Origin of the sequence: Pseudoalteromonas sp. AS84 (assembly GCF_038900255.1) — a bacterium.
Taxonomy (GTDB): Bacteria; Pseudomonadota; Gammaproteobacteria; order Enterobacterales; family Alteromonadaceae; genus Pseudoalteromonas.
This window is the reverse complement of record NZ_JBBMQY010000017.1, coordinates 1-57,671: the sequence shown is the minus strand read 5'-3', so window position 1 is coordinate 57,671 and position 57,671 is coordinate 1. Positions and strand designations below refer to the sequence as shown.

The following is a 57,671-nucleotide window of genomic DNA, read 5'->3' as shown; positions in this document are numbered from 1 at the left end:
TATATGTTACACCTCATCATCAATACCCAACCACAGTATGTTTACCAATGGAGCGAAGGTTGGCTTTGCTTCGCCTTTCAAAGTGCTACCATTTAACCATAATAGAAGATGACTACGACCACGAGTTTCATTACGAAACTAACCCCATTCCTCCATTAGCGAGTTTACCTAATTCCGAAAATGTTGTTCACATAGGGTCTATGTCAAAAGTGTTTGCTCCTGGGTTAAGGCTTGGCTACATCGTTTGTGGTACCGAGTTTATTCAGCGCGCAGCACAAGAGATAGTACTTATAGATAGGCAAGGAAATACAATCACAGAGCATGTTGTATCTGACTTAATGGAGGCTGGCGAAGTTAAAAGGCATATAAGAAAAGTAAGGCGGGAATATAGGCAAAGAAGAGATCATACCGTAAATGAGTTTTCGCGTATTTTTGGTAGCAAGATATCGTTTGATATACCTACCGGTGGATTGGCTATTTGGGTTGATATATCTAAAATGACGAAAGGAAAAGACTTATCCGATTTTAAGAGTAACGATTCGATTTTGAGTACTTTTTTTAATAACGCTCAGCAAACACCAACTCATATCCGCTTTGGCTTTGGATCGATAGATAAAACGGAAATTACTTATTCGATTCAATCACTTTACGCGACTTTAGTTGATGAAAAATAAGGCACTAAATTTTAATATTACTTTTACATAAAAAGTAATATTGAATATAAGTTATAATCGCTTAAACCTATTCTATTAGCCGCTGTAGTACCGAAAAGGACATTTATGACCACGCCATTAATTCAATCACTTGAGCAGCACTTTGGTTTTAGCCAGTTTAGAACAGGGCAACAACAAACTATAGAGCAGCTTTTAAATGGTCAATCGTCGTTGGCTATATTTCCGACCGGCTCGGGTAAATCGTTGTGCTATCAATTAACTGCGTTGCATTTACCAAATTTAACATTAGTGGTTTCGCCTTTGCTTGCATTGATGAAAGATCAAATTAGCTTTTTAAATAGCAAAGGTATTTATGCTGCCAGCCTTGATTCGAGCCAAGATCAAATGCAAAGCAGCACCGTAATGAATGATGTGCGAAATGGTAAAATTAAAGTATTAATGGTGTCGGTTGAGCGTTTTAAAAATGAGCGTTTTAGAGAGTTTATAAGCCAAGTGGCGCTTTCGATGTTAGTGGTCGACGAAGCGCACTGTATATCTGAATGGGGCCATAACTTTAGACCCGATTACCTTAAGCTACCGCGTTACCGTGAAGAGCTTAATATTCCTCTAGTGTTGTTACTTACTGCAACGGCCACTAAAAAAGTAAAACGCGATATGGCAGAGCGATTTGCTATATCGCCTGAGTGCATTGTGCAAACGGGCTTTTACCGCGCTAATTTAGATTTAAGTGTGCTGAGCGTTAAAACCGCCGATAAAAACACCGAGCTTGCTAACATTGTACGCGCGCAAAGTGGCCCTGGTATTGTGTATGTAACGCTGCAGCAAAGCGCAGAACAAGTCGCTAATGTGCTAAGTGCGCAAGGTGTGCATGCGGTGGCGTATCATGCGGGGCTTGAAGATACGCTACGTTGGCAAATTCAAGATGACTTTATGGCGGGTAAAATTAACGTAGTAGTGGCAACCATTGCCTTTGGTATGGGCGTTGATAAATCGGATATTCGCTTTGTTATACATTACGATTTACCAAAATCGATTGAAAACTACAGCCAAGAAATTGGCCGAGCAGGGCGCGATGGTAATCCATCAAACTGTTTCACGCTTGCTAACCTAGACGGCCTAAATACGGTTGAAAACTTTGTATATGGCGACACTCCTGAGCTTAGCGGTATTGAATACGTAATTAACGATATTCGCCAAAGCCACCAGCAATGGGAAATGCAAGAATATAGCTTATCGAGCGAAAGTAATATTAGGCAACTGGCACTTAAAACCTTACTCGTACAGCTTGAAATGCAAGGCGCAATAACGCCGCAATATGCTTACTACGCCGATTTTAAGTACAAATTTTTGGTGGATAAAAACGAGCTACTAAGCCAATTTGACGAGCAACGCCAAGCATTTTTAACACAAATATTTAGCCACACCGATTTTAAAAAAATATGGGGCACGCTAAATTTTGACTCGCTTACACAAGCTGCGCAGGTTGATCGAAAACGCGTAGTGGCTGCTCTTGATTACCTAGCCGAAAAAAACCTAATAACGCTTGAAACCAAACGTATTACTCAAGTATACAAAGTGCATGCAGAGGTTATAAATAACCCTGAACTTGCCCAGCAACTTCATGATTACTTTACCGATAAAGAACAAGCCGAAATTAAACGTATTGCTGCACTGGTACGCTTTTTTGAGCTACAAAGTTGCTTAAGCTATAACTTAGCGCGCTATTTTGACGATCAAAATGCGCCAGCGCAATGCGGACATTGTAGTGTATGCAGAGGCCATGCGGTTAAGCTTGAATACTCTATAGAGCCTGCATATATTGACGAGCAACTTATTTATCAAAAGGTAGATGAGTTTTTAGCGCATATGGCGGGCAAAGGTAATCATAATGTGGGTATTGAAACCCAATGCCGCTTTTTAGCGGGGATGAGTGTGCCGTTATTTGCGCGTAATAAAGTGCGCCAACTGAGTGGTTTTGCGCTGTGCGAGCAGATGCGTTACAGCGATATAAAAGCAAAACTACTAGCGCGTTAAATTAGTTACTGTATCCTAGTGGCTTATTCAAAAAAGTAAGCCACTATGCCTCATATTGTTATTCCCGTTGAAAATATTTCTACTACCCCAGAGCCAGTTACCTGTGCTAACTGCCAAGCCTGTTGTTGCCAATTAGAAGTGCGCATAGTTACCGACACCGGCGTGCCTTTTAACTATATAGAATACGATAAATGGGGCAGCGAAGTAATGAAACGCGCTGACGACGGCTGGTGCCAAGCACTCGACCGTAATACGCTTATGTGCTCTATTTACGAAAACCGCCCATTAGTATGTCGCGAGTTTGAAATGGCGTCGGGTGAGTGTATTACCGAGCGTGATTTAGCGGGTATATAGTCCGCTATTATTAAAGTACATAAACAACAAAGGGGCTTAAAGCCCCTTTTTAATTACTGTAAAACGCTAAACAATTAAACTTTAAAGTAACTAATATACTTTTTAAGTGTGTTTGAAAGGTCAGCTAATGCAACTGCTTCTTGCGCGTTACTGTTAAGCGACATGCTGGTTTCTTTTGACATACTGGCAATTTCTTCTACGCCGGTACTAATTTGCGCCACGGTGGCTACTTGGTTTGATGTTGATTCAACAATTTCAAGCACGTTACTTAATGAGTCGTTGGCTTGTTGCTGTATTTGATGCAGTAGCTCGTTTGCTTCGTGAGTAAGTGTTAAGCCATTTTCTACTTGCGGTACTGTGGTTTCCATAGCAGTTACCGACGCTTGCGTGTTTTCTTGTACTTGCAAAATCATCTTTTCGATATCGCCTGTTGCATCACCAGTACGCTGGGCAAGTTGCCTTACTTCGTCAGCAACAACAGCAAAACCTCGGCCTGTTTCGCCTGCTCTAGCGGCTTCTATTGCCGCATTTAGTGCAAGTAAGTTTGTTTGATCGGAAATACTGCGGATCACACTTAAAATATCGCCAATGTGTTTTACATGTTCTTGCAACACGTTTACTTGAGTAACTGTGGCTTTTACGGTCACTGAAATTTGCTCAATTTCGGCGGCAACTTTTTGTACTGCAACACTACCTTGCTGTGACAACTGCGCCGTTATTTTTGAGTTATCTTCTGTTTGCCTAACTGAATCGGCTACAGCATGAATACTGCGGCTCATTTCTTCTAGGCTGCTTACTGCTGAGTTTGTATAAGTAACTTGTGCGTCAGCGGCACTAAGTGCTTGCTGCGAGCCAGACGCTACGCTTGCAGAGTGGGTAGAAAGCTCTTCAGATGAGTTAATAATGCTATCTACAATGGTTTTTAATTTAGATTGCATCACCCCTACAGAAGCCATCATGCTATTTGGGCAACACGACTGTACATCGCCTCTTAAGTCGCCTTGGGCAATAAGGGCAATTACTTCGGCGGCTTCTTGTGGCTCGCCGCCTACAGACTTTCTGATTAGTTGGCTAATAACATACGCAACGCTTGCACCTATTAAAACTGCAAGCGCGGTGAGCGAAATCATCCAAATTTCAAATGAACTGGCAATATCGAGAGTATCAATAGTGGTGGCTTGATTTGCTTGTTCTTGCAGGTTTATAAATTGGTTTATAACATTTAGCCACTCGGTAAACGCAGGGCGCGCATCGGTTAATAAAATGCGCTCAGCTTCGTTTAGGTTTCCTGCGTTTTTAGCGTTTATTACACCTTGAATAAAAGGCTGAGTGCGCTGCTCTATTTGATTTATTTTATTAATTAAAGCGCGTTCTTCGCTATTCATATTACCTATTAGCTCGGCCATAGAGCGGCTTGAGGTTTGGTAAAATGCGTTTAGCTCTTTTATGCTATTTAACACGGTGCTTAAACTGCTTTGATCGGTAATTAGCACTACATCGCGCACGGCTATTGCTCTGTCGTGTACGCTGCCTCTAAAGTTAATTGCGTAACGTTGCTTTACCGAATTTACGTCGGTCATGTGGGTAATATTATTATTAATGAGGCTAACGCGCGAAATTCCAATAATGGTTAAAATAAGCATCATTGATAAAATTACGCCAAAACCGGTCGTTAAACGCATGTTTATGGTCATGGTTGATCCCAAGTGTGAGTCAATACGCGCAAGAGCAGCTTGTATTATTAGTGATTATTCTAAAATAATAGCAGCATTATGCCTTATTAATTAAAGTTTTATTAGCAATAAGGGATTGTTTGTTAATTTAGTTTACAAGCGTAACTTTGGTGGGGTTATTTTGCAGGCATATTTACAGGCATAAAAAAGGGGCTAAATGCCCCTTAGTGTTATATAAAAATATTATATAAAAGTAGTTAGTCGTACTTTGCTTCTAGTTCATTAGCTGTATGAAACTTCTCATGGCTTTGTAATTGCTCGTCGTATTTAACGAGGTTTTTAAAGTGCGCTAATTGACCTGAGTTTTTAACAATTTCAACAATAAACGACATCATAAAGTCAGCACCCGTTAGGGTATCGCCCACTAAATAACGTTTACCTTCAAGGCGGTCGTTAAAGTAGCTAATTACTTTAGCTGTTTCGGCGTCGGCATAGCCTTCTAAAAACTGTGTTTTAGCGCCGTCTTTAAGTACAAACATTTTAAGTAAAAGCGGTAAAATTGCTGAGCTTTCTGCAAAGTGCAGCCACTGTTGGTAGTCAACGTATTCAGCGGTATCTACTTTTGGAGCAAATTTACCGTTACCGTATTTAGTAATAAGGTAATCGGTAATAGCGCCTGATTCAGCAATAATTAGGCCGCCGTCTTCAATTACTGGTGACTTACCAAGTTGATGAATATGCTTTAATTCGTCAGGGGCTAAGAAAGTGTCTTTATTGCGCTGGTAAGCGACGATTTCGTAGTCAACATTTAGCTCTTCTAAAAGCCAAATTACACGTTTAGAACGGGATTTATTTAAATGGTGTAGTTTGATCATGTCAGTCCTTTTGTGGCTTGTAAGGGCTTAGCCTTACAAGCCGTTTAAAATTAAAGTGGGTTATTAATTTTAACCACAGTTTTACCAAAGTTTTTACCGCATATCATATCGTTGAACGCGCCTACTGTATTTTCGATGCCTTCTACCATGTGCTCACGGTATTGAATTTTTCCGTCTTTTAGCCATTTTTGCATGTCTTGTGCAAACTCGTCGTAACGGTCGCCGTAATCATCAAAAATGATAAAGCCTTGCATTTTAATACGCTTAGTAAGCAATTGACCCATTAGCATACCTAAACGGTCAGGGCCTTCTGGTAAGCTAGTTGCGTTATATTGCGATACTAAACCACACAATGGTACGCGTGCTGCGGTATTTAATAGTGGTAGTACGGCGTCGAATACTTTTCCGCCCACATTTTCGTAGTAAACATCTATGCCTTTGTCGCAGGCTTTTTCTAGTTGCTCTTCAAAGTCATCGGCTTTGTGATCAATACACGCATCAAACCCTAGTTTTTCAACGGCATGTGCACATTTTTCACTGCCACCAGCAACACCCACTACTTTACAGCCTTTAATTTTAGCTATTTGACCAACCGTTGCGCCTACTGGGCCTGTTGCAGCTGCAACAACTACGGTTTCGCCTTCTTTAGGCTGGCCAATATCAAGTAAACCCATGTAGGCTGTAAAGCCTGGCATACCCATGATACCTAACGCGTACGAAGGATTTTCAGGCTCTTTACCTAATTGCATTAAGCCTTCGCCATCGGTAATGGCGTAGTCTTGCCAACCTGTGTAGGCAAGTACCCATTCACCGATCCTAAACTTATCGTTTTTAGACTCTTCTACTTGGCACACTGTTGCGCCAACCATTACATCACCAATATTAACAGGATCTGCGTACGACTTAGCATCGCTCATACGACCACGCATGTATGGGTCTAGTGATAAGTAAATAGTGCGTAGTAAAACTTCGCCGTCTTTTAATGCAGGAAGCTCTACCGTTTTTAATTTAAAGTTTTCATCTGTTGGAGCGCCATTAGGGCGTGATTCAAGAGTAAGTTGGCGACTAGTCGTAGACATATAAGATCTCCTATTAATATAAATAAACTACTTACCGAATGTTTACGCTTTTAAAATCGTGTTCAGCTAAACAATAATGCGCGGCTAAGCAGTATGAATATGTACAATGCGTACCTTAATAAAGGAGTTTTGGGCGGGTGGTTGATAATTCAACCTTTACAAAGTATTTATTCTAAACGATTTATTTAAGCTTGCTAAATATATGATTATTGTAAAAATCACCGTTTTTATAAATAGCCTGTTTAAGCACAGCTTCTTGTTCAAAGCCGTTTTGAGTAAGTGCTTTCATAGAGCCGGTATTACCAGCAAACACAGCACCAAAAACTCTGTTTAAGTGTGAGCTTGCAAACGCTTCATTGCATATAAGTTCAATAGCGCGAGTAATAATGCCTTGCCCCCAATAGGCTTTATTAAGCCAATAACCAATTTCGCCACTGTGGCTGTATTCAAATTCGCCGGGAGTTATACCAATACAGCCCGCAAATTGCCCATTTACAACAATGGCCTTAACCATTCCATTTTTAGAACCTTGGTTTATCCACCAATCAGCATCGGCTTGCGTATACGGAAACGGAATTTTTGACGATAAATAACGCGTAACCTGTTCATCATTTAAGGTGCTAATAATAAAAGGCGCGTCTTGGGCTTTAAACTCTCTGAGGGTGATCATATTTTTTCATAAATTTTTAGTATGCATACTAATTTAACAATCATTTAAACGTTAAACAATCAGAACCTAAATTAAACTCTTTACGGCTATTACTTTGTTTTAAAGTCCTCTAATATAAGCAAAATATGATACCTGTTTAAGATACCTTTATGCACCCACACATAGCCGCCCTTTATAATAGTGCCCAAAAGCCAAGCCGTTTAATTATTGGTTTAATGAGTGGTACCTCGTTAGATGGGCTCGATGTAGCGCTTTGCAAAGTAACGGGCGCGGGCTTAAATACACACATTGAGGTTTTAAATTTTACCACCGTTGACTACAACGACGATTATAAAACTAAAATAAAGCAGGTATTTGCTAAGCGGGAATGCGATTTAGAACTTGTTACTTTATTGCATCCGTGGGTAGGTAAACTCCATGGCGGTATGGTTAATCAGTGCTTGCATACTTGGCAGGTAAACCCAGCAAGTATTGATGTAATAGCGAGCCACGGGCAAACCATTTACCACTGTCCGCAGTCGCAGCATAACCACAAAAGCTTTACTAATGGCACCTTACAAATTGGCGACAGTGACCAAATAGCCGTTACTACGGGTATTACTACCATTGGTGATTTTAGGCAAAAACATATAGCGGCAGGGGGCGAGGGTGCACCTTTAGCGGTATATGGCGATTATTTGTATTTTTCGAGCGCTGCTGAGAGTCGGGTTTTGCTAAACATGGGCGGCATAGCTAACTTAACGTTTTTACCAAAAAATGGCGATGCAAACGGTGTGTTTAGTAGCGATATTGGCCCCGGTAATACCATTATGGATGCCTACGTACAGCAACATTTTACAGGGCTACATTATGATGATGGTGCTAAAATAGCAAAAGCAGGCAAGGTAAATACGCCATTATTAAATGCATTATGTAATAACGCATTTTTTGCACTCCCAATGCCTAAAACCACAGGGCCGGAGGTATTTAACTTAGCGTATTTAACCGTCGCGCAGCAGCTTACAAATACTCACCATTTAAGCCATGAAGATGTGATGGCCACCTTAAATACCTTTACTGCAACCGTAATAGCAAACGCATTAAACGAGTGTGTAGAGCGCACACAAAATTGTGTGGTGTATGCAAGTGGTGGCGGTATTCATAACCCATTACTAATGGCGCAACTTACAGCGCTTTGCCCACGTATTGAGGCTTTTAAAAATACCGATGATTTAGGCATAAATCCCGACGCAAAAGAGGCCGTACTATTTGCCATTTTAGCTAACGAATGCCTAGCCGGAGAGCTGCAACACCTAAGTAATACTGAACAAGGTATTGCGGGAGTTACTATGGGTAAAGTGAGTTTTGCAGATTAAGGTTTTATAAGTTCGTATATCAACACATTAAAAAAACGAAAATAAACTTGAGCTCATATTACGAAAGTATTTTTTAACGCCATGTGGCTTAGTTTGGCTTTTAAGTGCTTGCTGATTTTTATAACCTGCTTCAAACGCATTTACTTGCATATCGAACTGTAAACTATTTTTTAAAGTGGCATTTAAGCCATGCAGCATCAATTGCATTACTAAGCAGTGGCTTTGAGTAATTTTACTTAATGTTAAATACACATAACCACGCTCTAAGTCGGCGTTAGTGAGTACTTTTTCAGTAAAGTATTGCGCATCACGGGCACTGGGATACGTTGCGCTCAGCGAAATAATATCGTTTTCGTGGGCGTCGTCAGGCAATACGCATTGCAGCGTTATTTCATGCATAGCACTGGCTTGCAAGGTTAACTGCTCGTATTCCATTGTGTGGCCCATAGCCGCAGAGAGAGGATCTTCAAACGATTGTAACGCAAATGTGAGTTGCGTCATTGGTGTGCTCATTTACTTCAACTTCTAGATTATAAAAAATACAGTTCGAGTTTAAATTATCATCTATTTTGATTGCAGTTTTATGACAAATTGCACTTAATCGGATAATCGCTGTATTTTGATCAAAAAAGATCGCTATATGTTCTTTCTCATTCGGTTTTGGAATGGTTTGTCACACATCTGGAATAAAGAGGCCTATGTGGCAAGGCTTGTAGTGATGGTATTGTTGTTCCTTATTTGGGTTTTTCATAGGGTTTTCTTCATAGGGAATAGAATTTGGTTTTTAGGCTTAAACTAATCAAAGCATTAAATAAAGATCCTAAATTAATATTCCATACTTTATTTTTTTGATTTAATACGGTATGCATTGCGGTTGAATGTTGTAGCACATATTAAAAGAGTGCCCTCACAAGCTAAGCTATCTTATGTTAAAAATGTAGTAAGGCGTTTATGAGCGATAACAGGTCATTGAGATTGGCTAAATATCGTCGTTAATTGATTGGTTAAACTGCGCTTTGCGCATATATTCATGAAAATGAGCGCTGCGCGCAAATTGGGTTATTTAACTTTACCTAAAAGCTTTAGAAAACTTAGTGATAGTAATACCTTAGGTAATTTGTTAAAACTATATAAAGTAGATAAATGAGCGCTAAGTCGGTAGAAATATGCGCGACGAGCGCACTATTAAATTGTTATATAGCACAAGGAAGTTATGCGATATCTTCTAATTTTATGCATTATCCTATTGTCCAGTTGCTCAAGGGAATATCACTCGGCGATTGGCGGAATTCAATTTTCTATAAATAATGCCGACAAGGCTGAGTTAATAAGTAAACTTGATTCTTTCGCTCTTACAAATAACCTTAATAAAGTCTCTGAAGGTGGGGAGCAAATGCTCGCAGAAAAAGCGGCTGTTTTAGTTGCCGCTAAATATGAGCTAGATGACAGTATTCACATTTTTGTTCAAAACTATTTAGACCATGAGTGCTTTTTTGCTGCTGCTTATGACCATGATAAAAACAATGGTAAAAAAGCGCTAAAAATTGCAAAATCATTAAAACAAAGTTTGATTCAATCCTTTGGTTCTAGGCTCACTTTCTACAGCGATAGTCAGTGTAAAAGTGCTATATAACAAGTCGTTAAAGCAGGACAAAAAACAGTTGGCTTTTGCTCCTTCGTCGCTAATTTTAGCCAACAATTTTATTGCCTCTTAACGAGGCGTTAGCATGCAGGGAAGTTTGTGAGAATATTTCTAATTTTGGTGTCATTATTCCTAATTGGATGCTCTCCAGTGTGGGAAGAACCACCTTATGAAGTTTATTACATTGACGGCACTAAAACGTTAGGTCACAGCCTTGGCGAAAGTGCTTATATTGGGCGTATTGATGAACCAATAAATATTGAAACTAACGAAAAATATATTTCGGTTTATGCTTGTCCATATGAAACTTGTGCTTTTTACTACATTGATAAAGTTAAAGATCACAAGTTTGCCGAACACGATGAATTTGTTTATGGTCCCTATACAAAAGATCAGTTTTCAGCTCTAATCAAAAAGTTAGGGTTACCGGTTGTGAGTTCAGTGTAAACTGCAATGCTAACAAGCCAATTAAGCGGGACTAAAAACAGTTTGCTCGTTTTCGCTTCGCTTCACATTTTAGCAAACAATTTTTAGCCCCTTATTGGGGCGTGTATTCAAGGAGGTTTCAGCTGAGAGTCAAGGCTAGCAAAAAGTTAAAAGCTGAAATGTTCAAAAGAGTTTTGATCGCTTTAGTACTTTTTGTAATCGGAGTTTATATTCTAGGTTCACCTGATGGAGTTTGCTTTGAGATATTATCTCGCGCTCTCTGTAATTCCGAAGAGAAGGCTGTAGTTTTTCATTGGATACTGTTTTTTGATTCTCTTTTGCTCGCATATGTTATGTTGCCGTTTTTTCATTTAGGCGCTATGAAATTCATTATTAAAGCAAAGAATACTAACAAGAAAATCAACAAGGACTAAAAACAGTGGGCTTTTGCTCCTACGTCGCCTATTTTAGCCAACAATTTTTGGGTCAAAGGAGTCAAATTTTGACTTCATACTTCGAGGTTTATCAGTGTCTGCTGATGCCACTCTAACTAAGTTTGCTAGAGTACGCCTATTAAATTAACTATACCCTTAAACCTTTAATGTACTTGAGTGGCTAGCAACGTAAGGGTGATCCCTTCCAGCGTTAATTGAGAAATAAGCTCAATTCCAGCATTGAATGGGAAATATTCCAACTTCCTATTGGAAAATCACTTATCAAAGCCTCGCCTTATATGAAGCCCAGCTCCAAGTTTAAATGAGAAAGAACATAAGTGAGGTTGTTTTAGCAGTTTAGAGGTTATATTCAGAACCTGTCTTAAGGGTATGATAATACAAAGCAAATAAAATTTTAGAAATAAGGTATTTATAGATGTTTTTTAATAGAACCGTGTTTTTAGTTTTTACTTTATTATCGGGCTGTTCTATAGCTAAAAGCGTTGATACATTTTCTTTAAGTGAAATGAATGAAACACAATACTTGCTTGAAACAACAACGCAGCCAACTATTAAAGTTATTGCTGATATGCAAGGAGCTGACGAGCTAGAATTAGTAAGGGTTTATGATTTAACGTGTAATGGTGTTAACTACCAAGTGCCTGCCGTTAAGGGAGATATCGAAAACGCGGAATCTATTGCTGAACACATAGAGTATTTTATATTTAAAAACGTAGGCGATGATTTATCAGCGATTAATACAATCGGATCTATTGAGGTTAAAAGGCGAAGTGATGGTATTGTAGTTAATGAGCACACCATCGACCCATCACTGGCCAGTTTTAATAAAAACCTGTGTAACAGTATTAACCGCAGCGGCGATATGGATTACCCAATACAATTTGCAGGCGCTAGTAATTAGTATTTATAAACTAACTTAAATATTATTTACTGAGTAACTACAAAGCCCCTGTGTTAAACGTAACGTTTAACACAGGGGCTTTGTAATTTTAGGCTAACCGACTAAACACGCAAAGCGCATTAAAACGAGTATTGCAGCCTTAATGAGATTGCGTTGCCCGATGTGATAGTGCCGCCCGCTTCAAAGTAATCGGCTTTAATGTAGTCGGCCATAAACTTTATGTTTTTGTTTACGGTGTAGTTAACGCCAAGAGCGTAGGTTTTTGCGTCTTGGTTTTCTTGCTTGAGTTTAAGTAGGCTATAGCGACCAGTGAGCTCCCAGCCTGGCTCTGAGCTTGCGCCTAGTTTTGCGTTTTTATACTTACGGTATCCGCCCGATAGTTGATAACCAAATTGCAAATAGCCGCCTTCGTAATCATTGGTTGTATTTTCAATACTGGTTACTTGTGCTTGTTGCCACTCGGCCATCATGGTAAATCTGTCTTTAAGCCATAGTAGCTCTACGCCTTGTTGCGAGAGGCTATCGGCATTAATTTTATCGCCTTCTATTAATGAGTCGGCGGTATAAACTTCAAGAGGTTCATTCACTCTAAATTCGTTACCGTCGTACTGCCTCTCACTAAATGCGACGCCTAGGTGTAAAAGGTTGGTGTTTTGCTGCCATGGCACCCAGGCTAAGCGCCCTGTAATAGCAGACGTTGCTTCGTCTTCATCGGGCTCGTAATAACCTAGTTGCCAATTTACTGAGGCTATGTCTCCCGATAGGCTAATACCTAAACTACGCCCTGGCGAAAACGCTTCGCTTATCATGCTTCGTTCGAGCATTAATAAATTACGAGAGCTGGTTAGTTTTTCTAGGCCAAAGCCTTCTTTTTGTTGGCCTATGGTTAAATCGGCATATTTCCAGCCAGAGTATTCTAGGTAGGCGTCTTTTATTTCGGTTTCGCCATCGGCAAAGCCAAGTTGAAATTTACTTTTCCAGTCTTTGCTGATGTCTGATTTAAAACTTAGGCGTGCGCGGCGTATTTCAGAGGTACTTTCTGAGCTGTTGCTGTCGTATTGCCCCTCTAACAATGAGGTATCAAATTTGTTGTAGTCGAGCATGATATAGCCGCTTAGGTCTATATCGTCGTTAATTTTGGCAAAGCTTGCGCTACTAACAAGGCAAAGAGCTGAAAGTGCCGCATAAGTAATCGTTTGTTTAGAGGTCATGTTAGGCTGCCTTTGTTTGTTTTTCGGCTAAGTAACTTACTTTTAGTTGCGCTACGTCTCTTAAAAAGTCGATGTGTTCTATATCTACGGCAACGACGTTTAGGCCCGTGCGCTGTTGTAAATCATGGATGAGTGTGGCTTGGTTTTGCGGGGTTATGTTTTCTATGCGCTCGTAGCAAACGCTTTGTACTTCGTAGCGTTTTACAAATACGCTAGAGTCAATCAAAAAGGCAATTAAGCAAATTATGCCATTAAGAATACTTAGCTCAATTAAGCTCATTTGCCCTACAGAGGTCAGTAAAGCAATGGCAGTAACGAGAAATAAGTAAGTCATCTCTTTAATCGAAATAGACTCAGTGCGATACCTTAGCATGGTAAATACGGCAAATAGGCCAAATGCAAATTCCATTGACATATCAACGCCGTGCAGCAAAAAGGTAATAATAAAAACGCCTACGCCAAATAAAATAAACGAGCCTGCTACCACTGCATTTTTACTTACGCGAAAATAACAACCATAGCAAAGTACAGCCAGCGATAGGATGTTTACTAAAAAGCGGGAAAGAAAAATAAGATCTAATTTGGTCATTTTAATTATTCTCTAAAGGTAATAGTGGGTTAGTGCGGTTAAGGTGTTTTAAGCGGGCTAAAACAGGTTTAAAGCGGTTTACTTTTAAGCGCTCGGGGTAGAGCAAAGCACAGCCAATGCAGTATTTACTAAACGAGGCAGGGAATATGTGGTGTTTGCTCATAAGCTTATAAAATGGCGAGTGTTTTGTTTTTTTACGTTGCTTAAGTTCGGCAATAAAAAAGCCCGGTAGTGTTATTTTGTTATCGCCTTTTGGGGTGTTGTACCATAGGTTAAAATCAAGCGTTAAGCGCTCGGCTTTTTCTTCGTTGGCTAAGGCTATGCGGTTATAGCCGCTTTGCTGGGTTACGTTTAAATCTGCAAAGCTGTTTTTCATTTGCTCTTTCATAAACGCAGTACAATGGGCTTGCTCATTGTTTTTTTCGAGCTTGATGCGTGTTTTAACAGTGCGGCTTTGGTTGTTTTTTAGTTTTACTTCTAGGTATTCGGTGGCGGTATCAACGTAGCGCCTTTGGCGCACTTTGTAGCGATTAAGCTTACCGTTATGGTGGGCTTTATATAAATCAAGCTCAGGCGTATCAAAGTACTGATTATAATAAGAAAATAAACGCTTACCTTGTATATCAAGTACGCGGTACTGCCCTTGTAAGTGAGTTAGTAACTCAGGTAAAAAAGACAGTGGCAGCATAAACTTACTGTCTACACGGTTCATTAAATTAGCGTTATTAAGATCGTTTAATCCGTAACCTTCAAATGGGGTGAGTAACTCGTTAATCAATGTTGATAATGAGCCATCAGCATTTGGCTTTTCAGGTTGAGCCTGCTTATTTTTATTGTTTATAGCAGTAATTGCTACTGGTGAGATTGAAGTATCCTTTTCAAAAAGTTCGTCCTTAAAACGTGCTTGAATTGTCATAATTTTCTCAGATTATTAAATTGCAAAGTAATAGAGTGCAGTGCCAGCGTGCTGGCACTGCGCAAAGGATGGGCTGTTTATCTAGCGCAAAATCCGCTGCCATCGCCCGCTGAGGGCAATGTGCCATCAAGTTGCGCGGCCATATTTGCTACGCGATACTGCATAAACGACGTTAAGCCGTAAAACTGCCCTGTTGTAGAGGTAAGGTTTTGCTCAAAGTAGGTTGAGCCATAAAAGCTAGTTGGGTCGTTTTCTACGTGCTCACGAATTAGGTCGGCTATTTCATTTACGCGTGCGTTAAATGTGTCGCTTGAAAGTGAGCCATTAATAAGTTGCGTTAAGTAACTGTGGTACACATCAAGGTTGCTTTGCTCGGAAAATACATTAGCAATTAATGGGCGCTCGCTTAATGCGCCGCTTACTGGCTCATCAATGTAGAGCTCTCTTACATCTACGCTATTACAATTCATGTTAAAGGTGCCAAATGATTCGTTAAAGTCCCATGGCAAAATGCTAAATACGCCATCGTTATCGTAAATATAATAGTTATGTGCAAGCGGGCCGTGGTAGCTATCTAAATTAGACAGTGAAGTACTTACCGACATATAACGTAAAAGTGTATCTACCTCTATGGCGCTGGTTTCGCCTTCATCTAGCGATTCTACAAAGTTAATAAATGCGCCGTTATCGGTGGTGTCTTCGTTGGTTTGTAGGTTTATATCGGTGTAGCTTAGTATATCGTCACCTAGCCATAGTAAATCGCTGCCTGTGCCATCTGGCTTGTATAAATCGCCATTACTGTTGGCAAAGTGTTTTTCTATAAACTCGCCATCTATGGCTTCTACCATTAAATACAAACCAAATAGCTCGCCATTTACATAAAAGTTAACGTAAGCATGCTCAGGCGTTGGCACGCCCATTTCATCCATTAGCTCGTAGGCGATTACTTCACGCATATACGACGGGTCGTTAAACGAGTTTTGTAATGTGAATTTTTTTAGCCCAAAAAACTTTTGACCCGACACATACTCGTTAATATCGAACTTAAAGCTGTAGCGGTCGCTGCTAGAGTTGGCAACACTGCTTAAGCTTGAGCCGCCTTTAGTGCGAATAGCAACGCTATCAAGTGTTACACCATTAAAGGTAATAGCGGTTTCGTGGTATTCCTCCTCAAGAGGGTTATCTAAAATGTCTTGCCAGTTTTCGTCAGTAATTGTAATAGAAAGCGTATTAACAGCTGCGGGTGTAAATGCGGTTGCTGCTGTATTTTCACTACTTGGGGTAGGTGTTAAAAACGCATGAGTAAAGTCAGTACTGCTACTTAGGCCGTAACTAAAGCCTGTGGCTACATCGCTTTCATCCCAGTCAATGTGGTCAATTACTTCATCGTTGAGTATTAAGCTTAGCTCGTCTTTTTTGCCTAGTTTAAAGGGGACGTAGTAAGTACCTGGATCTTCTTCGGTGGCATAAATAGTAATGTATTGGCCTGCGTATAAATCTATGTCGGGCAGGGTAACGGGGTCTATGTCGTCGCTTTCATCAATAACTTGGTAGTTAGCTAAGTTAATAGTATTTGCGCTGTTATTGTATAGCTCAAACCAGTCGTTACCATCGTCTGCGGCGCTTGCCACCACTTCGTTGATAACGAGTGGCCCGTGGGTTGCTTGGCTGTTTGAGCTAAGCTCTGTTGGAGTTAATACCGCAGTTGCATCGCTGCCATCTGGGTAGCGACCATAGCTGTAACCACTCAGCGCTTGGCCTTTATTCCACGATAGCTGCTCTATAATTACATTGTTACTGTAAAGGCTTACGGTATCGCTTGAGCCTAATTTAAACGCTACGCTTGGCAGATCGCCTAAATCATCGGTGCTTGCGTAAATACGGTAAAACTCACCCGGCGATAACGTAATATCGGGTAGAGCAAACTGTTCGTTATTGTCATCACTTAGGGTGTAGTCTGCTAAATAAACATCGCTACTGCTTGTTACATAAAGCTCTATCCAGTCCTCGCCGCCGCTACTGTCTTTTGCTACTACTTCGTTTATACGAAGTGGGGCGTCTTCAGCAATTAAGGTTGTAACAAGTGAAGAGGTATCTGCTGTTTGATTAGCTGCGCCCTCTGTGGGTGTTAGTGTTTGCGCGGTGCCGGTGCCATCGGTGTATAAGCCGTAACTAAACCCTTCAGCGGCTTCGCCTTCCTCCCAATCAAGTACAGAGATAGCAGTGCCGTCCTCGTATAACGTAACCGCATCGTCGCTCCCTAGTTTAAAGGTGACGTAATAACCGTTATCGGGCGGTGTATCGGTTTCATCAATGGCTTGAATAACAATAAACTCACCTTGCGAAAGCGCTACTGCGGGTAAAGCTTGAGGCTCTCTGTCGGCGTTATCATCAACAAGTGAAAATACCGATAAGTCGGCTATATCTTCAGTGGCGTATAGCTCAATCCAATCGTAGGTTGTATCGCTTGGGCTTGCGACAATTTCGTTAATAACTAGGCCAGTTGACGTGATTGCTGTTGATGAATCAGTACTTTGCTCTGTGCTGGTGTCGGTAGTTTGCTCAGTACCGCCACAGCCATACAATAATGTAGTAGAGGCAATAACTGAATAAAATATAAAAGGTTTTATATTCATGTATGCACGCTTATTATTTTATTAAAGTGGATAAACTATAAGAATAAAAGGTGCAAACAATGTGTAAAAATTCAGTAAATTACATTTTTATGATGGTTTTGTGACGAGCTTTAAGGACGCGTTAACTGCAAGGCTCACAATAATAGCGTGCGTGTATTTAAACGTAAAAAAGCAGATACCTAATTAGCATCTGCTTTTTAATTTTTAACGAAGAATATTCAATTACGCTTGAGGTTTAATTAAGTACTTCTCGCCTGTAGCTTGTTTAGAATAAGCGGCAATTGATTGTAAATGTAATACCTCAGCTAATGAAACTTCGTGCGTGTAGTTGCTCGCAAAAGTAGTGGTGATTTCATTAGCAACGCGTTTGCGCATTTTCATTACTGTATCTGTGCCTAATTTACCTAAAGCATTAAATAACAAGAACCCGTTTACAGCCCAAGCAAAACCAAAGTTTCGGTTTAATGTAATAGGGCCGCGATCTAGTGCGCCATAAATGTACACTTGTTTAAATGTGTCAGAGCCATAAATCGTGTGCTCTTTCATATCGCGCGCAGCTGCAACTTCCATGCAGTTAAGTATGTCACTTGTTAGCTGGCCGCCACCAATAGGATCAAACGCGATAGTTGCACCGGTTTCGATTATTGCAGCTGTTAGGTCAGCAAGAAAAGAGTCCTTGCTTGAGTTAACAATATATTTTGCACCCATATCGCGCAGTAATTTTTCTTGTTCTGGTTTGCGAACTATATTAATTAAATCAATGCCATCGGCAATACAAATACGGTTTAGCATTTGGCCAAGGTTAGAAGCCGCTGCGGCGTGAATAATGGCTTTATGGCCTTCAGCGCGCATGGTTTCTACCATGGCGAGTGCGGTGAGTGGGTTAACAAAAGATGATGCACCTTCTTTTGCGGTAGTCCCTTCTTTTAACTCTAGGCAACTTTGTACATTGGCACATATAAATTGACGATACGTACCGCCACCAATAACAGCCACTGTTTTGCCCATTAATGCCTGTGCGGCTGGCGATGAGCCTGCTGCCACTACGGTGCCCGCGCCTTCATTACCTACGGGTGTTGCTTTACCTACACGGGTTTTAAGTGATGGCATAAATTGAGCTGGAACATCGGCAGTAATTACTGGATCTTCATCAGTACCCGATTGCTTTGCAGTAGACATATCAGCTGCGCTGAATAAAACGCCTAAGTCTGATGGGTTTAATGGTGCAGCTTCAATGCGAATAACCACTTCATCGGCATTTGGCTTTGGCATCTCTATGTTTTTTAAGGCAAGTGTTAGTTTATTGTCTTCGCTGATAGTTGAAGTCAGTTGGATATTTTTATCTGTCATAAGTGTCTCCTGCAAAAAATTAAATTTGTTAAGCCAATCACATTATTGTATTGGCGATACGGTGTTAGTAATTAAAATTTAGAGTAGATTGCTTTTATAGCTACGCGTTATTTAGCGTTTGCTGCTTGAATTTGCGCTTTCACTTTTTGCATAAATTCAGCCATATTCGCTTGGCGATCGGCCTCTATGCTTTGGGCAATGGCTAATTGGCTCATTGATTCGTTCCACTTTTTCATGCCGGGAACTTGTGCAAGTACATCCCAATCAAGCTGGCTTGAGCCAAAGGCGCTAACTATGGTGTTTACGTAATAAACGTAAATGTCTGCCATGGTAAATTGCTCGCCTGCAATCCAAGGCGAAAACTTACACACGCTACTCAAGGCGGTTACGCCACGCGTTAATACTTGGCGTACTTCGGCTTTAGTTGTTTCAGGTACTTCAGCGCCTGAAAATACATAAGGGATGAACCGTCTGCTTGGCAGTTCAAAATAAAGCTCTGCCATTTTCATAATTTGACGTACAACTGCGCGCTCACCTGCATCTTCAGGATATAGCGGGGTTTGTGGGTACGACTCTTCTAAAAAGTCGCAAATAACACTCGACTCTGAAATATTAAGCCCGTTAGCTGTTGTGATTGCAGGCACTTTGCCTGCAGGGCTGATTGCTAGTAACTCTTCACTACCGCCGTAAACAAGGTGTTCTTTAAATGGCAGTTGTTTGTATAAAAGTACATGTTTAACTAGGTTGTAATAGTTGCTAGCAGCAAAACCGTGCAAAGTAATCATAAGTCAGCTTTCCATCATTAACGTGAAGATACTCATTGCCAAAAAATGCAATTTAAGTCCCTGTCTTTAGGTTGAGTACATTATTACTTGTTTTAATTTGCTTATATATAGGGGAAAATGCGAATCACTTTTGTCTTTAAGACAATAAAGCATTTTATTTAATGGAGAGGCAACTTGGATCAACTAAAAGCCATACGGTATTTTATTAAGGTGGTTGAAACGGGCAGCTTTACCAAAGCCGCAAAAGCATTTGATGTGCCGCCCTCGTCGTTGTCACGGCGGGTTGCTGATTTAGAGAAAAGCCTAGGGGCGACGCTTTTAAAGCGTTCGACTCGCATAGTTAAATTGACCGAAGTTGGGCAAATTTACTATAACGATGTTCAGCAAATATTAAATCAGCTAGAGCAAAGCCACGAAACAGTGCGCAGTTATCAAACAACACCAATGGGGCGATTATGTATAAGCTCAATGGTGAGTTTTGGTGACAAAATATTACTGCCACTGCTTGATGAATTTAGCGCGCTATACCCCGAAATTATATTAGATGTTAGCTTAAGTGATGAGCTGTCTACACTTGGGCGTGACGATGTAGATATTGCTATTCGTGGTGGTTATGCGCCAAATGAACGCGTGCTAGCAATAAAACTAATGGATAATGGCTTTATTCCTGTCGCGTCACCCTGCTATTTACAAAAATACGGTGTGCCAAATAACGCCATGGAATTAAAGCACCATAATGGCCTTTATTTTAAAACGCCAGCGGGGCCAACGCCGTGGTTATGTAAAGTAGATGAGCAATGGCACGACGTTTCTGGGCCTGCGGTCGCTATTTCAAATAACGGTTCGTGGCTGGCTAAAAAAGCGTGTAATGGTGAGGGCATTTTAATGTCTACTCGGTGGGCGCTCGACTCATACCTTGAGTCTGGCCAGTTGCAAGAGCTTAAGTTTGAGCATGAATTAGCGATAAGCCAAAATGCGACTATGGCGGTTTATTTGTTGTATCAAAAACAGCGTTATTTAGTACCAAAGGTGAAAGCGGCGGTCGACTTTTTAGTACAAAGAATAAAAAGCTAGATAAATTTTATATTTTTGTTCTCCAGTAATTGCTTTTAATATCATAGAAGAGGAGTTAAAAATTCCTAAATAGTATAAATTCAATGCTTAATAAATAAGCTCGTTTTGACTTTAAAGGAATATTTATATTCCCCTAGTTTAATTTCAAATGTATTTAGGGTGGGCTATGAAAATAAATTTTTCTTGGCGAATTCAGTTTGGTCGCATTGTACCAATATGCTCTTGTGAAAATGTAAACAGTAATGGTAAGAGTGTATTGTTAAGTCTTTTATTAGATGATGGTGGGTTACATTACAGTAAAACTATTTTTTGAATTGATGAAGGAATAAAGAGAATAAACTCTGTTTTAGCAAGTGAATGTAGCTTTCTTGACTGGAACCGCGAAAGATGGGGAACTGAATTCACGCTACACAATGCACAAGTATATTCTTTACTAGACGATAGCTATTTTCAAAATATACCTACGCAGCAGCTTAAAGAAGCTCTTGGCGCGTGGAAGTTATTCTTAGAGTCAACCCCTGAACTACAAAAAAACATTGAAATAAAATTATAAAAGACAGGTTTAATCAGTATGTTAAGCGGTATCAGCTGGCTTAATGTTTAGTTATTGGGAGAAGTACGTATGGTGCCATTTGGTTTAAGTTCAGAGCAGTTTAAAGCTAAGTTTTTAGTTTCATTAGAAAAGATATCACCTTGTTTTATTCGCGAGCTCAAGAAGTTGTTTACAGTTTCAATTCCTGAATCTGTTTTAGGTGCTGAGATTCAAATATTTCTAGGTGATGATTGTATGGAGACTCCTTCAGCTTGGATATATTACGAAGGAAAACAAAAAAAGATAAATAGCACTGATGCTTCAATATTTTCTGGTAAATCAGTGGAGTTACTTTCGGGTGATTATGCTATACCTCATTTTGATGAGAAATATTATATCAATGAAGAGTTCAACGCGGGTTACTTAATTGCTAATCTAACAAAACAATGGCTGGCTGAGAGCTGGTGGAAGGCTGGAGGCTGGGATTATCCTATTCCAGTATTAGTTATGGTTCATGATGATTATGGTGATGGTTCGTCGATTAAGTTGTCTGCAGTTTGCTAATAAATAAAAAGAATACCCTATAACCCCACAAAAATATCTTTCGAGTAAGGACTACCGAGTAAATATGTTGACTATACACTCTCATATCCAAAAAAATATTGATTCAATTCGTGACCCTAATTTTGGTGCGACTCAAAAAGGCACGCCTAATAAAAAAAATAAAGCGACAGTAAAAAGTATTCAAGCGCAATGGAAAAAATTAATCCAAGAGCAGCAAGCTATTATTAAAAGGCAATATGATCGAGGGCTTATTAATTGGCCAGATTGTCGTAGCTTAATGGAGGCTGATTTTAGCGTTGAAGATGAAATATACAGCGCAATGATAAATTGGCTTTCAATCATAGATTTATCAGACTCAGTTGAGGTTGAGTACCTTGCTACGTTTATTGAAATTGTGTGTAGCTCAGACTATTCGCCAAATGGTTTAGTAATATTAAAATATCATCAAACAATATTAGCTAAAATAGAAGAGCTTATTGAACACCAACGAGTACATCAGCAAAATATAAAAATTAACTTAGTTGTTTCGGGTTTAATAACACTTTATTTTTATCATTCGGTGGGCAGTTATGCTCCAGGCTTTGTTGAGCAGTATGAGCTCGATAAAGTTGATATAGCGTTATTACTTCCTGCTTTTTATCGAGTATTTCCGAATGAACATAATAACTTGATAATGAGTATTTTTAAAGAGTATCACCCCGATATTATAAACGAGTTTACTCAGATATTACATTTGAGCATTGTTAGGCACGCTAAAAATAGCAGCTACGGCTGGATGCACTCAAAGCTATTAAGTATGTTTGCAAAGCCTGCAGATGTACTTTATAAAAATGCACCTCTGATCTTCAAAAATTTGATAAATAGCTTTGATTTTTCTGATATTGAGATAGATTATTTAATTGAGAATTTAGTACTAAGCCCGCTTGGAATTGAAGGTAAAAAAACACATCAAGCGCGTATTCAAGAACACTTAAAAAAGCTTGAAATTAAAGGCGCTAAACAAAGTGTAATTAACGATTATCAACAAAAATTAGATAATATAGATACAGTTAGCCAAGCTAAATACAATAAAAATATTAAAACGGCTCTGCGTAGAATTACCGTTTCAGCCCCTACTCGGAAAAGCTTAGACATATTACTTAAAGCCACTACAGATGAAGCTAAAGCAACACACTTAAAATCGTTAATTGTAGAAGCTGATGCTTTAAAAAACGCACCTAAATTATTTAATATTAATAATAAACCAACCGTTTTATTTCGTGATTTTAATTTTAAGTTACTCGTTATTGAAGAGCTGATGTATCGACAAGAGATCCTCTTACCAAAGTTTGATTTAGACTTATTTGCTAAAGAGTATGTAAAACGCGAAATTGATCGAGACGAAGATGGGTATGAGTGTATTCCTGAAGTTAAAAAGTACTTTAAAAACGTAGAAATATCGATGACTTTACTAGATAAAGTAACGCAACTTTATCAAGACAGTGGTTTGGGTGGCGGGGCTGTATTTTTAGAACACATGCATCCATTTTGGGATCCCGGTATGGGAGATGAAGTACCCAAAGTAACGAATAAGGCAATTGACGATTTAGCTTTATTACCTAATCTTACTAAAATAATTGGTTTAGAAAATAGCGAGCCGAGTAAAAAATTATTAAATGCCTTAGCTGAGCGAAATATTGAGTTGGAAGAGGAGAAGTAATTTAGATTACGCCTTCAAACTTTTAGATTAAAAGCAGACGATTATATCTGGGTTCAAGTATTAATTTTTTCTGCTTTTAATTTTATTAACTGTAGCTAAAGCTTTTAGCCAAATGACCGATAAAATACTTAATAGGGTTTAGAGATTAAGGATAATCATGGTTAATAATGCACTTGGCAGCCAGTCTAATTTAAGCACTTTACTTGCCCAATCAGTTAATAACGCTAACCAAACCTCTGTGAGTCCTTCGCTGCTAACCGGTAGCGACCTTCAAGCTATTAATGATTTACAAACTAACGCCCCCAAAATATCCGATGAATTATTAAGCCAGCTAAATAACGAAGCTATTGACGAAGCACTAGTTAGCAATCAAAAAGTAGGGGATATTTTACAACAGCAACTTACCTCGCTATTTACTATTTCAAGTACGCCTAGCACGCTTAACTATAAACTCTCCGATGAAGAACTCGCCCTGCGCACCGTAATAAGCTCTCAGCATGAGGGGTTATTAAAAAACGAAAACAGTACCCAATTAATTGAGCGATTAAATACGTCGGTTAAAAATATTCAGGGTGCTTATGCTAATACCAGCGATATTTTATCGAGTTTAGGTCAGCTTGGGCATGAGCAAAAAACGTTTTTAGCCTCAAGTCAGCAACGTGTTGAGCGCTCACTTAATCCCTACATGGAAAGCCTCAATCGCGCAAAATACGAGGATGACGATAACTACCTGTTTGAGCTCTCGGTAAAAACTAAAGAAGGTGATGTTATAAACATTACCTTTAACTCATCGCAAGGGTACGATGAAAACACAGGCGAAGCCGTTGATGGCTTTAGTTTAAGTTACGAAGTAAATGGCGATTTATCTGAGGCTGAGCATAAAGCACTTACGCAGGTGCTCAGTGGTGTTGGCGAAATGGCCGATGAATTTTTTAAAGCGAGTGAAAACTCATTTAATCCTCTTATAGTGCCAAACCAAACAGACATGAGTTTAGATTTTTTAGCAGGGTTTAATAGTGAGCAGCTAACAGGCTTTGATGTGTCGTTTTCAACAACGCAAAATAAAGATCTTGATTCGAAAGAGAACACGCTTGATTTAAGTTACTCCATTGATGAAGCATCAAACCAGCAAGCACTTGTGTTTAAAGCCGCAGGTGGGCAAAACGACATTGATTTTGCACTCGATATGTCAACCATTGGCGCTAAAGACACGCAGCAAATGCAGCAGTATTTAGCGTCGCTCGATCAAAGCTTAGAAGATAGCCGAGTAAACAGTACCAAAGACGATAAAGAGTCGGCATTTGGGCGAAAAGGCGACGAAGCAATGCTGCAGGGCTTTGCATTATTTAAAGGCGCTTTTGCGAGTATGTCGTCGGCGGCTGAGCGTTATAGCAATTTGGAGTCGCTTGCAGATCAGCACTTTAATGACGGGCGCGCTATGGTAGCCGATTTAGTTGATAACATGGTCGCAAACGATAGCCGTTACCAAGGGCTAGGTAATAAAGCGCTGAATACATTAGGAGCGGGGATTTCTAAGCTCGCTGATTTTGATGCTACATTTTCTTATGCGCTGGATAACGGCGACTATCAGCCTAAAAGTACCATTGAGCTAAGCCAAGCGACTGATCAAATCCAATTAGGGGATCTTAGCGGTGTAACACAAAGTAAAAATGTAAGTAGCCATTTTGATTATCAATACAGTCGCCCTGATTACTACAACAAAGAAGAGAGTTATAACGTAGGGTCTGCGGTTAAAAATAAAGAACTTGTGGGGCTCGATCAGTCTCACGAGGTTGATGTTGATACAAAAATGTATGCGTTTAACCCGCAAACTAACCAATATGAGCTGCAAATGGCGATGCAAGAGCAAACAGTTAGTAAAAGCGACATTCGCTTAATTGACGATATTTGGCTTGAAGAAAACGAAAACAGCTACTCAATGCATAAAAAAGAGCGCGATGAGAGTGATGACAAGCAAGATGATTTTATAGAAACAAACCGTCACTCACACACCAAGCTTGTTACCTTAATTGGTGACTTAGATAAGTTAGCCGAGAATAAAGACGTAAGGAGAGAATATTTAACTAACTTATCGCAAGTTAATTTTTTTATGGATAAAAAGTAACGCTTTAGAGCTGTTCACTCCACACTCAATATTGGGTATAGTCGTTAAATGCTTTATTTAATACCTAACTTTAATACCTAATTTAATATCTAATTAAGAGCAACCTTATGTTTAAACAATTAATTTTATTGTGTGCTTTAAGCATGCCGTTATTAAGCTGTGCTGCTGACGCACCATTTTCGGGGGGTATTACAACTGATGTACTGCTAAGCGACTACGACAAATTTAACGAGCAATACAAAGCATTTACGCCAACAGCACAAGACATTGCGTTAATGCAAAAGCTAGAAGGTAAAGAGCTAATTGTATTATTTGGCACATGGTGCCACGACAGTGAGCGCGAAGTGCCGCGTTTAATTAAGTTACTAGATGAATCAAAAGTACAACTTGCAAGCATTGAATATGTGGCCGTAGGTTACAACAAGCAAGACGATGCAGGTATTGCACAGGCTAACGACTTGCAATACACCCCAACGTTTATTGTTAAGCAAAATGGTAAAGAGTTAGTACGCGTAATTGAAAAGCCAACGGGCACGTTAGCGCAAGATTTAACTAAGGGTTTGTAAGGTCTATTCTTATGCTATGGCAATTCAATTAAAAGGATGTATAAAGCTTGGCATTCTTTGATTTGTTGCTAATTATAGCCTGTCATTTAACGTCAATTAGGTAAGCGTTTTGTGAGCATCATCCCGCGATTTTATTTATAATTAATATGGATATTTATGAAGTGCAAAAAGTGTAAATCAGGAATTACCTCCCCAATAGTTAAAACGACAAATCTTAACGGGACTCCAATCGCGTCATCATCTTGCCCAGTGTGCGGTGAAAATTTAGATGATTCAAAAAGATATTGGGTTTTATTAATTATTTTACTTATCGGCATTGGTGTAGCATCAAGGTATTTTTCTTAACCTTAGTTATATTATCCACACATGTGAATGAGCAAGACTTTAGTTTTGATTATTAGTCTTTTATTTTATCCGACTGATTTAGTCTTTTACTTAAAAGTTATGTGACTTATGAAGTTAATGCGATCTGAAAAAGTTCAATTGTGGTTTTTGATAAATGCCAACAAATTGTTTGTAGCTGCAGCTGCTTTTGGCGTTATTTTTGTCTTGATTTGGGGGGATGCTTCTCAATGGGAATACGAAGAAGATAAAAATCACTACAGCGCTTTTTTTTCATCTATTGATAGCCGAATTAGTTTTGTAAACTATGGCTATTCAGGTACCAGTTTAAGAGTTGTTTTGAATTTTGATGCCGAAGGGCTTATTCCGGATGACATTAAAAGCATAACTCCAAAGTATAAATATTTAATTCTTGAACGCATTTGCAATGATTTAGAAAGTTTGGAACTTTTAGAAAGCGGCTACTATTTTGATGTGGATTTAAGGGATATCAGTTCTGAACACATGTTTAAAAATTATTTTAATTTAATAGTGAAGCATGAAAGGTGTATCACGTAACACAAGTGAGTTTTAACTTAGCTAATAGGCATCAGAAAGACTAAAGGGCTCAAATTTTGACTTCATATATTAAACTTTATCTAAATTTGCTACTGGTGCCTTACTACTTACAGATTGTGAGCATTATTCACTAAACAGGCTTTTTTCGAACGCTTGTGCAGCGTGTGAAGACGGTCTGTCTTTATAATGCAGTTGATAAAGTGGCCGAGAGAGTTGCTCGTTATTTTTTTGACTCAGGCGTGTTAATTTACCAAGCTGCACCAAATCCTCAGTAACTACATTTGGCAATAAAGCGACCCCCATACCTTGAGCGACGGCCCTTGCTATGGCTTCGTTGCTGCCTAATTGCATACTTTGCTCTGTTTGTACGCCATGCTCTGCTAATAACTTTACCGACATTTCTAAAGTGCCAGAGCCCGGCTCGCGCAGTAGCCAAAACTGCTCGTTTAACCATGCTTTTAAGTCTTTCGTGGGCTTAAAGTTACTGGGTATAACGACACTCATTAAATCGTTTTGCCAGTGCTTACTTATTATATGCGGCTCGGTAGGTGTGCCTTCAACCAGTGCTAAATCTATAGTGCATTCAAGTAAGGCATGCTCAATTTGCGCGGTATTAGCCACTTGTACTTCTACTTTTATATGTGGGTATTGGGCACAAAATTTAGCTAAATAAGGTGGTAACCAATAGCTGGCAATGGTGGTGCTGGTACCTATAACGAGCGTGCCGCGTTTTAGCCCAGTGCGCGATTTAATATCTTCAATGGCGGCTTTTTCTATGGCAAAAATGCTACGTGCATGATCATATAAGGCTTGGCCACCCTCGCTTAAGGTGAGCTTTTTACCCTTAGATGCGCGCTCAATAAGTTGAATGTTTAACTGATGCTCAAGTTCTTTTAGCGCCTTAGAAACAGCGGGCTGGCTTATAAAAAGCGCTTCGGCTGCGCCTGAAAAGCTACCCAATTTAGCCACTGTATAAAACACCCTAAGTGCATGTAAGTTCATTGAATACCTTAAATTGTATAACCTTAGGTTATCGAATCATGATTTTAATATATTGGAGTTATATTTTGCGCTCTCTTAAAATGAAGTCAACAGTTTAACGTTGTTCAATTGAAGGAATATTATGCTTAGCGCTATTAAAAATGGGTTTCAGCCTTTGGGTATTAATACTAAGCAATACGGCGATACGCGCTGGTGGATTGGCATGTTACTGGTTATTGTACTTGCGGGTGTTGCTATTGCGTTGAGTAAATTACCAATAATGCAAACTGCGCAATTTAGCTCACTCACTATTGGTATTGTGGTTGGTATTATTGTGGGCAACAGTGTGTTTTCGCGTATAGCTACGCGTACCGATGTAGGTGTTGATTACGCTAAAAGTATTTTACTCAAAGCGGGTATTATTTTATTTGGTTTTAGAATTACCTTTGCACAGGTGGCTGGCGTTGGTTGGAGTGGGTTACTAACCGATATTGTTATGCTCAGCGGTACGTTTATATTAGCAATACAGCTTGGTAAACGTGTATTTAAGCTTGATGAGCAAACAGTAATATTAATAGGTGCGGGTAGCTCTATTTGTGGCGCAGCAGCTGTAATGGCAACCGAGCCTGTAATAAAAGCGCAGGCACATAAAGTATCGGTAGCGGTAGCAACGGTGGTAGTGTTTGGCACGTTAAGTATGTTTGCCTACCCAATTATGTTTGATTACATGGGGCTGAGCGAGCACGCATATGGTATTTTTGTTGGTTCAACCATCCATGAAGTAGCACAAGTGGTTGCAGCGGGCACAGCTGTAAGCGCCAATGCAGCCGACACCGCCGTTATAGAAAAAATGCTACGCGTAATGATGCTTGCGCCATTTTTAGTGGGTTTATCGTTTTGGCAAAGTAAAAAGCATGCAAAAACAAACAATAACGTGCATGGCGGCGAGCAAAAAACGGGTATTACCATCCCTTGGTTTGCAGTGTTATTTATTGTGGCAAGTGGTGTGCATTCACTCTCTATTATTCCTCAAGTGGTTACAAGCGCTATTGTATGGTTTGATAATATATTACTCACTATTGCTATGGTGGCTTTGGGTTTACGCACACATGTTGGGGCAATTCGCCAAGCCGGTATTAAACCGCTGCTACTGGCGCTGTGTTTATTTTTGTTTTTAACATTGGGTGGTTACGCTATTAATATAGGCATTGCTGAGCTGTTTTAAACGTTATTTGGTAAAAGTTGATTGGCGGCTTAAATTGGCCAATCAACTTCGTTTAAAGTATCCAGCTGTGTGCTGGTATTTTCATTGCCTTGCCATTTATTAGTGTAAACAGCGTGCGGATCAAACTGCGCGGTTTGTTTTTCAATATTAATGTGCCTACCACCACGCGGGTCGACCCCTACACCCGCTATATATTGCCAATTACCCCAATTAGCGGCTACATCGTAATCAATCAATTGTTGTTCAAAATAAGCCGCGCCATAGCGCCAATCAAGGCCAAGTTCGTTAACTAAGCAGCTTGCGGCAATTTGCCTTGCTCTATTTGATATATAACCGGTCGTATTAAGCTCGTTCATAATGGCATTGACTAATGGGTAGGGTGTTGAGCCATTACACCACGCAGCAAAGCGGTTTGGTATAAACGTAGTAAGGGGTTTTGTTTGCTTTTGACCTTTAAAGCTAAATAGGCTGTTGCCTGCTTTAAGTGCATGCCATTTAAAATACTCTCGCCATAGCAATTCAAATTTAATCCAGTAGGTAGACTCGTTTGTTATTTGGTTATGTTCGTACTGTTCAACGGCTTTATAAACTTGCCGTGCACTTACACAACCAAAGGCAAGCCAGGTACTGAACTTTGTGGTGTTATTAAAGCCATCAAGCTCGTTTCGAGTTGTTTTATAAGTACTTGGTAGCAAGCCTGAAAAGTACTGCGCTAAATGAGTTTGCGCACTTCTAAATCCGCCGTGCATTATCGCGTTGTTGTCATCACTATATTCAGTAAGCTCAATTGGTTTGGCAGCACATAGCGTTATAGGTTGAGGGAGTAAACCTTTAGGCAGAGTTGAGGTTGTTATAGGTATGTTTACTGCCTCTACTTTTTTTCTAAATGGGGTAAAGCTTTTAGGCAGCTCGTTTAAATCAAAAGGGAGGTCGCTTTGTTGAAATAAAGTGTCTTGTTGAGTTGTTTTAAATATGACATGTGAACAATGTGCTTTTAGTCGCGCAAGTTGGCGCTGCTCGTATGTTCCAACATGTTCACTGCACACCACTTCGTCAATGTGTTGCTCAGCTATGCGCTGCTTCAAAACACTAACAGGTTCGCCCTCAAGTACGTGCAGTGTTTGCCCGTGTTCAATAAGCGCTTGTTGCAGCTCAAATAAGCTTTGCATTAAAAACTGTTGTTTATGCACGCCATATGGCTTTTGTTGGTAGTTATTATTTTTAATCCAGTGCGGGTTTATTACAAATACAATATCGAGCGCACATTGCCCAGTAGCAAGTTCGCTTAAAATAGGGTTGTCGTCTATTCGTAAATCGTTTTGTAGCCAATATAAAATACGTTTGCTCATAGGTTTGCTCAGGTTTTTATAATCATTAACTTTACGAAGCAAAAGCGGGTAGGGATTAGTCAGCTGCAAGTTTTAGTAATGAAGCGGTGAGCAAGTATTGCTTACTCACCTGTTTAGGTTTTATCGAACTGGTTTGGTCGTGTTAGTGAGGTTAATAGATACATAAGCAATTAAATATACAAATACGCTAAGCGGTAAACTACAAATAAATAAAGCAATTTTGTACTTTTTAGCAATAGATGGTTTAGGCATTATGATTGCAAAAAGCATATTCATTGCTAACCAAAAAATGGTAACTAACGGTGAAAGCGTTGTTTTAGCGCTTGATAAATCACATGTGCCAAATGAAATACTGGCAATAGATGCGTTACCTATTTCTATACATTGCGCGTTACCAATTAGGCTGATGGTAACTAATGTTGTAATTAATAATAGTGTTAGCGGCAGTAAATGTTTCATATTTTTTCCTTAGTTATTTAATTTTATGGGTTGCTCTAAAGCGCCTAAACAAATTAAAACGTTTGGCAAAAAATAACGATAACAAAGCCGTTAACTAGTTATTATAAAGTTATAACCACGATATCACCTCGGTTATAACTTTAATAAATCACTATTATTCAATGGGTTGCGTTTTTACTTTAGCTATAAGCTGATAACCTCGCTTCATTACAGATTTTATATATGTGGGGTTTTTTGTGTCGTTATCGTTAAGGGCTACACGTAGTTTGCTAATAACTCGCCTTACTGCGGTGTCGGTTACAATTTGATTCTCCCATACATTATTGTGTAACTCTTCAAGGCTAACTATTCTTGGTTGTTGTTCTATTAAATAGCTAAGTACCTGCATGCATTTGGGCTCTAATGTGTAGAGGTTATCTTCTTTAATTAAAGACTGCTGCATGCTGTCAAAAGTGTACTCACCAATTATTAGTTGATTAATACTCGGTTTTTCAATAACAGCTTTTGCGTCATCAGGGTTAGGCTGAGCTGTTTTGGCTGAAGAAGTAGTTGCATATTTTTGATAAACCCGAAATACCACCATTCCAGTTAAATTCATTAATAGTACTAACGGGCTCAGTGGGAACGCACATAGGAAAAGTAAATATTTAAATCCCACGTGTATATTTGGCTTATTAAGCATTTGCCCAAATAACACACTTAAAAGCATCCATATAATAAAATAAGGCGTAAGGGAAATTGAATCAGTTTGCTCCCCACAAACGCCATATTTTACTCCCTCTATGTAGTTTGATGCATCTAAACAAAACGCATTAACTTGGCTGCTAAATAAAATGAGTGATATAAAAATAAGTAGGTGTTTCATTAAAAGTCCGTTTAGAAAAAGGCGGCAAATAATACCGCCCTCATTAATTTTAAATAGCCGATTTTTGTTTTGCTATCCAATCGTTTATAACGTCTTCAAGTACAGCCATAGGGAGCGAACCTTGGCCAATAACGGTGTCGTGAAAGCTGCGTATGTCAAATTGTGGGCCTAGCTCTTTTTCGGCTTTTGCACGCAGTTCGCGTATTTTTATTTCGCCCATTTTGTAAGAGAGCGCTTGGCCTGGCCATGAAATATAACGATCTATTTGATCCTCGACCGCGCTTTGTGGCAAAGCAGTGTGATCTGCCAAGTAGTCAATTGCCTTTTGGCGGCTCCAGCCAAATGCATGAATACCGGTATCAACAACGAGTCTCACGGCACGCCACATTTCGTAACCTAAACGACCAAAGTCGCTGTATGGGTCTTGATAAAAGCCGGCTTCTTTACCTAAACGTTCGGTGTAAAGTGCCCAGCCTTCGCCAAATGCTGAATGGCTAAGTGTGCGTCTAAATTCGGGTACATCTAACTCCATTGCAATAGCGTTTTGTAAATGGTGCCCTGGTATTGCCTCGTGCAGGCTTAGCGCTTCTAAATTATACAAAGGTTGCAATTTAGGTGTTGAGGCTAAAAAGTAAGTGCCAGGGGAGCGGTTATCAGCAGGTGGCATATAAAACGCGCCGCGACTCGCTGAGCCTTTTATAGTAAAGGTATTACGTGGTAAATGATTAAAATAGGTTGGTAACTTGCCATACATTTTTTGCGTAATAAAGGCTGTTTTTTCAAGCAAGTCTTGCGCGTCTGTTGCGTAAAATTGCTCGTCGGTTGCTAAAAATTCTAAAAAATCGCTGTAAGAGCCATCAAAGCCTACTTTATCAATGATGTTTTGCATTTGTGTTTTTATACGTGCCACTTCTTTTAAGCCAAGCTCGTGTATTTGCTTTGGTGTGGCATTGGTTGTGGTGTAGTAATTAACTGTATATTTGTAATACTCAAGCCCGCCTTTAACGCTTGAAATACCCGGCTCTGCTCTACAGTTAGGCATGTAATCGTTTTCAAAAAAGTCGTAAAAGTGTTGATAAGCCGGAACTACTTTTGAGCTAATTAAGGCTTTTGCTTTGTTTTGGTATGTTGCCTTTTGCTCTGCTGTAAATGTATTTGGTATGCGTGTAAAGGGCTCGTATAAGGCGCTGTTTTCAGGTTGCTTAACAATATGAGCGTTAATACTCTGGCTGTAATTTTCAAATGTTTTGCAGTAGTGCGTGTAACCCTTTTCAATACCTTCTTTCATCAAGTTAATGTTTTCTTGATTAAAGCGAGGGTAGTCGGCAAGGCTTACTAAAAATGCGTTGTAATCATCAGGCGTTAAAAACGCCATATTAGCCGGTGCTTCGGCAAAGTAAGTATGCCAGCCACTTAAAAAGTTAACTTGAAAATACTTATCTTGAAAAAGGTAGCTTTGCTGCTCTGTTTCTCGCTCATATTTAAATAAACGATAGTTCATTAGCTGCTCGCTATTGAGCGTTTTAGGGTCAATACTAGCTAAGTTTTTTAACACACTGTTGTTGTAAGCTTGGCGCTTCGCAATGGCTTGCTCGGTCCAATGTGGCAATGTACCACTGGGTTTCCAGCCGTCTGGATCGGTACGAAAGAATATTTTTTCGGCTTTTGCATTTTGCCAATGGTTATCAATAATCGTTTTTAAATCAGTGTTACTGTCGGCTAGGCTTGGTAGTGGTGCAACAGCTAAACAAATAGCTAAAATACTTTTTTTAAACATAGTCATCCGTTATTGGCGAGTTAATTGTTATTTGTCGCGCTTTTTTGTTTTTAATTTGTACTTAATATAGTACCAAGTTAACTTTATTAATGCGCTTAATTTTATAATCTGTATCAATTGGTTTTACTTTTTGATTGAACAAATTTCACCACTGAAGTGAGTGGGGCACTAGTTTATTGTTTTACCAGCGTTTAGAATGATTAAAACTAATTATAAAAAATGACCGTCATGTTTAATAAAGTAATAACGCTGATTGATGAAGCGAATAACCAAGACCCGAATACTGAGCAACACAATGGAGAAAGTTTTCCAAAAGAGTATTTATACTCACAGCGTATGAGCGAAATGCTAACTCGCTTTAAACCTGATGCCGATGAACTCATGCAAATTGCAGTGCGTGCACAGCATATTCAGCGTTGGAAGTCGCCACGTAGCGATTTTGAAATGAATAAACAGGGTTATCATCAATGGCGCAGTGCTCTTTATATTTTTCATGCGTCACTAGTCGTTGAATTAATGAAACAAGCTGGGTTTAGCGATACAGACCAAAACCGTGTTTATAACGCGGTTGCTAAAAAAGATATTAAGCGCAATCTAGATAGCCAATTAGTAGAAGATGTAGCGAGTTTGGTGTTTATTGAACACTACATGCTTGGGTTTGCCAATGCAAAACCAGATTACAATGAAGAAAAATGGATGGGTATTATTCGCCGCACATGGCAAAAAATGTCTGATGAAGCCCATGAGTTTGTACTTACAGGTAATATTACATTACCGGCGCCGCTTGTTGGGCTTATTCACAAAGCACTTGAATAATTAATAAAAATATAAAATAAAAAGGAATTTTAAATGTATTGTCCTCGTAGCGATACGCCACTTGAACCTTTACTTGTTGGCGGGATCACTGTTTACACCTCAGCGCAAGGTGGCGTGTTTTTTGATAACAGCCAACTATTTAAATTTAGCTCTCCAGAGCTAAAGCACGGTCAGGTATTACTTAAACACTTAAGTAACTATATTGAAGGTGAGGGCGATGTCTCATCGCGAGTTAATTGCCCACAGTGCAAAAGTATTGTGATGATGCGCAGGTATTTTTCGCCAGTTAAGGCTGTCGAAATAGACGAATGCCCAGGTTGTGCAGGAATATGGCTTGATAGTGGCGAGCTGGCAAAAATACACGAAAACCATTTAACGCCTAGAGAGCGAAAGCTGTTAGCCCATGAAATGGCAACCAACCATGGGTTTATAAGTATTAGGTCGCCAAAATCAAAATATTACCCCAAAGCGCCTACGAATGTTCAAGGCACCACAGTTGAACGGCTGGTGCAATTGGCATTACTTAATTTTGAGTAATAAAAAACGGCGTACTAATAAGTACGCCGTTTTTTGTAATAAACTAATTTTTTAAAATTTATTTATTACGGTTTTCTTTAGCAAATGCACGTATTTTACGCTTTTGCGACAGTGTTACTTTATTAACACGACCAGCAAATGGGTTTTCACCTTCTCTAAATTCAATTTTGATTGGGGTGCCCATAATTTTAAGCGCTTTACGGTAGTAGTTCATCAGGTAGCGTTTATAACTATCTGGTAAATCATGAACTTGGTTACCATGAATTACAATACGCGGTGGGTTATAACCACCGGCATGCGCATATTTAAGCTTAACACGGCGACCACGAACAAGTGGCGGCTGGTGATCGGCTTGAGCCATGTCCATAATTCGGCGCAGCATTGCTGTACTTATACGTTTAGTTGCCGACTCGTAAGCTTCGTCAACAGATTCGAATAAATGACCAACACCTGTACCGTGTAATGCAGATATAAAGTGTAGGCGTGCAAAGTCTATAAAACCTAAACGGCGATCGAGTTCTGTTTTAATACGGTCTTTAACGTAGTCGTCTAGGCCATCCCATTTGTTCACGGCGATAACCAATGAACGACCAGAGTTAAGCGCAAAACCAAGTAAGCTTAAATCTTGATCAGAAATACCATCACGCGCATCAACAACAAGTAAAACCACGTTACAATCTTCGATTGCTTGTAGTGTTTTAATTACTGAGAACTTTTCAACTACGTCACTGACTTTTTTACGTTTACGAACACCTGCGGTGTCAATTAACACATACTCTTTGTCGTTACGCGTCATTGGAATGTAAATAGAATCGCGTGTTGTACCTGGCATATCATATACAATTACACGATCTTCACCCAATATGCGGTTTGTAAGTGTTGACTTACCAACGTTAGGGCGACCAATAATAGCAAGCTTTACAGGTTTATCTGCAAATGCTTGATGATCGGTATCATCTCCTTCGCCTTCTTCGTAAAGGTCGATTAGTTCTTCGTCATCACCTGTTACTTCTTCATCTTGCGCGGCTAGTTCAGCAATAAGCGGCTGAAGTGTTTGCTCAAGTAATAATGTAATACCACGGCCATGTGCAGCTGCAATGTGATGTATTTCACCTAATGATAATTGGTAAAATTCAGCACAATTTGAATCTGCGTCAATTCCATCGGTTTTGTTGGCAACAACAAAACACTTTTTCTCTTGCTTGCGCAAGTGATTAGCAATGGCTTGGTCAGCTACGGTCATACCTACACGAGCATCTACTAAAAACAGAACAATGTCGGCTTCTTCAATGGCTAGCAGAGATTGATCTGCCATTTCGATTTCGATGCCTTCTTCTGAGCCATCAATACCGCCCGTGTCTACCACGATAAATTCATAGCCATCGTAACTAGCTTGGCCATATTTTCTATCTCGTGTTAAACCTGGAAAATCGGCTACGAGTGCATCACGAGTACGTGTTAAACGGTTAAATAATGTGGACTTGCCCACATTGGGTCGCCCAACTAGAGCGATCACGGGAAGCATAAACTACCTCTTTAAAAAACAACAAAAGGCTTCGCAGTGCGAAGCCTTACAAAAAACCTTTAAGTGTTAGCTAGTTAGTTAGGTATTTTTACCATACTAACTTCACCATCACGGGTGTATAAAATTAGCTTATCGTCGGCAACAACTGGCTCAACAAAAAAGCCCGAGCTGTCAAAGTCTTCACGAGATACTAGCTCGCCAGTTTCTTTATTTAGCCAATGTAGGTTACCTTCTTGGTCGCCTAAAGCTAAGTGGCTACCTGCAACTGCAGGGCCTGTTAGGTACCAACCACGTAGAGCGGGTTGGCTCCAACGTTCAATACCTGAATTTTTATCTAATGCGTAAATAACACCATCGCTATCTACTAAATAAATTGTTTGTGCATCCATCGCAATTTCGCGGTAGCTGCTGTACTCACGTTTCCATACAACATTGCCAGAGCGAATATCTACAGCAGCTAAGTTGCCGTTGTAAGCTATAGCGTAAGCGTATGGACCGCTGATAAGTGGTTGAGTGTCTACGTCAACTAGGCGTTCAAATTCTGATGCGCCTTTAGCAACCGCAATTTCTGCGCTCCATGCTGAGTAACCACTGTCTGAAATTAATACACTTAGCTTGCCTGTTTCAAGGCCTACTAATACACCACCGTTAGCAACGGTTGGCGAGCTTTGTCCGCGTAATGTTAGTGGTGGAACTTCTTGTTCAAAGCTCCAACGCTCTTCGCCTGTATCTGGGTGAAGGGCTAACAATTTACCAGAGCCTAAATTTACAAATACTAAGCCATCGCCTGCTGTTGGTTTAGACAGTGATTCGCCTGGTACGTTTTTACGCCAAACTTCTTCACCCGTTTCGCGATCTAGGGCAATAATAAAGCCGTGTTCAGAACCAATATAAATTTTACCATAGGCTTGCAAAATACCACCTGATAATTTTGCATTACCGTTATCAGCCCAAGGCCAAAACGATAGATCTTGGCGTACATCGGTTTCCCATTTTGTATCGCCATTATCAAGCGAAAGCGCTTCTACTTGGCCTTCGCGGCTAGCAACATACACAGTATCTTTGTAAACTGCGGGTGTTAAACGAGAAAAATAATGCTCTACGCCATCACCTACAGATTCTTGCCAAACAACGTCAGTTTCAAATTGGTTTACAATTTCAGGAAGTACGAGTTCATCTTCATCATCACTTGATGAACAACCCATCAATGTTGCCATACATAGGGCAAGGGCTGCTGTTGTAAATTTTTTCATGCCTAAAACCTTATGCCGCTGGGCTAGTTACTGCTAGGTCATCTAACTTAATTTGTAATAGTGGGTTACTTGTTAATCCACCCGCATCTATTGCTGCTTGGTATGCAGTACGTGCTTGATCTTTATTACCTTGCTCAGTGTAAATATCGCCTTTAAGCTCGGCAACGTTTGCATTGAACGCTTCAGGTAATGGTGCATTTAATGTCGTTAATGCATCGTCATATTTAGTTTGCGCAATTTGAACACGTGCTAAACGTGTAATCGCAATTGCTTTTAATTCTGTGTTTGGCGTATTAGACACAACCCAGCTTAGCTTTTCGCTTGCTACGTCTAGTTTTTTCGCTTCTACTGCGTCTTTTGCAGCAACGAATGCAGCAAGTGTTGCATAGTTTGTGTCTTTATTTTCGCTAATAAACGCATCAGCTGAAGATAATACATCGTCGCTTTCAACAAGCGCTGTATATGAATCTGATGCTTTTTCAGCGGTAGTAATTTGGTTTTGGTTATATGCTTTCCAGCCATATAAGCCACCTAAGCCAACAAGTATGCCTAGCGCAAGTGAAATGCCGTTTTCACGGAAAAAGCGTTTAATGGCTTCTGCTTGTTGTTCTTCTGTTGAATAAATATCCATTCTTACCTCTAATGTTCGCTTAGCCGTTAATAAGCTCAGCTAATAGCGCTTTAGCTTGTTCTAATTCTAATGTGACTTGTTCTTTACGCTCGCGTAAATACTTGATGGTCACAACGCCTTTTTCTAATTCATCTTCACCAATAATCACTGCAACAAGTGCATCGCTTTTATCAGCACGTTTTAATTGTTTTTTAAAGTTGCCGCCGCCCGCATGTACCATAACGCGTAAACCCGGTACGTCTTTACGTAGTTGCGCTGCAATTGCAGGAGCTTGAATGCTTGCTTTGTCGCCCATTGCTGCTAAATATACATCAGCATTGCGACGAATGTCACCTACACACTCAAGTGCTTGTAGCAATAACACTAAGCGTTCTAGACCCATTGCAAAACCAACTGCTGGCGTTGCTTTACCACCAAGTTGTTCAACTAAGCCATCGTAACGTCCGCCAGCACATACCGTGCCTTGTGCGCCTAAGCTGTCGGTTACCCATTCAAATACAGTGCGGTTGTAGTAGTCTAAACCACGTACTAACTTTTCATTAACCGTATATGAGACGCCAGCAGCGTCTAAACGTTCACATAAATTTTCAAAATGTTCTTTTGATTCAGCATCTAAGTTTTCAGACAATTTAGGTGCATCAGTTAAAATTGCTTGTACGTCTGGGTTTTTGCTATCAAGTACGCGTAATGGGTTTGAATACATACGACGTTTTGAGTCTTCATCAAGCACATCAATGTGTTGCTCAAGGTAGGCTACTAACGCATCACGGTAATCTGCACGCGCTTCGTTAGACCCTAAAGAATTTAGCTCCAAACGAACGTGTTCAGTAATACCAAAAGCTTCCCATAGTTGCGCTGTTAATAAAATAACTTCTGCGTCTATATCTGCTGTAGCAATACCAAATGTTTCTAAACCAAATTGGTGAAACTGACGGTAACGACCTTTTTGCGGACGCTCGTGACGAAACATTGGACCCATGTACCAAAGCCGTTGTTCTTGATTATATAGTAAGCCATTTTGGTTGCCAGCACGTACGCATACTGCGGTGCCTTCAGGGCGAAGTGTTAATAAGTCGCCATTGCGATCGGCAAAGGTGTACATTTCTTTTTCTACTATATCGGTAACTTCACCAATAGAGCGTTTAAATAAGTCGGTTGATTCTACAATAGGAAAACGAATTTCTTGATAACCGAACGATGCTACTGTTTCGCGTAAAATGTTTTCTACTTTCTGCCAAACTTGTGTATCGCCCGGCAGACAATCGTTCATACCGCGAACTGCCTGAATTTGTTTTGCCACTGATAAATCCTAAATGCTGTTTTTTTTGTGTAATAAAAAATGCTTACACAACAAGAATGCTAAAAATTGACCCGCTATTATAGCGTTCTGATTATAAAGGTAAACGCCAAACACCGCTGTTTGGCGCTTTATGCGGTATTTATTCGACTATTTTTATGTCAATCGGTGTTTGGCTCTGCTTTTTCTCTATAAAGTCGCGTACATAACCTTCAAGCTGGTCAACAATGTTGTTGTTATCAATACGCGCTTTTTGGCGTTCACCATTAATATATAAGCCAGAACGACGATTTGCACCGGCAAGTCCTATATCACTAACTAGTGCTTCACCTGGGCCATTAACAACACAGCCAATTACCGAAACCGATACCGGTTCAATAATATCCTCTAAACGCTCTTCAAGTTGGTTCATGGTGCTTACTACATCAAACTCTTGACGTGAGCAGCTAGGGCAAGCAATAAAGTTAATACCGCGAGCCCGAATGCGTAGCGATTTTAAAATATCAAAGCCGACTTTAATTTCTTGAACAGGATCGGCAGCAAGCGACACTCGCAGTGTATCGCCAATACCTTCGGCAAGTAGCATACCTAAACCTACTGCTGATTTAACAGAACCTGAGCGCATGCCGCCCGCTTCGGTAATACCTAAGTGCAGTGGTTGGTCTATTTCTTTAGCTAGTAAGCGATACGCACCTACCGCTAAAAATACGTCTGATGCTTTTACCGATATTTTAAATTGGTCAAAATCAAGGCGGCGCAATATATCTACATGGCGCATAGCTGATTCTAATAAGGCTTCTGGTGTTGGTTCGCCGTATTTTTCTTGCAAGTCGCGCTCTAGTGAACCGCCATTTACACCAATACGAATAGGAATGTTATGCTCGCGTGCAGAATCGACCACGGCTCTTATACGCTCTTCGCTACCTATATTACCTGGGTTTATACGCAGGCAATCAACGCCGTATTTTGCCACTTTTAAGGCTATACGGTAATCAAAGTGAATATCGGCTACTAGCGGAATAGTCACTTGTTCTTTAATACTTTTAAACGCTTCTGCAGCGTCCATAGTCGGTACTGATACACGGACAATGTCGGCACCGGCATCTTGTATTGCCTGTATTTGTGCAACAGTTGCATCAACATCCATGGTGTCGGTGTTGGTCATTGATTGCACAGCAATAGGGGCGCCGTCACCAATAGGGACGTTACCTACATTGATTCGGGTGGATTTTCTGCGTTTAATTGGAGATTCTGAAAACATAGCGACTACTCTGCTAGTGGTAATGTAAATTTGGCTAAACGGTTTTTAGGAAATGCAGAAACATCTACAGGTTCGCCGTTTAAAGTAATGTCTACAGCGTCATGCTTACCAAGCACAACTGAAAAAGGAGGCGTTCCGCTTACGGTCATAATGTAGCCTGCTTTTTTAACGCCGAATGCTATTTTTTCGCCTTCGCCGTCGTAAATTTCAACCCAGCTTTCGCCGTTAAAGTTCATAACAATTGTACTGCTAGCATCTTCTTGGCTTGCGTTGTTAGAGGCAATAGGGGCCGTTTCTGTAACTGCTTCTGCGCTTGTTGATGTTTCACTAGACGTACTTTGTGATTCTAATAATGATTCATCGTCAATTTCGGCTTGTTGCTGTTGCTCTGAAATACTGGGTTGAGCGGCTTGACGCTCGCTCATTTTTGAGTTGGCAACGTTTATGTTACTCGTTTGCTCTTCAATTGGGGTGGCGTTTTGCCAAAACCATAAAGCAGATGAGCCAATAACAATCGCTAAAATTAAATAGCTGAAAAACATTAAACGGCTGTCATTAGCTTCTTTTTCTGTTCGACGCGAAAAGCTCTGCATATTAGCGGGCTTTGTTGGCTCCGGTGGTGCTGGCATCATCGCTAATATAGGTGTGCTATCTACTTTTAATTCACGGCAGTAGTTTTTTATATAGCCTTTAACAAAAGTTATTGGGCCTAGTAATGTAAATTCATCATTCTCAAGGCGTTTAATTTGCAGCTCAGACAACTTTAACGGTGCAGCGATAGTCGCTATGCTAACGTTTGCTTGTTCTCTGTGATTTTTTAATATTTGGCCTACAGTTGGCTGTTCGCTCTGTGTTTGCGTATTTTCTTCATTCATAATGTGTATGAGTCTGGATCCACTAGTAAAAGTTTGTGCCCTGGTTTTAGTGCTATATCAGGACTTAATTTATTCCATCGCATTAATTCATCAATTAATACATGCCGCTGGGTAGCTATATCGTAAAGGGAATCACCAGCTTTAATTTCGTAATAAATATTTGGATCGTTTAGGTATATTTTACTTCCATTCATTACCCGATCCGACTCTTTTAGACCATTCCATTGGAGGAGTTTTTGTAGTTTAACATTGTATCGCACCGAAATGCTAAATAGGTTTTCGCCAACAGCAATTACGTGAAATGGCACGCGTAAAGGCGATACTTTAGGGTTAAGCATTGGGAGCTCTGTTTTTTGTACTGCCTCGTAACTTTTAAATTCAATATCGGCATCATTTTGATAGCTGCTATTTTCAAATACTGTTGTATTTTTAGTCGCTTCGTAGAATACCACGTCACTACTATTTTTTTGTGCAGTAACTGCGGGGGCTGAATTACTATAGTTACTAGTTTGCTGCGAATTAAACTGGCCTGTTTTAGGTGCCCCAAACGAAATTATTGTAACTTCGTCATCAGCTTTAGTTGGTTGCTTTGCTGCTATAGCTTCTTTTTGAGGTTCGTAAGCAGGCTTAGGCTTTTCAGAAACTGCTCCTATTGAATCAGCAGAGTCGTGTTCAGTAGTAAGTGCAAGCATAACAGCCGATGTATCGGTAGGTTTACTTGGCACAACGGCTTTAGAAGTCACTGCTTTAGGAACTTCCACTTTTTGAGCTGTTGCTTGTTTTGCTATCACGGCTGTTTTGTCGACTTGCTTAGTGGCCGCATTTTGGGCTGCCTCAACTTGCTCTTCTCTTGCTATAACCGGGTTTACATCTTGGTTATTTACTGTTGCGAGTTTTTTATCTGTTTTTTGCTCATTGTTTGTTACTAAGCTTGTTGAACCGTCTTGTGATGAACGTTTTTTTCTAATTACTTTTATTTTTGGCTTCGAACTAATGTGTGCGCCGCTTTCATCATTTTTTAGTTCTTTTAACTGCGCTTTACGGTATTTTTCTCGCAGTATTTCAAACTCATTAAAACGCGTTCTTTTTTCTTTTAGTGCATATGCTTCGTCACTTGTAGAATAGGTTTGTAAAATAGTGCTGGAAATTTTTTCAGCCTCTTCTATTCTGCCCATGCGGTTTTTTACAAGGTAGCTTAGCATTAATGCACGAGAAGATACTCGTCCCGTACTGTCGTAGCGTTTTAAAAGTTCACTGGCTTTGTATAAGTCACTTTTTGCGTAATACAGTGCAGCTAAGCTAATTAACGTAGATGTACGTTGAGAACTGTGATTAAGTGCTTGTTGAAAATAGCTTTCTGCATTTTCAAAATCATCAAATTCAATAGCACATAAGGCTAAATTTTCGTAGCTTTCGGCAACGCGAATATAGCTTGGTACTTCAATGGCTTTTAAAAATTGATCCGTAGCACGATCGTATTCATCGATACCACATAAAAACACACCGTAGTTATTAAGGGTATTAGGATCGTCAGGCTTTATTTCAAGTGCTTTTTGGTAGGCTTTATCAGCTAACGGGTTTTCGCCTACTTGTTGATAGTAATAAGCAAGAGAGTAATGTACTTCAGGTAGGTCAGGAGCAAATGCTGCTGCACGTTCTAAATTGTATTTGGCTTGTGAGTTGTTACCCGTTTTTAAATACTGTAGGGCTAAAGCAATTCGTGTTCGTGCTGCGCCAGTATTGTTAATTTTATTTTCGACGACGGGTTTATTACTGCCGTTATAACTACTTTCGCTAACACAGCCACTTAAGGCAAGTGTGGATAGTGTTATAGCAAGTATAGATCGCATTACCTTATCTCTTTATTTTTAGTCCATGGCGCCTATCTTACCTAAAACCTTTAGTCTTGCATCATTTATTTAAAAATAAACAACTTAACCACCCTACGTGACTAATTCCTGTAGGGTGGCTACAGATTATGCTTGGTGGATATTAACGCTAATCGCGTTATCGTCACGCATTTTCTTTTTAGCTAAACGTTTAGTACGGTCAACTACGTCACCTACTAACTGTCCGCAGGCTGCGTCAATGTCGTCCCCGCGAGTACGACGAACAATACAGGTAACGCCCGCTGCTTGTAATACTTTTGAAAAGCGGTCAATGCGACTATTACTTGAACGCGTATATTCATTCCCCGGAAACGGGTTAAACGGAATAAGGTTGACCTTACAAGGTGTGCCTTTTAACGTTTGCACTAGTGCATGAGCCTGATCGGTGCTGTCGTTAATGCCATTAAGCATAACGTATTCGACTGTGACGTCTTTATTGGCTTTCGAACCATCGATGTAACGACGACACGAGGCTAAAAACTCTTCAATAGGGTACTTTTTATTAACCGGTACTAAAATGTCACGCAGTGCGTTGTCTGGTGCGTGAAGTGAAATAGCAAGTGCTACGTCAATTTTCTCTTTTAATAAATCAAGAGCAGGCACAACCCCTGAAGTACTTAATGTTACGCGGCGCTTAGATAAACCAAAGCCCCAGTCGTCCATCATTAGTTCCATTGCTGGCACTACGTTTTTAAGATTAAGTAAAGGCTCGCCCATACCCATCATTACAACGTTAGTTACAGGGCGCTTTTCGCTATGACCATCAAGACCAATATCTTTAGCTACACGCCAAACTTGACCAATAATTTCAGATACTTTTAAGTTACGGTTAAAGCCTTGTTGAGCAGTAGAACAAAAAGTACACTCAAGAGCACAACCCACTTGTGATGATACACATAAAGTAGCGCGCTCTTTTTCAGGGATCCATACAGCTTCTACTTCTTGGCCGCCTTCCAAAATAAGTGCGTACTTAATAGTACCGTCGCTTGCTTGTTGGCGAACTGTAATTTCTGGCGCTACAATTTCGCACTCGGCTTTAAGCTTTTCTTTAAGTTTTTTGTTTACGTTACTCATTTCGTCGAAGTTATCTACGCCAAAATGATAAATCCATTTCATCACCTGGTCACTACGAAACGGCTTTTCACCGAACGATGCAAATAATTCGCGCATTGCGTCTCGGTTTAAATCTAATAAGTTAATCTTTTTTTGCTCGGTCATGAAACAACCTCAATCGGTGACGGTGGAGATAAAAATTTACGAGGACGAATTGTACACAATTCACTCACTTTAATCATTAAGTAAAACATCATGAGTTTACTAATTAATACTTTACGTAATGACTAAAAAAGGGCCCGAAAGCCCTTTTCATTTTGTTAACGAATTCGAATTAACGAGTACGTGAACAAAGCTCTTCGTCAGCGAAGAAGTACGCGATTTCGCGAGCAGCAGATTCAACAGCGTCAGAACCGTGAACAGCATTTTCGTCGATGCTATCAGCGTAGTCTGCACGTAAAGTACCAGCTAGTGCTTCAGCAGGGTTAGTAGCACCCATGATTTCACGGTTTTTAAGAACAGCGTTTTCGCCTTCAAGAACTGTAACCATTACTGGACCAGATGTCATGAAAGATACTAAAGCACCGAAGAAAGGACGTTCGCTATGTTCTGCGTAGAAACCTTCAGCTTTCTCTTGTGAAAGGTGAACCATTTTAGCTGCAACGATTTTAAGGCCAGCAGACTCGAAACGGTTGTAGATAGCGCCAATGTGGTTTTTAGCTACTGCATCAGGTTTTACGATTGAAAAAGTACGTTCTAAAGCCATCTTTATGCTCCAATAATTTTAAGTAAAAGTGTGAATATTAACGGGCGCGAATTATACGCGTTTTAAGTGAAAAATCCTAATTTTATTAAAAACCAGTTTGATTGCAGTTTTGTGATCTCGATCAAAAGCAAATTGCTAATCGAACTTATACTGCCGCGCTTATAAATTAATTAATCATACAACTGGCTTAAAACCAGTTCGATGTATGGAGCGCACATGTTACCAACTACCTCTTCAACGCCTTTTATTCCTGAATTACTATGCCCCGCAGGCAGTTTAAAAAACATGCGCTACGCTTTTGCTTATGGCGCAGATGCGGTTTATGCAGGGCAGCCTCGCTATAGTTTGCGTGTGCGCAATAACGAGTTTGACCTAGATACTCTGCAAGTAGGAATTAGTGAAGCGCATGCGCAAAATAAAAAGTTTTATGTGGTGTCTAATATTGCACCGCACAACGCTAAAGTTAAATCGTATTTACGTGATATAGAACCGGTTATAGCTATGGGGCCCGATGCGCTAATTATGTCAGACCCTGGTTTAATTATGCTTGTTCGTGAAAAATGGCCAACGATGCCTATTCACTTGTCGGTACAGGCAAATGCGGTAAATTACGCGAGTGTGCAATTTTGGGCAAAACAGGGGATTGAACGCGTTATTTTGTCACGGGAGCTGTCGCTCGAAGAGATAACTGAAATTCGTGCTTTGTGCCCTAATACTGAGCTTGAAGTATTTGTACATGGTGCGCTTTGTATGGCGTATTCGGGGCGTTGTTTACTCTCTGGTTATATGAATAAGCGCGACCCAAACCAAGGTACATGCACTAATGCATGTCGTTGGGATTACGATGTAAAACCTGGTGTTGAGAACGAAACCGGCGAAATGGTACATAAAATTGATCCCAAACAGGTTATTCCTACACTGGGCGAAGGTGCGCCGAGTAACGATGTATTTATGTTAGAGGAACAAGGTCGCCCTGGAGAGTATATGCCTGCATTTGAGGATGAACACGGCACGTATATTATGAACTCAAAAGATTTACGCGCTGTGCAATACGTAGAGCAGTTAACAAAAATGGGTGTACATAGTTTAAAAATAGAAGGGCGTACTAAGTCATTTTATTATGTAGCGCGCACAGCACAAGTTTATCGTAAAGCAATAGACGACGCGGCTTCGGGTAAACCATTTGATACTAACTTATTTAAAACACTCGAAAATCTAGCACATCGGGGCTATACCGAAGGCTTTTTAAAACGCCATGCCCATCAAGATTATCAAAACTATGAGTACGGTCATTCTGTATCAACTAAACAGCAATTTGTGGGAGAAGTACTTGGGCGCGACGAAAATGGCTTAGTTGAAATTGACGTTAAAAATAAATTTTGTACAGGCCACTCCTTAGAGCTTATGACACCACAAGGTAACATTACTTTTAAGCTTGAATATATGGAAAACAAAAAGGGTGAAATTATTAGCGATGCTAAGGGCTCTGGTCACATTGTAAAAATCGCACTAGATGAGGGGATTAACTTAGAACACGCTATTTTAATGCGTAACCTTGATGAGCACCAAGATACGCGTAATCCATTTAAACAACCTAGTTAGCCTCTTCAGTAACTGCTCAAAGCTATTTTATTACCTTATATAATTTATAGAGTGGAGCTGAGCAGTTATGCCTATGACGCCCTTTACGAAAATTGCCTACCTGCATTCATGTAAATGCCATTTATGAAACCTATATTGCCAGTAATGCTTATTTATAAAATTTAAAAAGTAAATATACTAGCCTTACAAATTTAACACGTGTTGTTAAAGCGCTCAGCACAGATACTCTATTGTTGTTTTTAAAGGAATCATTTTAGTATGTGGATAATTTTTGCATTACTCGCAACTGTTTTTTTTGGTGCTCGAGGGATAATGTACCAATGGACGTCGCAAAAAAAGATTAACCGTAATCTATTATTATTCGGTGTTTTTTTTGTAGGGTTCATAATCAGCGCGTTAGGTACTGTAATATTTGAACATACATGGTACGGCTGGGAAGATATTACTGTTGGGCTTGCTTTAGGCTTTGGATCTTTTGCGGCTAATGGATTTTTGCACAAAGGATTTTCAGTCGGAAAGGCGTCTTTAATTAGTATTCTGTCGGGGCTAACGCCTTTATTTGTCCTTTTGTTTGCCTTTTTATTATGGCAAGAAACCTTAACCGTTATACAATTAATCGGCTTTTTTATCATTTTTGGCGGTCTTTATATTATTCGCTACTCCAGCGATATCTCATTGAGTAATCTACAAGGTGCGCAATGGGGATTATTGGCTGCTCTGTCCTTTGCATTTAATGATTTAATGGGTAAGCAATCAACACTCCTTGAGGCAGATACATTCGCCACTTTAACGTCGATGTTCGGGTTTGGTAGCTTTCTCTTTGCTATTAGTTGGTTAGTAAAGCGCAAAAAAATGTTAGCAGAGCAAGGCGCTTCTCAAGGGCACTGGTCTGCTGGTAAAACGTTCTCGTGCGGGTTGCTTATTGGTTTAACGAATGTAGCAGGCATGGTTGCAATAATATCGGCCTTTGCAATTGGCAACACGGGGCTAGTGTCGGCAATTTCGGGGATGAATATTTTAATTATTTTATTGTACTCCCGCATCATCCTAAAAGAGTCTTTTACACGCCAAGAAGTTATAGGATTAACAACGGCATTTTTAGGTGTAATTGTACTAAGGCTTAGTTTTTAAAAGACGAATGAGCTTAATCACTTTGCTGTAAAAAGCATACACTGCTACATATTAGTAAAGTGTTGCAGTGTATGCTCTATCAGTAAACGCACTCGATAAGGGATTTGTTTTCTGTCGCGATAAAGCATAGAAAATGGCTGCCCTTTGCTTTGCCAATCAGGAAGAATGCGTTTAAGCTTTCCGGCTTTAATAAGTGGTAATGCTATATAATCAGGGATGTAGCTAATACCCGCACCAGACTCAACTGCTTGTTTCATCATTTGAATTTCATCAACTACCAAACGAACATGTGTGTTTGGATTAAGACTGTACTCTTCGCTCGTTTGCTGATTGTTTAATTGCCACGGAACCAACCCAATGCACGTAATTTTTGGGTGCTGCTCTAATTGTTTAGGATGAGTGATGGATTGATAATCATGGTCAGGGTGAGCACAAAGCACATTATGAGTAAGTTTAAGCTCTCTAATAACCCAATTATCAATGGCAGGGTTTCTTACTCTAAATGCTATATCAATCGCTTCTTTTTCAATATCAATAAGGTTATTTGAAAAGCGTAAATCTAGTTGAATATCGGGATACTGCAGTAAAAAATCACAAAAAATATCACTTAAAAAATGTTTACCCATGTAAATGGGGGCACAGATCCTAATTTTCCCTTTAGGTTGGTCTTTTTCATCACAAAGTGCTTGCTCGATACACTCTGCTTCGTCAAATAACTTGCGATAGCGGTCGTAATATAACTCGCCAGTATGCGTTAGCGTTACTCGATGGGCATCTCGATTGAGTAGCGTTAATTGAAGAGCTTGCTCTAATAGACGTATTCTGCGGCTTAAGGTTGATAGTGACATATCAAGATTTGCTGATGCTTTTTTAAAGCTACCTAGTTTTACTATGGTGCAAAAGTAACGTAAATCATCGAGAGAATAACTAGCTGCCATCAGAACTACTTTATTGTTTAGGATGTAGGCAATATTAACAGCGACGCTTTAAAATTTCATTAGAGAAGCCAGAAGTTTTATTGATAAAGATCAACAAAGAAAAAGTCAATAAATGCATAATTTAAAGCTGCTAATAATATTATTTAAAATAAAACAGTAAATGCTCTATTTTTTCATTTTTTGTTTTATATGAACTTTAATTAGAAAGGCTAAAAAGTGGCTTTACTCATAAATAGTAAGTGCATTAACTGCGATATGTGTGACCCAGAATGCCCTAATGAGGCTATTTATATGGGCGCGAAGATATACCAAATTGATCCCCAAAAATGTACTGAGTGTGTGGGGCATTACGATAAACCTACATGCGTAAGTGTATGTCCAATTGACTGCATAAAGCCCGATCCTAATAAGCGTGAAAGTTTAGATGAGCTGGCTGATAAGTTTGTGCTGTTGACTAACTTATAACTTGTTCAGGTATTTTGCTAAGCCGCTTTTACTATAGGTTAAAAGCACTACCTAAATTACTTATTTAGCTTGTAGCTAAAGCCCGCAGTCATGCATTTTTAGTTTCAATCAAATCTCATTACCTTCATTAATTATCAACTATATTGTGTTACCTTAAGGCTTTATAAACTCAAGTATAAATCTAAGTTTTAGATTGCATTCTATAGGAGTCTATTTTGGATATAGGTATTAACGCTATTCAGGCTGTATCTTCAAAACGAACAATATTTATTAATGATGAGTGCCGAGTATTTGTAATTGGCGATCTTGATGGTGATTTACTTGCCTTAAAAAACGCACTTAATAACGTAAATTTTAACCCTGAAAGAGATACTTTGTTTTGCGTAGGCGATTTTGTTGATCGCGGGGATAAAACATATGACTTATTTACATACTTACAAGCCATTAGGGCATGTATGATATTAGGTAATCATGAGCATTTAATGTTGGAATCATTATTAAGTAATGATAAAGCGGCTTTTAAATTATGGACTGACAATGGTGGCAATTGGCACAAGTCGGTATCGAGAGAAAAGCTCAGTGTTATGTGCGATGAGTTACTAACTAAACCGCTTTCAATAGTACTTGAATATCGCGGCTATAAAATTGGGTTGTCTCATACATTTGCACAATCGTGGGATTGGGAAAATTACCCTGATGATAAGTCGGTGATTGTGCAATCTCTATTGTGGGATCGTGAAGTAGTTAAACAAAATAAGGTAGTTAAAAGTCATGGAGTCGACTTTACAATACATGGACATAACTCAACTAAAGCACCTTTTTGGGTGGGCAATAGTTACCATATAGATACCAATTATCTAGGAGGAAAGCCTACACTCTTAGAACTCTCTGATGTTATTAATAAATTAGATAATTAGTATAAAGTTCGTTGGTTGTTGACCTCATATAAGTTAATTTTCAGTAAAGTACTCTTTTGCACCATACTAAGGATACTAAGCGTGGATATGTACTTTAAAAAGCGATCAGAAAATGATAACTACATAAATATCGAATAGCTGCGGTATAAGCTTTTCCAGGCAACTTACACTTTTTATAAAGATCAAATTATCCCCAGTTTGAAAATTTAACCATTAAAGAATAGCAGTTCTTTAATGGTTAAATTTTACTGAAAGAGCTATTTAGATTTTAAATTACGGAGTAAATAGCTGTTTATTTTGTGTAAGTAAATATACAAGCTCCGTTATAACCCATACATCATCAATATTATTCTGCTATAGCTATTTTCTTAGTCCAAGCTTCTGGCATGTTAAGTGCGCCAACCGCTTTTACCATACAACGAATTTCTTTCCCAGACTCTTCACTCGTAATATCGTAGGTATTAGTTGCTGTGTATGTTAATGGATAACCATCAGCAAACCAATAATAACGAATATCTGTAATATCTTGTAAATTAGCATGGCAAGTTATGGTGTCTCCAATTGTTTTTTCCCCTGTAATAATTGGTCTACTGGTAAAGGGTTTTGGAACTTGCATTATTTCAGATGTTTTTTGTAGTACTTCAATAGAGTCTATGGTGAAGCTTTCTTGATCGCTCGTTGGATTTCCATCGTAAGATCTAAGCGCATAGTCGAGTTGCAAATCAAGCCTTTCAAGATAGGTTGGTGCGGTTGGTACACGACCAATTTCAACCCACTTATCATTCCCAGCTTCATCTGTAATAGTCACATTTATATAAGTCATGTCATTATCAATAACAAATTCCCAGGTGTGATATTGGCCATCCCAAAATTCAAGACCACCTTCAATTTTGCTTTTTTGCTCCGTCAGCTCCCCCCAATATGCTTTGTAACTTTTATAACTAGAGTCATCTTTTGCAAATATGTTTGGTACGTGAGCATAGTGGTAATGAGAAGAAAGCCCGTTTAACCAAGCTCCATTTTTTCCATCGAATTCAAACCAATCTACTTCGATGCGGTTTGCTGTTCGCCAAAACAAAAAATCAGGATTATAAGACCAAAATGCTGGAAATAACCCCCCAGGCAAATCATTTTTGTCTATTTTAGGAAGCATACTACGAATGCGAAAAATTTTTGGACCAGTCCAAGTATAGCCATGGCCAAGATCATTCACGCTATAAAAAGCACTCGCTTTCCATCTTTCGTTTTGTTTTCGTAGCAAAAGAGATTGTTTTTTTTCATCTTCATCATGGGGATAAACATTAAATGTTTCACTAGGAGGCATCAGCTGAGCACTCGCGCCAACTGCCGGATTAAACCCAGGGGCAGACCAAAGGTCAGATTCACCACTAAAACTCGCTTTTACTCGGTTATTACGAAAGTCATCATAAAATACTCTTTCAAAGTCGTCTGTAGCTACACGTTCCCCACCACCATTAATGCGTACTTCAGAGGTATCAATAGAGCTTCCCCAAGCCGTCCATTCTTTTTCATTATGAATATAACGATAAGGGAAGTCTTCAGCATCCATTACAGGTCTAATATTTTTATATGGATGCTTGTTTGGGAGATCAATTGAAGATATTCCATTACTAAATAACGCTTTATTAGTACTAAGACGATAAGCAGCCCAGCCAGTCATTTTTTGAACCATAGCTTCTGATGGTTCAGTTAAACCAAATACTAATGAATCATATGCCCAAGCCATATTACCAATATCTTTATCGCCAATGTATGAGGAAGTATTACTAATCCACTCGCCTGAAAAGCGATCTGGTTGGACTGCTTCACTAGATATTAATGTACCATTTACGGAGGCGAACATTTGACCATAGCGGATCCCGGCAACAATAACATTCCATGTTTTACCATCTGCGACCACGCCATTTTTAGTGGTCATAATTCGTTTATCAAGACCATTCTTATTTAGACCGACATACTGAATACTTAGACCGTTTGTTTTGTTATACCAGACTTTAGGAGATGATTTATTTGAACCTTCACCATGATTAATATCTAATAAAATAGTTTCGGCATTATTACCTGTATTAGCATCGATCCTAAATGTAAAAAGCATCCATCTGTAATTCCATCTAGCATCGCGCTGACCTGGCATTATTAAATATTGCCCAGAATTCTCCGTAAATTCAATACCGTTTTTCTTTGTCGTTTTTAAAGGCTGAAGGGAAGAATTTGTTTGCGTTGCATTAGCTACAATAGTCCCGCGTGAAGGGTGATTTATCACATTACCTATTTCAGTGTCTTCTTGAAAATAAGCAGACATAAGCCACTCAGGAAAAAGGTTTAAAGCCCAAGGAACTTTAGTTGTGCTATCAATTGCCCGTTTGGGAATACGCAGCGATAATGGGAGTCGACCAGTAGTTTGCTCTAGTACTGTTACTTTACCGTCATTATTGGTGTCGTAATTAGCATTTAGTTCTGGATATTTATTCCCAAGAAAATCAAGTAATAAATTACGTTCGTAGTTATCATATAAACCATTATCATCTAGATCAAAGTTAGATTTTGCACTATGGGCATTACTGTCATTAATAAACCAAACAATAAAAAATACAGTAATGATTAATTTAATATTACTTTTCATAAATAAGCTCCTATTCAAAGTTAATTTATTAGGAATATTCATCCAAGCGAGTATTAAAATACAAAACATTGAATAAACAACGATATATAACTAGTTATATTTAGTAGTGGTTTAGCGTGTGACTTAATTAAGACGATTATTAAAAGTAAAAACTCCTTTTCTCCCACTTTTTAAAGTGGTTCTTTAGTATTGCACTAATGATTTTTATCAGTTATAAAGTTTTTTAATTAACCTTAGTCTATATCTTTTAGAAGATCTACTTAGCATCCTTTAAAATAAGGAGCAGCTTAGATATAAAGGTGTGCTTTTACATGAAAATCTTTATTTAAGGTCATCTAAAAGTCGTAAAATTAATATCCTATACCTATCAGTCGTTCGCAATAAGGTATATCTAGTTTTGCTTAAACTTAGGCGTATTGTTATACACACTGCTATTTAAGATTGATCTGAGATGTTTAGTTTAAAAGTAGTTACATTAAGTTGATTTTTATCAAAGCGATTCCTCTAATTTTAAGCCCCCGTTAATAAAAGATTAAGTTTGGTTGTATAAAATTAGCAAAATTTTTTTCTTTGCGTCAATTTGATCGCCGCAGAATGATTAACTAACTTGCTTGAATCAACATAAGCAGCTTTAAACGGAATAGCACTTCCTATGACAGCACTTAACTATAATAATAACTCAGTACACGCTTTGTCTAAACTTTCAAAATCAACATTGTGTCTTTCTATTTTATCGGCGATAGGTTGCGCCAATGCATTCGGTGTAGAAATAACCGATGAAGCAAAAATAAAAAAAGATATGGAAGTAATAGAAGTACGTGGTATCCGTTCAAGTATGGCCGAAAACTTAGATGTAAAACGTATGTCTGGCTCTGTGGTTGATGCAATTACCGCTGAAGATATTGGAAAATTCCCTGATAAAAACGTTGCAGACTCTCTTCAGCGTGTACCCGGTGTGGTAATTGAGCGTGACGGCGGAGAAGGTTCATCAGTTAGTATTCGTGGTTTATCGTCAGAACTTACCTTTACACAGCTTAATGGTAATTTTATTGCGTCTTCCCCGGGGGAGCCTTCGCGTTCGTTTGATTATGCTTTGTTACCGTCTTCAATGATTGAAAGCTTAGAGGTTTATAAATCGCCAGAAGCACGCTTAGATGAAGGTGGGGTTGGTGGTACTGTATTAATGCATAGCCGAAAACCTCTGAGTATGGATGCAAACTCAGGTGTATTTAATGTAGAGAGTACTTACGCTGATGTTACAAAAGAGTACGAACCGCAGTTTACGGGTTTATATTCATGGAAAAATGACGACGAAAATTTTGGTATATTAGTTGGCTATACATATCAGGAGCGAACAAACAGAACGCTTTCGGGCGGTACTGATGCCAATGTGTGGCGCTATACTGGCACTGAGCAACCTACAGATATAAACGGTAACGCAGTTGATAACAATAATGGTTGGGATGTTATTAATGATGCAGGCGGTAATAGTTACGATGGTGTTTGGTTTCCGCAAGTTGTGCGAGGTTCAGTTCTTAACGAACAACGTGAGCGCGAAGGAATTCAATTTAGTACGCAATGGCGACCAACAAATCGTTTAGAGCTTGGATTTAATTACTTTGGCTTTACACTCGGTCAAGACAGAACAGAATCTGTGATTGATATACCTGAGTGGTCTTTAAATTCTGATTTTTTAACTGATGTAAATCTTGATGAATCGGGAACTACTGTTACTGGTATGCAATACGATGCGATGGCAAGCGGAACTGAAAGTGATATGCAGTTTCCGTGGATGCGCGGCAGTTATGTACGTGAAGAATCTACCTCAGATACTTTTGATTTTAATTTAACCTATGAAGGCGATAATTTTAAAGCGCGTTTTGTTGTGGGTAATACAAAATCAGAAGGGGGGCCGGAAGAAAGCTGGGAAGCCGCATATAAAAGCTCAAACGCGGGTGAAAACGCCACTACTATTCAAAATGCAGCTCAAACGGCAGGCTGGTCACTCAACCAAAACAATGTGTCACTTAATATTGACCCTAATACATTAACTAACTTACAAAATGGAATTGGAGGCGGTCGTGATGCGGGCTCTTCAAACTCAAGTTTTGTACGCAGTGAGCTTGAGGAAGATTATTACCAAGCTGATGTGGATTTTTATGTTGATTGGGGCTTTTTAAAAACAATTAGAACCGGTGTTAAATACCGTAACTCAAGTCTTCATCGTGAAACTGGTAATACTTTCTTTTTAGATCCCAATTTTAACATAGCTGCAGGCGAAGCAAGCGAGCAAGGTATTACGCGTTTTGATAGTTACCAGTGGAATGGCGGTATGCCATTAGCTCAAAATGTATTTACAAGTGAGAGCAATATAGTAGGCGGGTTTGATATAAACCAAATGCCAAGTATCGATTGGAACAAATATCACGATATGGTCACTGCTAATTATGTACCTTATACACGTATTGAAGATAACTTTGTTTACGATATAGAAGAAAAAATATCTGCTTTTTATATTCAAGGCGATTTTGAGTTTAGTGAAGTAAGAGGTAATTTGGGCGTGCGTGTTGTGCAAACAAAAACACTTACTTCATCTACTGACTTATATACCTACCAATTAGATCACACAAATGACGAAACAGGCGAGCCAGTAACGGGTGACGCACGCTTTGTAGAAGACTATCAATTAGTCACTCAAAAAAACAAAGACACTCAAATATTACCAACCTTTAATATAGCGTGGGATGCAACCGACAATTTAGTTATTCGTGGGGCAATCGCAAAAGTAATGTCTCGTCCTGATTACAGCGATTTAGGTGCGCAGCAGCGTATTACATTTGTATCGGATGAATGGGCAGATGATAGAGCTGCATTTAATGAACAGCCAGGTTTTAGCGGTAGTGGCGGTAATAAAAACTTGAAACCATTTGAATCAGTTCAAGCAGATTTATCTATTGAGTATTATTACAGTGAGGGTTCTGCTGTTGGATTGGCACTTTTCCATAAAAAAGTAGATAACTTTGTTGTGCCACTGGTAATAGATGCAGAGCAAAGCTTTGCCGGTAAAAATAATATAGTAGATGCAGGAACCATTAATATAGCTCCGTATAGTACTGTGGGAAATGGTACCGATGCAGTATCTAAAGGCGCGGAGATATTTATTCAGCATGTGTTTGATAATGGTTTTGGTTTTTTTGCAAACTACACCTATAACAAAACCAACAAAGCAGATGTAACAGTAAATGGTGAAGAGTTTGGTCAGTCGGCATTAATAGGTAGTGCAAAGTATCAGTACAACACCTCTGTTTATTATGAAGGTGACGCTTTTAATATACGCGCTTCATATAACAAACGAGGGGAGACAGTATTAGGCCTTAATAGTGGGTTAAATGTATATCAAGATCCGTACGAGCAAGTTGACGTTAATGCATCGGTTAATTTGTATGAAGGGCTAAGCTTAACAGCTGCTGTTATTAATTTAACTAAGTCGGAATCGGTAACGCGTTTAGGTGATGATACAGATGCACGATTACTTAACTCGAGCTATTCGGGTAGGCGCTATTACGCAGGCTTTAATTACAGCTTTTAATTAATGACATACGCAATATTTTATCGAAAGCCAACTGACTAACTTTAGTTGGCTTAACCTAACAGAGCTAAATAGTATAATTTTATGTATGCATATAGTTTTGCCGCTCATACATAGATTATTTAATAGGCAGGAAAAGCGTCGCAGCCCTTTATTTGTATAGCTTTCATACTAAATTCATTTAATTGTCAAAAAGCTGAAATAAAACATTGACCCCCGCTCGAATCTCCCTATAATGCGACCCCACTGAGACGGGAAACGCCAACGCATAGCGAGGCACGAACTACCTCAGAGAGTTAAATAAAACTTCGGTTTTAAATATTCTAAAAAGAAAATTTAAAACCAAGTGTTGACTCGAAAAATAAAGGGTGTATTATTCGCATCCCTTGAGGCGCTAAAGCGACTCAAAACGTTCTTTAAAAATATAAAGCAATCATCTGTGTGGACACTCGTACAGATTGAGTTCTAACAGCCAACCTACTTAGGTAGTGAGGCAAACAAATTAGAGTCTCAATTGAAACTGAGTGACCATATGTTATTAAAAGATTCAGCCTTGAGCTGTTTTGATTTTACTTTTTTTAAAAGTGAAAATAATAACGCACAGTCAATTCGTTTTTGGCAACAAAAACAAAAATTCAGAATTCATTGAGCTGTCGAAAGACATAAAACTTTTTAATTGAAGAGTTTGATCATGGCTCAGATTGAACGCTGGCGGCAGGCCTAACACATGCAAGTCGAGCG

At 39.4% G+C, this 57,671-nt stretch carries 48 protein-coding genes and 1 rRNA gene (1 of these 49 running past the window's edge); 22 read left to right on the top strand and 27 right to left on the bottom strand.

Annotated features, from left to right (window positions below):
• The 3 genes from WNY79_RS15815 to WNY79_RS15805 all read left to right on the top strand — a co-directional run.
• Positions 1 to 674, top strand: the 3' portion of a protein-coding gene (locus WNY79_RS15815) for a PLP-dependent aminotransferase family protein (RefSeq protein WP_342876346.1). Its footprint begins 793 nt before the window's first position; 674 of the gene's 1,467 nt are visible here — the last part of the coding sequence; its start codon lies beyond the left edge, outside the window; the stop codon is at positions 672 to 674.
• Positions 675 to 779: 105 nt separating this feature from the next.
• On the top strand, positions 780 to 2,708 hold the full coding sequence (locus WNY79_RS15810) for a RecQ family ATP-dependent DNA helicase (RefSeq protein WP_342876345.1): 1,929 nt from the start codon (positions 780 to 782) through the stop codon (positions 2,706 to 2,708).
• A 45-nt stretch (positions 2,709 to 2,753) separates the two neighbouring features.
• Complete coding sequence (locus WNY79_RS15805; RefSeq protein WP_010554993.1) at positions 2,754 to 3,062, top strand: YkgJ family cysteine cluster protein; 309 nt, start codon at positions 2,754 to 2,756, stop codon at positions 3,060 to 3,062.
• Between the two features lie 74 nt (positions 3,063 to 3,136).
• Here the strand turns inward: WNY79_RS15805 and WNY79_RS15800 are convergent, their stop codons facing one another.
• The 4 genes from WNY79_RS15800 to WNY79_RS15785 form a co-directional block, all read right to left on the bottom strand.
• The gene (locus WNY79_RS15800) at positions 3,137 to 4,756 is read right to left on the bottom strand and encodes a methyl-accepting chemotaxis protein (RefSeq protein ID WP_342876344.1); all 1,620 of its coding nucleotides are present in this window, start codon (positions 4,754 to 4,756) and stop codon (positions 3,137 to 3,139) included.
• Between the two features lie 236 nt (positions 4,757 to 4,992).
• The gene (locus WNY79_RS15795) at positions 4,993 to 5,610 is read right to left on the bottom strand and encodes a glutathione S-transferase (RefSeq protein WP_010554991.1); all 618 of its coding nucleotides are present in this window, start codon (positions 5,608 to 5,610) and stop codon (positions 4,993 to 4,995) included.
• Positions 5,611 to 5,660: 50 nt separating this feature from the next.
• Positions 5,661 to 6,689 carry an NADP-dependent oxidoreductase gene (locus tag WNY79_RS15790; RefSeq protein ID WP_076924963.1) on the bottom strand — a complete coding sequence of 343 codons (1,029 nt, stop codon included), beginning with the start codon at positions 6,687 to 6,689 and terminating at the stop codon, positions 5,661 to 5,663.
• Positions 6,690 to 6,870: 181 nt separating this feature from the next.
• Complete coding sequence (locus tag WNY79_RS15785; RefSeq protein ID WP_197185301.1) at positions 6,871 to 7,359, bottom strand: GNAT family protein; 489 nt, start codon at positions 7,357 to 7,359, stop codon at positions 6,871 to 6,873.
• Between the two features lie 149 nt (positions 7,360 to 7,508).
• Here WNY79_RS15785 and WNY79_RS15780 point away from each other — a divergent pair, with 149 nt between their 5' ends.
• Positions 7,509 to 8,714 (top strand): anhydro-N-acetylmuramic acid kinase, encoded by a 1,206-nt coding sequence (locus WNY79_RS15780; RefSeq protein WP_342876343.1) that lies wholly within the window; start codon positions 7,509 to 7,511, stop codon positions 8,712 to 8,714.
• Between the two features lie 27 nt (positions 8,715 to 8,741).
• On the opposite strand, the gene WNY79_RS15775 is transcribed toward WNY79_RS15780, so the two are convergent.
• Complete coding sequence (locus WNY79_RS15775; protein WP_024032946.1) at positions 8,742 to 9,227, bottom strand: hypothetical protein; 486 nt, start codon at positions 9,225 to 9,227, stop codon at positions 8,742 to 8,744.
• Positions 9,228 to 9,927: 700 nt separating this feature from the next.
• On the opposite strand from WNY79_RS15775, the gene WNY79_RS15770 reads away from it, so the two are divergent.
• The 3 genes from WNY79_RS15770 to WNY79_RS15760 all read left to right on the top strand — a co-directional run bounded on the left by WNY79_RS15770 (position 9,928) and on the right by WNY79_RS15760 (position 12,138).
• Positions 9,928 to 10,347: a hypothetical protein gene (locus WNY79_RS15770; RefSeq protein WP_342876342.1), complete on the top strand. Its 420-nt coding sequence runs from the start codon at positions 9,928 to 9,930 to the stop codon at positions 10,345 to 10,347.
• A gap of 108 nt (positions 10,348 to 10,455) precedes the next feature.
• Positions 10,456 to 10,803, top strand: coding sequence for a hypothetical protein (locus WNY79_RS15765; RefSeq protein WP_342876341.1), 348 nt, complete (start codon positions 10,456 to 10,458; stop codon positions 10,801 to 10,803).
• A gap of 849 nt (positions 10,804 to 11,652) precedes the next feature.
• Positions 11,653 to 12,138 carry a hypothetical protein gene (locus tag WNY79_RS15760; RefSeq protein WP_342876340.1) on the top strand — a complete coding sequence of 162 codons (486 nt, stop codon included), beginning with the start codon at positions 11,653 to 11,655 and terminating at the stop codon, positions 12,136 to 12,138.
• A gap of 119 nt (positions 12,139 to 12,257) precedes the next feature.
• Here WNY79_RS15760 and WNY79_RS15755 read toward each other — a convergent pair whose 3' ends face one another.
• From WNY79_RS15755 to WNY79_RS15730, 6 genes are all read right to left on the bottom strand, one after another.
• Positions 12,258 to 13,349 carry a porin gene (locus WNY79_RS15755; RefSeq protein WP_342876339.1) on the bottom strand — a complete coding sequence of 364 codons (1,092 nt, stop codon included), beginning with the start codon at positions 13,347 to 13,349 and terminating at the stop codon, positions 12,258 to 12,260.
• Between the two features lies 1 nt (position 13,350).
• Entirely contained in the window at positions 13,351 to 13,938 is a 588-nt protein-coding gene (locus tag WNY79_RS15750; protein WP_342876338.1) for a DUF4956 domain-containing protein, read from the bottom strand.
• A 1-nt stretch (position 13,939) separates the two neighbouring features.
• Positions 13,940 to 14,854: a polyphosphate polymerase domain-containing protein gene (locus WNY79_RS15745; protein WP_342876337.1), complete on the bottom strand. Its 915-nt coding sequence runs from the start codon at positions 14,852 to 14,854 to the stop codon at positions 13,940 to 13,942.
• A gap of 77 nt (positions 14,855 to 14,931) precedes the next feature.
• On the bottom strand, positions 14,932 to 17,490 hold the full coding sequence (locus tag WNY79_RS15740) for a CotH kinase family protein (protein WP_342876336.1): 2,559 nt from the start codon (positions 17,488 to 17,490) through the stop codon (positions 14,932 to 14,934).
• Between the two features lie 222 nt (positions 17,491 to 17,712).
• Positions 17,713 to 18,840, bottom strand: coding sequence for a zinc-binding dehydrogenase (locus WNY79_RS15735; RefSeq protein WP_197184046.1), 1,128 nt, complete (start codon positions 18,838 to 18,840; stop codon positions 17,713 to 17,715).
• Positions 18,841 to 18,947: 107 nt separating this feature from the next.
• Complete coding sequence (locus WNY79_RS15730) at positions 18,948 to 19,625, bottom strand: glutathione S-transferase family protein (RefSeq protein WP_342876335.1); 678 nt, start codon at positions 19,623 to 19,625, stop codon at positions 18,948 to 18,950.
• A 174-nt stretch (positions 19,626 to 19,799) separates the two neighbouring features.
• Here WNY79_RS15730 and WNY79_RS15725 point away from each other — a divergent pair, with 174 nt between their 5' ends.
• From WNY79_RS15725 to WNY79_RS15700, 6 genes are all read left to right on the top strand, one after another.
• The gene (locus WNY79_RS15725) at positions 19,800 to 20,699 is read left to right on the top strand and encodes a LysR family transcriptional regulator (protein ID WP_342876334.1); all 900 of its coding nucleotides are present in this window, start codon (positions 19,800 to 19,802) and stop codon (positions 20,697 to 20,699) included.
• A gap of 622 nt (positions 20,700 to 21,321) precedes the next feature.
• On the top strand, positions 21,322 to 21,795 hold the full coding sequence (locus tag WNY79_RS15720) for a hypothetical protein (RefSeq protein WP_024597799.1): 474 nt from the start codon (positions 21,322 to 21,324) through the stop codon (positions 21,793 to 21,795).
• Positions 21,796 to 21,859: 64 nt separating this feature from the next.
• Positions 21,860 to 23,494: a hypothetical protein gene (locus WNY79_RS15715; RefSeq protein ID WP_342876333.1), complete on the top strand. Its 1,635-nt coding sequence runs from the start codon at positions 21,860 to 21,862 to the stop codon at positions 23,492 to 23,494.
• 157 nt (positions 23,495 to 23,651) lie between these two features.
• Positions 23,652 to 25,619 carry a hypothetical protein gene (locus tag WNY79_RS15710; RefSeq protein ID WP_342876332.1) on the top strand — a complete coding sequence of 656 codons (1,968 nt, stop codon included), beginning with the start codon at positions 23,652 to 23,654 and terminating at the stop codon, positions 25,617 to 25,619.
• A gap of 107 nt (positions 25,620 to 25,726) precedes the next feature.
• Positions 25,727 to 26,185, top strand: coding sequence for a thioredoxin family protein (locus WNY79_RS15705; protein WP_342876331.1), 459 nt, complete (start codon positions 25,727 to 25,729; stop codon positions 26,183 to 26,185).
• Between the two features lie 462 nt (positions 26,186 to 26,647).
• On the top strand, positions 26,648 to 27,085 hold the full coding sequence (locus WNY79_RS15700) for a hypothetical protein (RefSeq protein WP_076925004.1): 438 nt from the start codon (positions 26,648 to 26,650) through the stop codon (positions 27,083 to 27,085).
• A gap of 123 nt (positions 27,086 to 27,208) precedes the next feature.
• On the opposite strand, the gene WNY79_RS15695 is transcribed toward WNY79_RS15700, so the two are convergent.
• Complete coding sequence (locus WNY79_RS15695; protein ID WP_342876330.1) at positions 27,209 to 28,087, bottom strand: LysR substrate-binding domain-containing protein; 879 nt, start codon at positions 28,085 to 28,087, stop codon at positions 27,209 to 27,211.
• Between the two features lie 121 nt (positions 28,088 to 28,208).
• On the opposite strand from WNY79_RS15695, the gene WNY79_RS15690 reads away from it, so the two are divergent.
• Positions 28,209 to 29,291, top strand: coding sequence for a YeiH family protein (locus WNY79_RS15690; RefSeq protein WP_342876329.1), 1,083 nt, complete (start codon positions 28,209 to 28,211; stop codon positions 29,289 to 29,291).
• Positions 29,292 to 29,320: 29 nt separating this feature from the next.
• On the opposite strand, the gene WNY79_RS15685 is transcribed toward WNY79_RS15690, so the two are convergent.
• The 4 genes from WNY79_RS15685 to WNY79_RS15670 form a co-directional block, all read right to left on the bottom strand.
• Positions 29,321 to 30,640: a DASH family cryptochrome gene (locus WNY79_RS15685; RefSeq protein ID WP_342876328.1), complete on the bottom strand. Its 1,320-nt coding sequence runs from the start codon at positions 30,638 to 30,640 to the stop codon at positions 29,321 to 29,323.
• A gap of 120 nt (positions 30,641 to 30,760) precedes the next feature.
• On the bottom strand, positions 30,761 to 31,099 hold the full coding sequence (locus WNY79_RS15680; protein ID WP_342876327.1) for a transcriptional regulator: 339 nt from the start codon (positions 31,097 to 31,099) through the stop codon (positions 30,761 to 30,763).
• Between the two features lie 154 nt (positions 31,100 to 31,253).
• Positions 31,254 to 31,964 (bottom strand): winged helix-turn-helix domain-containing protein, encoded by a 711-nt coding sequence (locus tag WNY79_RS15675; protein WP_342876326.1) that lies wholly within the window; start codon positions 31,962 to 31,964, stop codon positions 31,254 to 31,256.
• A 49-nt stretch (positions 31,965 to 32,013) separates the two neighbouring features.
• A complete protein-coding gene (locus WNY79_RS15670) occupies positions 32,014 to 33,741 on the bottom strand; it encodes a DUF885 domain-containing protein (RefSeq protein WP_342876325.1) in 1,728 nt (575 codons plus the stop codon).
• Positions 33,742 to 33,969: 228 nt separating this feature from the next.
• Here WNY79_RS15670 and WNY79_RS15665 point away from each other — a divergent pair, with 228 nt between their 5' ends.
• Positions 33,970 to 34,557: a DUF4202 domain-containing protein gene (locus tag WNY79_RS15665; protein ID WP_024605508.1), complete on the top strand. Its 588-nt coding sequence runs from the start codon at positions 33,970 to 33,972 to the stop codon at positions 34,555 to 34,557.
• Positions 34,558 to 34,590: 33 nt separating this feature from the next.
• Positions 34,591 to 35,094 carry a zf-TFIIB domain-containing protein gene (locus tag WNY79_RS15660; RefSeq protein ID WP_342876324.1) on the top strand — a complete coding sequence of 168 codons (504 nt, stop codon included), beginning with the start codon at positions 34,591 to 34,593 and terminating at the stop codon, positions 35,092 to 35,094.
• 58 nt (positions 35,095 to 35,152) lie between these two features.
• Here the strand turns inward: WNY79_RS15660 and der are convergent, their stop codons facing one another.
• The 9 genes from der to ndk all read right to left on the bottom strand — a co-directional run bounded on the left by der (position 35,153) and on the right by ndk (position 45,644).
• Positions 35,153 to 36,619: a ribosome biogenesis GTPase Der gene (gene der / locus WNY79_RS15655; protein WP_076924987.1), complete on the bottom strand. Its 1,467-nt coding sequence runs from the start codon at positions 36,617 to 36,619 to the stop codon at positions 35,153 to 35,155.
• Positions 36,620 to 36,693: 74 nt separating this feature from the next.
• On the bottom strand, positions 36,694 to 37,872 hold the full coding sequence (bamB, locus tag WNY79_RS15650; protein WP_170071596.1) for an outer membrane protein assembly factor BamB: 1,179 nt from the start codon (positions 37,870 to 37,872) through the stop codon (positions 36,694 to 36,696).
• Positions 37,873 to 37,882: 10 nt separating this feature from the next.
• Positions 37,883 to 38,503 (bottom strand): tetratricopeptide repeat protein, encoded by a 621-nt coding sequence (locus tag WNY79_RS15645; protein WP_007583431.1) that lies wholly within the window; start codon positions 38,501 to 38,503, stop codon positions 37,883 to 37,885.
• 19 nt (positions 38,504 to 38,522) lie between these two features.
• Complete coding sequence (hisS, locus tag WNY79_RS15640) at positions 38,523 to 39,803, bottom strand: histidine--tRNA ligase (protein WP_170071597.1); 1,281 nt, start codon at positions 39,801 to 39,803, stop codon at positions 38,523 to 38,525.
• 139 nt (positions 39,804 to 39,942) lie between these two features.
• Positions 39,943 to 41,061, bottom strand: coding sequence for a flavodoxin-dependent (E)-4-hydroxy-3-methylbut-2-enyl-diphosphate synthase (ispG, locus tag WNY79_RS15635; RefSeq protein WP_342876323.1), 1,119 nt, complete (start codon positions 41,059 to 41,061; stop codon positions 39,943 to 39,945).
• A gap of 5 nt (positions 41,062 to 41,066) precedes the next feature.
• Entirely contained in the window at positions 41,067 to 41,936 is an 870-nt protein-coding gene (locus tag WNY79_RS15630) for a RodZ domain-containing protein (protein WP_342876322.1), read from the bottom strand.
• Positions 41,933 to 43,786 carry a type IV pilus biogenesis/stability protein PilW gene (gene pilW, locus WNY79_RS15625; RefSeq protein ID WP_342876321.1) on the bottom strand — a complete coding sequence of 618 codons (1,854 nt, stop codon included), beginning with the start codon at positions 43,784 to 43,786 and terminating at the stop codon, positions 41,933 to 41,935. Before pilW ends, WNY79_RS15630 begins: the two co-directional genes overlap by 4 nt.
• Positions 43,787 to 43,912: 126 nt before the next feature.
• Positions 43,913 to 45,043, bottom strand: coding sequence for a bifunctional tRNA (adenosine(37)-C2)-methyltransferase TrmG/ribosomal RNA large subunit methyltransferase RlmN (locus tag WNY79_RS15620; protein WP_024597874.1), 1,131 nt, complete (start codon positions 45,041 to 45,043; stop codon positions 43,913 to 43,915).
• 169 nt (positions 45,044 to 45,212) lie between these two features.
• Positions 45,213 to 45,644: a nucleoside-diphosphate kinase gene (gene ndk / locus WNY79_RS15615; protein ID WP_007377442.1), complete on the bottom strand. Its 432-nt coding sequence runs from the start codon at positions 45,642 to 45,644 to the stop codon at positions 45,213 to 45,215.
• A 216-nt stretch (positions 45,645 to 45,860) separates the two neighbouring features.
• Between ndk and yegQ the strand changes: the two genes are divergently transcribed.
• Together yegQ and WNY79_RS15605 are read left to right on the top strand one after the other, a co-directional pair.
• Positions 45,861 to 47,246: a tRNA 5-hydroxyuridine modification protein YegQ gene (gene yegQ, locus WNY79_RS15610; protein ID WP_342876320.1), complete on the top strand. Its 1,386-nt coding sequence runs from the start codon at positions 45,861 to 45,863 to the stop codon at positions 47,244 to 47,246.
• A gap of 258 nt (positions 47,247 to 47,504) precedes the next feature.
• Positions 47,505 to 48,377, top strand: a complete 873-nt coding sequence (locus tag WNY79_RS15605; RefSeq protein WP_342876319.1) for a DMT family transporter — start codon at positions 47,505 to 47,507, stop codon at positions 48,375 to 48,377.
• Positions 48,378 to 48,421: 44 nt separating this feature from the next.
• Here WNY79_RS15605 and WNY79_RS15600 read toward each other — a convergent pair whose 3' ends face one another.
• Positions 48,422 to 49,315, bottom strand: coding sequence for a LysR family transcriptional regulator (locus tag WNY79_RS15600; protein WP_342876318.1), 894 nt, complete (start codon positions 49,313 to 49,315; stop codon positions 48,422 to 48,424).
• 216 nt (positions 49,316 to 49,531) lie between these two features.
• Between WNY79_RS15600 and WNY79_RS15595 the strand changes: the two genes are divergently transcribed.
• Both WNY79_RS15595 and WNY79_RS15590 read left to right on the top strand, forming a co-directional pair.
• Entirely contained in the window at positions 49,532 to 49,780 is a 249-nt protein-coding gene (locus WNY79_RS15595; protein ID WP_076924995.1) for a YfhL family 4Fe-4S dicluster ferredoxin, read from the top strand.
• Positions 49,781 to 49,995: 215 nt separating this feature from the next.
• Positions 49,996 to 50,697 (top strand): metallophosphoesterase, encoded by a 702-nt coding sequence (locus WNY79_RS15590; RefSeq protein ID WP_342876317.1) that lies wholly within the window; start codon positions 49,996 to 49,998, stop codon positions 50,695 to 50,697.
• 346 nt (positions 50,698 to 51,043) lie between these two features.
• Here the strand turns inward: WNY79_RS15590 and WNY79_RS15585 are convergent, their stop codons facing one another.
• Positions 51,044 to 53,341, bottom strand: a complete 2,298-nt coding sequence (locus WNY79_RS15585) for a hypothetical protein (RefSeq protein WP_342876316.1) — start codon at positions 53,339 to 53,341, stop codon at positions 51,044 to 51,046.
• 652 nt (positions 53,342 to 53,993) lie between these two features.
• Between WNY79_RS15585 and WNY79_RS15580 the strand changes: the two genes are divergently transcribed.
• Both WNY79_RS15580 and WNY79_RS15575 read left to right on the top strand, forming a co-directional pair.
• Positions 53,994 to 56,930: a TonB-dependent receptor gene (locus tag WNY79_RS15580; protein WP_342876315.1), complete on the top strand. Its 2,937-nt coding sequence runs from the start codon at positions 53,994 to 53,996 to the stop codon at positions 56,928 to 56,930.
• A gap of 673 nt (positions 56,931 to 57,603) precedes the next feature.
• Positions 57,604 to 57,671: ribosomal RNA gene (locus tag WNY79_RS15575) — 16S ribosomal RNA — on the top strand; the annotation flags it as partial.

Coding starts and splice junctions, on each gene's coding strand:
- WNY79_RS15810 (WP_342876345.1), top strand. CDS start 780: ATGACCACGCCATTAATTCAATCACTTGAGCAGCACTTTGGTTTTAGC.
- WNY79_RS15805 (WP_010554993.1), top strand. CDS start 2,754: ATGCCTCATATTGTTATTCCCGTTGAAAATATTTCTACTACCCCAGAG.
- WNY79_RS15800 (WP_342876344.1), bottom strand. CDS start 4,756: ATGACCATAAACATGCGTTTAACGACCGGTTTTGGCGTAATTTTATCA.
- WNY79_RS15795 (WP_010554991.1), bottom strand. CDS start 5,610: ATGATCAAACTACACCATTTAAATAAATCCCGTTCTAAACGTGTAATT.
- WNY79_RS15790 (WP_076924963.1), bottom strand. CDS start 6,689: ATGTCTACGACTAGTCGCCAACTTACTCTTGAATCACGCCCTAATGGC.
- WNY79_RS15785 (WP_197185301.1), bottom strand. CDS start 7,359: ATGATCACCCTCAGAGAGTTTAAAGCCCAAGACGCGCCTTTTATTATT.
- WNY79_RS15780 (WP_342876343.1), top strand. CDS start 7,509: ATGCACCCACACATAGCCGCCCTTTATAATAGTGCCCAAAAGCCAAGC.
- WNY79_RS15775 (WP_024032946.1), bottom strand. CDS start 9,227: ATGAGCACACCAATGACGCAACTCACATTTGCGTTACAATCGTTTGAA.
- WNY79_RS15770 (WP_342876342.1), top strand. CDS start 9,928: ATGCGATATCTTCTAATTTTATGCATTATCCTATTGTCCAGTTGCTCA.
- WNY79_RS15760 (WP_342876340.1), top strand. CDS start 11,653: ATGTTTTTTAATAGAACCGTGTTTTTAGTTTTTACTTTATTATCGGGC.
- WNY79_RS15755 (WP_342876339.1), bottom strand. CDS start 13,349: ATGACCTCTAAACAAACGATTACTTATGCGGCACTTTCAGCTCTTTGC.
- WNY79_RS15750 (WP_342876338.1), bottom strand. CDS start 13,938: ATGACCAAATTAGATCTTATTTTTCTTTCCCGCTTTTTAGTAAACATC.
- WNY79_RS15745 (WP_342876337.1), bottom strand. CDS start 14,854: ATGACAATTCAAGCACGTTTTAAGGACGAACTTTTTGAAAAGGATACT.
- WNY79_RS15740 (WP_342876336.1), bottom strand. CDS start 17,490: ATGAATATAAAACCTTTTATATTTTATTCAGTTATTGCCTCTACTACA.
- WNY79_RS15735 (WP_197184046.1), bottom strand. CDS start 18,840: ATGACAGATAAAAATATCCAACTGACTTCAACTATCAGCGAAGACAAT.
- WNY79_RS15730 (WP_342876335.1), bottom strand. CDS start 19,625: ATGATTACTTTGCACGGTTTTGCTGCTAGCAACTATTACAACCTAGTT.
- WNY79_RS15720 (WP_024597799.1), top strand. CDS start 21,322: ATGGTGCCATTTGGTTTAAGTTCAGAGCAGTTTAAAGCTAAGTTTTTA.
- WNY79_RS15715 (WP_342876333.1), top strand. CDS start 21,860: ATGTTGACTATACACTCTCATATCCAAAAAAATATTGATTCAATTCGT.
- WNY79_RS15710 (WP_342876332.1), top strand. CDS start 23,652: ATGGTTAATAATGCACTTGGCAGCCAGTCTAATTTAAGCACTTTACTT.
- WNY79_RS15705 (WP_342876331.1), top strand. CDS start 25,727: ATGTTTAAACAATTAATTTTATTGTGTGCTTTAAGCATGCCGTTATTA.
- WNY79_RS15700 (WP_076925004.1), top strand. CDS start 26,648: ATGCGATCTGAAAAAGTTCAATTGTGGTTTTTGATAAATGCCAACAAA.
- WNY79_RS15695 (WP_342876330.1), bottom strand. CDS start 28,087: ATGAACTTACATGCACTTAGGGTGTTTTATACAGTGGCTAAATTGGGT.
- WNY79_RS15690 (WP_342876329.1), top strand. CDS start 28,209: ATGCTTAGCGCTATTAAAAATGGGTTTCAGCCTTTGGGTATTAATACT.
- WNY79_RS15685 (WP_342876328.1), bottom strand. CDS start 30,640: ATGAGCAAACGTATTTTATATTGGCTACAAAACGATTTACGAATAGAC.
- WNY79_RS15680 (WP_342876327.1), bottom strand. CDS start 31,099: ATGAAACATTTACTGCCGCTAACACTATTATTAATTACAACATTAGTT.
- WNY79_RS15675 (WP_342876326.1), bottom strand. CDS start 31,964: ATGAAACACCTACTTATTTTTATATCACTCATTTTATTTAGCAGCCAA.
- WNY79_RS15670 (WP_342876325.1), bottom strand. CDS start 33,741: ATGTTTAAAAAAAGTATTTTAGCTATTTGTTTAGCTGTTGCACCACTA.
- WNY79_RS15665 (WP_024605508.1), top strand. CDS start 33,970: ATGTTTAATAAAGTAATAACGCTGATTGATGAAGCGAATAACCAAGAC.
- WNY79_RS15660 (WP_342876324.1), top strand. CDS start 34,591: ATGTATTGTCCTCGTAGCGATACGCCACTTGAACCTTTACTTGTTGGC.
- der (WP_076924987.1), bottom strand. CDS start 36,619: ATGCTTCCCGTGATCGCTCTAGTTGGGCGACCCAATGTGGGCAAGTCC.
- bamB (WP_170071596.1), bottom strand. CDS start 37,872: ATGAAAAAATTTACAACAGCAGCCCTTGCCCTATGTATGGCAACATTG.
- WNY79_RS15645 (WP_007583431.1), bottom strand. CDS start 38,503: ATGGATATTTATTCAACAGAAGAACAACAAGCAGAAGCCATTAAACGC.
- ispG (WP_342876323.1), bottom strand. CDS start 41,061: ATGTTTTCAGAATCTCCAATTAAACGCAGAAAATCCACCCGAATCAAT.
- WNY79_RS15630 (WP_342876322.1), bottom strand. CDS start 41,936: ATGAATGAAGAAAATACGCAAACACAGAGCGAACAGCCAACTGTAGGC.
- pilW (WP_342876321.1), bottom strand. CDS start 43,786: ATGCGATCTATACTTGCTATAACACTATCCACACTTGCCTTAAGTGGC.
- WNY79_RS15620 (WP_024597874.1), bottom strand. CDS start 45,043: ATGACCGAGCAAAAAAAGATTAACTTATTAGATTTAAACCGAGACGCA.
- ndk (WP_007377442.1), bottom strand. CDS start 45,644: ATGGCTTTAGAACGTACTTTTTCAATCGTAAAACCTGATGCAGTAGCT.
- yegQ (WP_342876320.1), top strand. CDS start 45,861: ATGTTACCAACTACCTCTTCAACGCCTTTTATTCCTGAATTACTATGC.
- WNY79_RS15605 (WP_342876319.1), top strand. CDS start 47,505: ATGTGGATAATTTTTGCATTACTCGCAACTGTTTTTTTTGGTGCTCGA.
- WNY79_RS15600 (WP_342876318.1), bottom strand. CDS start 49,315: ATGGCAGCTAGTTATTCTCTCGATGATTTACGTTACTTTTGCACCATA.
- WNY79_RS15585 (WP_342876316.1), bottom strand. CDS start 53,341: ATGAAAAGTAATATTAAATTAATCATTACTGTATTTTTTATTGTTTGG.
- WNY79_RS15580 (WP_342876315.1), top strand. CDS start 53,994: ATGACAGCACTTAACTATAATAATAACTCAGTACACGCTTTGTCTAAA.